The organism is Silanimonas sp., assembly GCF_027530345.1.
Lineage (GTDB): Bacteria > Pseudomonadota > Gammaproteobacteria > Xanthomonadales > Xanthomonadaceae > Silanimonas.
The window spans coordinates 114,801-171,356 of record NZ_JAPZQK010000019.1; the positions used below are offsets into that span (position 1 = coordinate 114,801).

Below are 56,556 nucleotides of genomic sequence, written 5' to 3' on the forward strand. Positions count from 1 at the left end.
GGCGTAGCCGGACAGCAGGCTCACGAGGTTGAACAGCAGGGCGGCGAGGCCGACCACGGCCGCGTACTTCGCCAGCGTCTCCCATTCGAAGAACACGGCTGCGCCAATAAGCACGACAAGGATCAGCGTCGAGGCGAGCCGGATCGGTTTGTCGAGCTTTTCCGCGATCACCGGCCGCCACGCGCGCAGGCTCATGCCGATCACCACCGGCAGGATCACCAGCACGCCGACTTCGATGATCTTGCGTGTCGGCGGCGGCACGGCCTGTTCGCTGGCCATCAGCCATGCGAGCCCCAGCGTCACCCAGACGGGCAGGGTCACGAGAGCGAGCACGCTGTTGATGGCGGTCAGCGTGATGTTCAACGCCACGTCGCCGCGGGCGAGGTGCGAGAACAGGTTCGCCGTCACACCGCCGGGCGAGGCCGCCAGCAGCACGAGGCCGAGGCCGAGTTCGGGCGGCAGGCCGAAGCCGATCGCCAGCCCGAAGGCCACCGGCGGCAGCACCACCGTCTGCACCAGCAGCGCGACGACGACCGCCTTCGGCGCCGTGGCCACGCGTTTGAAATCGGCGAGCGTCAGGTGCAGGCCGAGGCCGATCATCACGATGCCCAGCGCGATCGGAAGGAAGAGGCTGAAGATGGGGTTGTCGGCCATTGGCGGATCCTCTCGGGAGCGGAGGTGTGGGTGCGCTTGCTGTGGTGTCGCCCCTAGGCCGCTGGGACGGGCGGAGCCGAAGCCCGGAGACCGGGCAGTGCGCCGAACGAGGCGAACGCGGCCACGATCAGCAAGGGAAACGCGGGTTGGAGGTAGTGGATTTTGGCCGCCGGGAACGACGACAGGTCAACGAGCATCAGCAGCCCGACGCGGCTTGCAAGCATGCACCACGTGGCGATGGCGACGACGTGCAGCGCATCGAGCCGCCTCCGTCGCCAGCCTGTCAGGCTGGCGGCTGCGAAGGCAAACAAGCCGGTCGCTGACAGCAGTGGGAGGGCCACGGCGTACAGGGCGTCGACGGCCTGTCGTGCGCGCAAGGGAGCGGGAAGGTTGGAGGCGGCCTCCCCGGATCCGCTTCGCACGGTGTCGATGAAAAGCTGCGATTCGCCGAGGCCTAACGGCATGCCGATCTGGTCGATGCTGGCGAGGGGCACGGTGGCTTGGCCGCTGGCGAACACGATCGCGCAGTCGTCGTCGCCGGGAAAGATCACCTCGAAGCGGCTCATGGCAGCGCCAGGATCGTTGAAGTGCGCGGCCACGTCTGGGCTCGGACGGCGTTCAAACGGCAGGGCGACGTTTCCGGCCTCGCATCGTCCCTCGGGCCAATCGCCCTCCGGTCCACGGAACCAGCCGCTGACCCGCACGCTGGTGACGGGCGGCGACCCGGCCATGCTCGGCTCGCCGACGAAGCGCCACATCCTCGTGATCCCGGGGTGGTCGGCATGGCTGGCCACCGGCAACGGCCTCGCGTCCTGCCAGAGCAACAGGCGCGCGAATCCGGCCGCACTCGGGCCGGCGTCCTGCCATTGGAACTGGTCGAGGCCAGGAAGCAGGGGGACGGTCGCGGGGACGCAGCGGAGACGCCCAGCGTCGCAGGCCGCTGAAACCTCAGTCGCCACCTGCGCGAAGAAGGCCTCGGAGGTCGACGCGCTGGCATAGGCGCCTGTGGACGCCGCTGCATCGCGCAAGGCCCACAGGAACCAGCCTCCGGCGTAATCGCCGCAGGTCACGGGCAACACCGCGCAGCCGGGGCGCGTCCAGCCTTTGGCAGCGCCTTCCAGAGCCGGCGCCAGTCGCGCGAAGGCCGGGCTTTGCTGGTAAACGACCTGACGCACCTTCGCCGGCACTGGCACGTAAGGCACGGTCTCGCCCACCCGCACCCGCTGCAGCGCGGACAGTGCCGCGGAGAACGAGCTGCGATGCATGTCGGTCAGTGCGAACATGCCGTAATGCAGCTGGTTTGCCGCCATCACGACCCCCGGCAGAACGCCAGCAGTCGCGGCCATGCAAGCCGCACCAAGGGCCAGACGGCGAGTGGCCGCACCCCCGTGACGCACGCCGGTGAGCCCCGTGCAAAGCAGGATTGCGAGGCCTGGAAGGAGCCAGACGCTGTCCTCACGCGTGCACCAGAACCATCCGGCCATCAGCCCGGCGGCGGCCATCCACCCCAGTCCGCGCCGGCCATCGCGCAGCGACGCGGCGGCGTGCATGACGCAGGCGAGTATCAGCAGGACCTGCGCCGCCGTGATGTTGTCCCGGAGCACGCGTCCCCAGGCGAAGGCCGCCGGCTGCCACTGCAGTGCGATCGTCAGTGCGAGCGCGAGCCAGGGGCGCCCGCCCAGACGGTGGACGGCCCAACCCAGCAGCAGCGTCGCCGAGGCGTAGAGCAGGGCCTGTGCCCAGGTCAGCGGCAGGCCGAAGGTGTGGGCGAGTGCGAGGAACAGCGGATAGCCCGCGCCCTTCATCAGGGTCAACGGTTCGTAGGCTCCGAGCCAAGCGCCACCGACGATCGATTCCGCACGCTGCCAGAACCAGGCGTCGTCATGCCCCGCGCCGGCGAGCATCGAGACCGGGAGCCCGGCGATCGCGACGATGGAGGCGATCGTCGACGCGGCCGCGAGACCGAGGGCGAGGTACCGCGGCCGGGCCGAGATGCGGGCCGCAACGTCCTTGTCATCCGCCGATCGGAATACGAGGCGCGACATCACCAGGTAGGAGAGGACAACGATCGTCGCGCCGGAAGCGAGGATGTTGACCTCGTCGGTGAGCCCGAGGCTACGCCCGAAGCGAACCATCAGCGCGATGCAGGCGGCATTGAGTAGCTGCAGCCCGCAGTAGGCCGCGAAGGATCGAGAGAGCCCCCCCCTGTGCCGGAACGCGAAGTTCCGTTGCATCAGGAAAACGATGGGCATCGCCGAGAGCACGCCGAGGAAGGCGGCGACTTCCGCCGGGGCGCCGGCGAGGTGGACCAGCAGTTGCGAAAAAAGGTTGTAGAGCAGGAAGCCGCAGCCCCCGACGAGGAGGAAGGCGAGCTTGCGGCGGGTTGGCTCCGCGAGGCGAACGGTCATTTCCTCGCGACAGGCAGGCGCAGCGCTTCGAGGAAGAAGCCGGAAAGGGCCAACTCGCCGCCGACAGCCATCAAGGTGACCGAAGGAATCACCCAGCGCATCACCTGGGACGGGTCCAATGCCCCGAAGTCCTGCGATACCCATAGGCCGACGGCGCGCAGCGACATCGCAATGCCGAGCGCGAACATCAAGCAGGCCACCACGAGGCAACGCTCCAGGGTCAACGCGTCCAGGAGGCCGCGGACCCTCGCGGTCTCGGGCAGCCATCCGTTGCGGATCCCCAGGAGGCGCGCCAGCGCGGCGAAAAGCACCATCTGCACACCGAGGACGACGGCCGCGCCGGCATAAGAGAGCGTGTGGACATCGAGGCTGATGCCACCCAGCGTCGGCCGCGTCGTCGCGATCACGACCATCCCCGATACGCCGGTGGCGACGAGGAGGCTGCCGGGGAGCAGGAACAGCCAGCGCGGACTGTGGAGCAGCAGAAAACGCAGGTGTCGCCAGCCATCCCGCCACGTGCGCAGATGCGGCGGCCGCGATCGCCCAGCGGGGCTCAGCGTCGTGGGAACCTCGACGATGCGGTAACGCGCAAGCGACGACTTCACCACCATCTCGCTCGCGAACTCCATGCCGGGCGTCGTCAGGTCGAGGGCGAGCATGCGGTCACGGGAGAATCCTCGGAGGCCGCAGTGGAAATCCCTCACCGGCACGCCGAAGAACAACCTCCCCAGCAGGCTGAGGACCGGATTGCCCAGGAATCGATGGAGGAAGGGCATGGCCCCTTCAGCGATTCCGCCGCGAAAGCGGTTCCCCATCACGAGATCGGCGCCGCCGCGCAGCGCCGCGACGAACGGGTGCAGGTTCAGGAAGTCATAGGAATCGTCTGCATCCCCCATGATCACGAAGCGGCCGCGTGCGGCATGAATGCCCCCGGACAATGCGGCGCCGTAGCCCTTTTGCGGCACTTCGATCACCTGCGCACCTTCCGCCCGGGCGATGTCTTGCGACCCGTCGGTGCTTCCGTTATCGGCGATCAGCACCTCCCCCTCGACCCCCGACGTCGCGAGGAATCGTTTTGCCTTGCGGATGCAGGCCGCCAAGGTCTCGGCCTCGTTCAGGCAGGGCATCAGGATGGTGAGTTCCACCGCATTCCCTGCGGGTGTGTGCATCGTCGAGTTCGAATCCATGGGCCGAATGCTAACAGTGCCCCGACCCCGGGCAGCGGCACGTGCAACCCGTCGCCCGCGTCAAGGACGTAGCACGAGTTTCCCGACACTCTGCCCCGACTCGATGCGGCGATGTGCTTGCGCCGCGTCAACGAGTGCGAAGGCCTCGACCGGCGGCGGCACCAGCCGGCCGTCGGCGAAGCGTTCCAGCAGCCAGAGCATTCCCTCGCGCAGCCGCGGCGCTTCCGCGGACAGGAAGCTGAGGTTGGCCGCCAACACGCTGCGGTTGCTGGTGGTCATGGCCAGCGGATTGAAGCGGGGCGTGCGCCACCAGTCCCAGGCCAGCTTCAGCCAGTTCACGCGGCCGTCCTTCGGCAGCATCGAGGCGAAGCCGTAGATCACCAGCTTGCCCATCGGGGCCAGCGCGTCGAAGCTGGCTTGCAGGGTCGAGACGCCGTTGGCGTCGAACACCGCGTGGAAGCCCTCCGGCGCGATCGCCTTCGCCGCAGCGACCCAGTCGCCGGCCGACTTGTCGATGACGTGCGTCGCGCCGAGCGCCTTCGCCGCGTCGATCTTGTGCGCGGCACCCACCACGCCGGTGGCCTCGACGCCCGCCAGCAGCGCCAACTGAAGGAGGGCACCGCCCACGCCACCGGCTGCCGAATGCACTAGCCACCGATCACCGGCACGCGGGTATACCTGCTGATGCGCCATGAACCACGCGGTCAGGAACACCGTGGGCAGCGCCGCGGCCTGCGCGCTCGACAGCGATGCCGGTGTCGCGAACACGCGGTCGGCCGGCAGGCAGATCGCGCTGGTGTAGCCGCCGAACAGGGTCACTCCGATCGCGCGGTCGCCGATCCGCCAGCCCTCGACGCCGTCCCCGATGGCATCGACCACGCCTGCCACCTCGAAGCCCGGCGTGATGGGATAGCCGTGCAGGCGCTTGGCGCTCTCGTACAGGCCCATGCGGATGATGCCGTCGGCGTAGTTCACGCCACAGGCTTCGACGCGCAGCCGCACCTCGCCGGCCTTCGGCAGCGGATCGGGGGACTCGACGAGGCGCAGGGCGTCGTAACCGCCCGGGCGTTCGATGACGATGCGGCGCACGCGGATCAGCCGCCCGCTGGTCGGCGCCAGCGCGCCACGCCCATGGCGATCGGCAGCGGAATCGCCAGCATCGCGATGAGCATCCACAGCGGGTGCGGCAGCAGGCTGAGATTGATGGCGCAGAGCCCCACCATCAGCAGGCCGAGGGCGATGCCGAGGCCCTTCCAGCGCGGCCGGGCGATCGTGGTGGCGACCAGCACGGCCACGGTGGTCGCGATGGCATAGGCCAGCAGTACCCACGCTTTCGCCGCGAGCGGCATCGCTTCGACGAAGCCCGCCATCTGCGCCGCGTCCTTCGGGTCGATGCCCGTGGGTAGCGGCCAAACGGCGTGTCCGACCGCCTGGAGGCCGGCCACCGTCAGCGACAGGGCGACGGCGCCGGCGAGGAACGCGAGGATCAAGCGAAGCATGGACGTCTCCCTCCCGAGGAGCGCCCAGCCTGCGTCAGCCCACGCCAAAAAGGAAACGGGCCCGAAGGCCCGTTCCTGGTCCAGCGATGGCGTGGCCGATCAGGCCGGACGCGTGCCGTCGCGGCGCTGGCCGCCCTGACGCTGGCCACCACCACCGTTGCCACCGTCGCGGCGCGGGCCGCCGGCGTGGCCCTGCGGGCGGCCACCGTCACGGCGCGGGCCGTGGGCATGGCCGTCGCGGCGCGGGGCGGCGGCATTGCCACCCGGGCGCTGACCATCACGGCGCGGCGGACGCGGACCGTCCGGGCGACGCGCGCGCTGCTGGCCGGCGGTGCTGTCGTCGTTGATGTCGTTGCCGTCGCGGAAGCTCCAGTCCGGCGGGAAGCCGTCGAGGCCGCGCACTTCCAGCGGGTCCTTGAGGATGCGCTGCACCTGGCGGAGCAGCTTGGCCTCGTCCTTCGAGACCAGCGACACCGCCTCGCCGGTGCAGCCGGCGCGGCCGGTGCGGCCGATGCGGTGCACGTAGTCCTCGGGGACCATCGGCAGCTCGAAGTTGATGACGCGCGGCAGGGCCGGGATGTCGAGGCCGCGTGCGGCGATGTCGGTCGCCACCAGCACGCGCACGGCGCCGCTCTTGAAGTCGGCCAGCGCGCGCAGGCGGGCGTTCTGCGACTTGTTGCCGTGGATGGCTTCGGCGCGGATGCCGGCGGCGGTGATCTGCTTGGCGAGGCGGTCCGAGCCGTGCTTGGTCTTGGCGAAGACCAGGGTCTGGTCCTGGAAGTGCGTGGAGAGCAGCTGCAGCAGCACTTCGCGCTTCTGGGTGTCGCGCACCGGATGCACGCGGTGGGTGACCATCGTGGCGACGGCGTTCGGCGGATTCACCTGGATTTCCTGCGGATCGCGCAGGGCTTCCTTGGCGATCTCGCGGATGGCCTTGTCGAAGGTGGCCGAGAACAGCATCGTCTGGCGCTGCTTCGGCACCATCGCGATGATGCGGCGGATGGCCGGCAGGAAGCCGATGTCGAGCATGCGGTCGGCTTCGTCGAGCACCAGCACCTGCACTTCGCGCAGGTCGACGTTGCGCTGCTGCATGTGGTCGATCAGGCGGCCCGGGCAGGCCACGATGATGTCGACGCCACGGCGCAGGGTGTTGGCCTGGTTCACCAGCGAGACGCCGCCGTAGACGACGGCCATCTTCAGCGACAGGTGCTTGGCGTAGTCGCGCAGGTTGTCGTGCACCTGCTGGGCGAGTTCGCGGGTGGGGGCAAGAATCAGGGCGCGCGGGTTGCGCGTGCGTTCGCCGGTGGCGAGCTTCTGCAGCAGGGGCAGGCCGAACGCGGCGGTCTTGCCGGTGCCGGTCTGCGCGCCGGCCAGCAGGTCGCGGCCTTCGAGGGCCGCCGGGATGGCTTCGGCCTGGATCGGCGTGGGCGTGGTGAAACCGAGGCCGTCGAGCGCACGGCAGAGCGCGGGCGTGAGCCCGAGGGATTCAAACGTCATGAGAGAACACTCCAAAAGCGAAAAACCCGGAGCGTTCCCTGGAACCGCGCTGCGAGAGGGTGCGGACGAACCGCTGACGGTGCCCTTGGGCGGGCGGAAGGGCCGGGGCGACGGCTTCAAGCCGAGGCGCGCGGCCGGCGTGGGGACCTTGGATCACCCGGCACCGGAAGCCGCGCACCCTACGGCAAGCGCGCCGCCCGCGCCAGCCCGGCGTTCGGACGGTTCAGCCGCGAGCCATCGGTCTCAGGCCGGTTGGGGCACCAGCAGCACGTCGGCGTCGAGCTTGGCCAGCAGGCGCTGACCGACGCTGCCGAGCAAGCCGCCGAGCCACGGGCCGTGGCCCCGGGTGCCGAGCACCACGAGGTCCGCGCCACGTTCTGCGGCCTCCCGTTCGACCGTCTCCGCCACGTCGCCGCGGCGGAAGTGCGCCACCCAGTCCGGGTAGCGGGCGGACAGCGCGGCGAAGCGTTCCAACGCGCCTTTCTCCGCCTCGGCGGTGAAACGCTCGAGCGCGGCGGGGTCGGGCTGGACGAGGGCGAGCGTGGCCTCCGGCAGCGAGGGATGCACGTGCAGCAGGTGTTTCTCCGCGGCCGGCGCGAGCACGGCGGCCCAGGGCAAGGCGCGCTCGGCGGTGGGGCTGAAATCGGAAGCGCCGAGCACCCGTCGCCAGGGCGCGGTTGCGGGCCGGCGGCAGACCAGCAGCGGCAACGGGCTGGCGTGCACGGCGGCCTGCGCGGTGGTGCCGAGCAGCCGCTGCCCCAGCCCGGTCGGGGCGTGGGCGCCCAGCACCAGCAGGTCGCCACCGAGCTCGGCAGCGAGGGCGCCGAGGTCGCGGCGCGGCTGGCCCACGAGGCAGTGCAGGGCGATATCGGGATGGGTCAGCGAGGCCAACCGGGCCCGTTGCTGGCGGAGACGTGCGAGGCCGGCTTCCTGCAGGGCTTCAAGGCCGATCCACGCCACGCTGCCCGGGTCGCCCCAGGCCGAGACGACGGGCAGCGGTTCGACCACATGCATCAGACTGAGCCGCGCCCCGAGGGCGACGGCGAGCGCATCGGCGCGCCGCAGCGCGTCGTCGGCGCAGGCACTGAAATCGCTGGCCACCACGAGGTGGGACGGGGCGGGGGTGGACGCTGCGTTCGACATGGCCGGAGCTCCCGGGGGCGATGAGGCCACCATGCGCGGCTGGAATGGGCTGTCGCATGACCTCGGTCAAGTATCCTGCGCCGATGTGGAACGACCTGCGCCGAGGGCTCTGGATCGCCCTCGCCTACACGGCGTTGGGGCTGGGCGTGATCGGCATCTTCCTGCCCGGCCTGCCGACCACGCCCTTCATCCTCGTCGCCGCCTGGGCCGCCGCGAAAAGCTCGCGCCACTTGCACCAGTGGCTGCTCGACCACCGCCTGTTCGGGCCCATGGTGCGCGACTGGCAGGCCCGCGGTGCGGTGAGCCGGAAGGCGAAGCGCATGGCCCTGCTGATGATGTCGCTATGCGCCGTGCTGATGTTCGCCACCGCGCCGCAGTGGTGGATGGCAGCGACCGGTACGGCCTGCATGGCCGTCGTCGCGATCTGGCTCTGGCGTCGGCCGGAGTAGTCCGCGGGGCCGCTCAGGGCGCCGCGTCGAGGATCCGCTTCGCGCCCTGGAAGCTGCGCGTCCAGTGCGGAGCGGCCAGGGCGTCGATGCGCACGCGGCCGCCGCGGCTGGGCGAATGGATGAAGCGCCCCTCACCGACGTAGATGCCGACGTGGTCGATCCGGCCCCGGCCCTGGCGGAAAAAGACCAGGTCGCCGGCGGAGAGCGCGGCTTTGTCGACCGGCCTGCCGGCGGCCGCGAACTGGTCGTTCGCGGTTCGCGGCAGTTCGAGCCCGAGCGATTCACGGAAGACGTAGGACGTGAAGCCCGAGCAGTCGAAGCCGCGCTGCGGCGTGGTGCCACCGAACCGGTAGGGTGTGCCGATCAGGCCCATCGCCTGCATCAGCACGTCGTCGGCGCGGAGGTCGAGCGGCACCGCGTCGCTGGTGCGATCGCTGTGCAGGGCGCGGGGTTCGGAGGCGCTCTCGCCGGACGTCTCGTCGCGGTCGCCGAGGCTGGCGCAGCCGGAGAGCAGGCCGAGCGCAAGCGCCAGCGCCGCGGCGCTTGGCGCGGTGCCACGGGCGGCGGGATAATGGCGGGGCAGGGCGTTGCGGCCGTTCATGGTCGCGGAGTCTGCCCCATCCCGTGCGCTGCCTTCCAGCGCCCCATCCCGAGTTTTGGAATTCCCATGAAGATCGAGAAAGACCACGTCGTCCGCCTGCACTACACCGTGTCCGAGGCGGGTGGCGAGGCCATCGAGAGCTCGCGCGAGAGCGAGCCGCTGGCCGTGCTGATCGGCCACAACGCCATCATCCCGGGCCTCGAGGCCGCCCTCATCGGCCGCGAAGCCGGCGAGACCTTCGACGTCACCGTGGCGCCGGACCAGGCCTACGGCGAGCGCCGTCCGGGTCTCGTGCAGCGCATCCCGCGCAAGCATTTCAAGAACCAGAAGCTGGCCGTGGGCATGCAGATCGTGGTCCCGACGCAGATGGGCCCGCGCCCGGTCACTGTCGAGAAGATCGGCCTGTCGGTGGTCGACGTCGACTTGAACCATCCGATGGCCGGCAAGAGCTTGAGCTTCAACGTCGAGGTCGTCGACGTCCGCGAAGCGACGGCCGAAGAGAAGGACCACGGCCACGTCCACGGCGAGGGTGGCGTCGAGCACTGACGCCCGCGCCCTTCCGGTAGCCACGACGCCCCCGCAGCCCCTAGGCTTCGGGGGCGTTCATTTTCAGAGTGCCCGATGACCCTTTCCGCTTCCGCGGCGCCCACCGCCGACCACGACCGACTGCCCGTCATGGACATCCTGCGCGGCTTCGCGCTGCTCGGGATCTTCCTGATGAACATCGAGTTCTTCACCCGGACGCTGCAGTCCTACTCGGGTGGCGTTTCGCCCTCCGAGGGCTGGGACCACGTCTTCGGCCTCGCCATCTACGTGGCCGTGCAGGGCAAATTCTGGGTGTTGTTCGCTCTGCTGTTCGGCATGGGCTTCGCCCTGATGCGCGACCGTGCCTTGGCCACGGGACGTCCGTTCTTCGGGATGTACCTGCGCCGCACGTTGCTGCTGGCGCTGTTCGGCGTGCTGCATATCGCGTTCGTCTGGGTCGGCGACATCCTTCTGGCCTACGCCATCACGGCACTGCTGCTGATGATGTTCGCGTGGCTGCGCAGGACGGCGGCCTGGGTGGTCGGCGCCCTCGTGTATCTCGGCATGGCGGGCCTTTGGCTGCTGATGGGCGTGGGTCTGATGTTCATGCCGGATTCGATGATGGAACCGGTGCGCGCGGAGATGATGGGCCTCGTTGCCGAGGCCGAACGCGCCGCGGCCGTTTACCGTGAAGGCAGCTTCGTCGAGATCACCGGCCAGCGGCTCTCGGATTTCCAGTTCCTTGCCACGGGAGCGTTGCCCTTCCAGGTCCCGATGATGCTGGGCGTGTTCCTGATCGGCAGCTGGCTGGTCGGCAGCGGTCGCCTTGCAGACCCGGTCGCCCATCGCGGGTTCTTCGTGAAGCTGGCGGTGGGTGGACTGGCGCTCGGTGCGCTGGGCGTCGCGGCCAGCGTGGCCTTGGGTACGCAGTTCGACCTCGTCGACGGCTTTGCCGAGGCGACCGCCGCCATGGGGTTGATGTCGCTGGGCAACCTGCCGCTCGCCCTCGGCTACCTCGCCCTCGTCGTGCTCCTCGCCACCGGCCCGCTGCGCGGGGCGTTCGGCGTCCTCGCGCCGGCCGGCCGCATGGCGCTGACGAATTATCTGATGCAGTCCGTCGTCGGCACGCTGGTCTTCTACGGCTACGGGTTGGGTCTCTGGGGCGAAGTCGGCCGCAGCGGGCAGGTTGGCATCGTGCTGGTGGTATTCGCCGCGCAGGTCGCCTTCAGCCACTGGTGGCTGGCGCGCTTCCGCTTCGGGCCGATGGAATGGCTGTGGCGCGCCGGCACCTACCTGCAGTGGCCGCCGATGCGGCGGGTGGCCGGTGCCTGAACCCCGCGACGAACTCCTCGTCATAGGCGGCGGCGTCATCGGCCTCGCCTGCGCGCAGGCGCTGTCCGCCGCCGGCCGCTCCGTGCGGCTGCTCGAACGCGACCGCATCGGCGCGGCGACCAGCCACGGCAACTGCGGCACGTTGACGCCGAGCCATGCGCTGCCGCTCGCTGCGCCTGGCATGGTGGCGAAGGCGTTGGGCTGGATGCTCAAGCCCGACGCCCCCTTCCTCGTGCGGCCGCGCTTCGACCCGGCGCTGTGGGCGTGGTTGCTGCGCTTCGCCGGCCGCTGCGACGAGCGTACCTTCCGCGCCGCGATCGCTCCGAAGGCCGCGCTGTTGAGCGCGTCGCAGGCCCTGCTGGACGCGCTGGTGCGTTCGCGCGGGCTCGATTGCGGGCATCGCCGCGATGGCCTGCTCTACGTCTGGCGCGATGCCGCCGCCTTCGAGGCCGGCTGTCGCAGCCATGCCGTGCTGCGGGAGCACGGTATCGCCGTGGACGAATGGGACGGCGCGCGCACCGAAGGCGAGGAGCCGGCGCTGCGCGAGGGCGTGGCGGGTGCGTTGTTCTTCCCCGACGACGGGCATCTGCGTCCGGATCGCTACACCGCCGAACTCGCCCGCATCGCCGTGCAGGACGGTGCCGTCATCGAGGAGGGCGCCGACATCGTCGATCTCGTCCGCGACGGCGACGCTTGGAAGGCCACCGCGCGCGACGGCCGGTCATGGCGCGCCCGTGAGCTGCTGCTGGCCAGCGGCCCGTGGGCCGCGCGCATGGCGCGCCCGCTCGGGCTGCGCCTGCCGATCATCCCCGGCAAGGGCTATTCGATCACCTACGAACGCCCGACGCTGGCCCCTCGGCGCCCCTTGGTGCTGAGGGACCATTCCGTTTGCGTCACCGCTTGGGACGACGGCTACCGGCTGGGCAGCACGATGGAGTTCGCCGGCTACGACGAGCGACTCACCCGCGCCCGCCTCGACGCCCTCGAACGCGGCGCTGCCGCGGTCCTGCGCGAGCCGACCGGCCCGACGAAGCGCGAAGAATGGTTCGGCTGGCGGCCGATGATCTGGGACGACCTGCCGATCCTGGGCGCCGTCCCCGGCCAACCCGACCTGTGGCTGGCGGTCGGGCACGGAATGATGGGCATGGGCATGTCGGCGGTGACCGGTCGGCTGCTGACTGACCTCGTGACCGGCCGGCCCCCCGTGATCGACCCGACCCCTTACGCCATCACCCGCTTCGGCTGAGCGACACTGCGCGCATGGACCTGTTCTCGCTCCGACGCGGCCGCGCGCCGCTGCTGATCAGCGTGCCGCACGATGGCGCGCACATCCCGCCAGACCTCGCGGCGCGCATGAGCCCCGAGGCGCGCACCGCGCCGGACACCGACTGGTGGATGTCGAAGCTCTACGGCCCGATTGCCGAGGCGCTGGACGCCTCCCTGATCGTTCCGACGCACTCCCGCTACGTGGTCGACCTGAATCGCCCGCCCGACGACGTCTCCCTCTATCCCGGCCAGAACACCACCGGCCTTTGCCCCGCCGTGCGCTTCAGCGGAGATCCGGTCTACCTGGACGGGCAGGGTCCGGATGCCGACGAGATCGCGGCGCGCGTCGAGACCTATTGGCGCCCCTACCACGAGGCCCTCGCGGCCGAACTGGCCCGCCTGCGCGCGCTGCATGGCCGCGTGCTGCTTTGGGAGGGCCACTCGATCGCTTCGACCGTGCCCTTCCTGTTCGAGGGCGAATTGCCGGAGCTCAACGTCGGCACGGCCGCGGGCGCCAGCTGCCGATTCGCCACGGAAGCGGGGCTCCGCGCCAGCCTCGAAGCCCAGTCGCGTTTCTCCTGGGTGCTCAATGGGCGCTTCAAGGGCGGCTACATCACCCGCCACTACGGTCGTCCGGACGACGGCATCGAGGCGGTGCAGCTCGAGACCGCCCAGCGCGCCTACATGGTTGAACCCGATGGGAGCTTCGTGCCGGAACGGGCTGCGCCGTTGCAGGGGCAGGTGCGCGCGCTCATCGAGGCCGCGCTCCGGGCCTGATCCGGGACGGCGCACCGGGTAAATGCGCGATAAACCGCGACGGAATCGTCAGCACACCGTCATCTTGGGCGTGTAAATCTATCGTTAACCGGGGCCCAGCCCGCCCCCCGGTGCACGGAGCCCGCCATGACCCCCGGAATGACCCTCGCCCGCTTCGTCGTCGCCGGCTTCATCGCCGTGCTGATGTTGGCGATCTCCAAGGCGGAAGCCTCCGCTTGACGCGCGCCCATCGGCGCGCGTCGTCGTTTCCGGGGCTCAGACCTCGAGTGATGCGAGGTCGCCCTTGGTCTCCAGCCAGCTCTTGCGGTCGCCCGCGCGCTTCTTGCTGAGCAGCATGTCCATCAGCGCGCTGGTTTCGCCGGCGTCCTCGACCGTCAGCTGCACGAGGCGGCGCGTGTCCGGGTGGATGGTCGATTCGCGCAGCTGCGACGGGTTCATCTCGCCCAGGCCCTTGAAGCGCGTCACGGTCACCTGTCCGCGGATCTTCTCGCGCTCGATCTTCTCCAGAAGCAGGCGCTTCTCCTCCTCGTCCAGCGCGTAGAACACCTGCTTGCCCACGTCGACGCGGAACAGCGGCGGCATGGCCACGAAGACGTGGCCGGCGCGCACGAGGGCGGGGAAGTGCTTGAGGAACAGCGCCGAAAGCAGGGTGGCGATGTGCAGGCCGTCGCTGTCGGCGTCGGCGAGGATCACCACCTTGCCGTAGCGCAGGCCGTCGATATTGTCGTGGCCGGGGTCGCAGCCGATGGCGACGGCGAGGTCGTGCACTTCCTGCGAGCCCAACACCGAGCCCGATTCGACTTCCCACGTGTTCAGGATCTTGCCGCGCAGGGGCAGGATGGCCTGGAAGTCCTTGTCGCGGGCCTGCTTGGCGCTGCCGCCGGCCGAATCACCCTCGACGAGGAAGAGTTCGGTGCGGCCGAGGTCCTGGAGGATGCAGTCGGCCAGCTTGCCGGGCAGGGCAGGGCCCTGGGTGATCTTCTTGCGGACGACCTGCTTCTCGGTCTTCAGTCGGGCCTGAGCTCGGGCGATCGCCATCTGTGCGATGGCCTCGCCCTGCTCGACGTGCTGGTTCAGCCACAGCGAGAAGGCGTCGTGCGCCGCGCCCTCGACGAAGGCCGCGGCCTGCCGTGAGCTCAGGCGCTCCTTGGTCTGGCCGCTGAACTGCGGGTCGCCCATCTTCAGGCTGAGGATGAAGCTGGCGCGGTCCCAGACGTCCTCCGGTGCCAGCTTGACGCCGCGCGGCAGCAGGTTGCGGAAGTCGCAGAACTCGCGCATCGCGTCGGTGATGCCCGAACGCAGGCCGTTCACGTGGGTGCCGTGCTGCGCGGTGGGGATCAGGTTGACGTAGCTCTCCTGCGGGCACTCGCCTTCGGCGGTCCAGCACAGGGCCCATTCGGCGATCTCGCCTTCCTTCGCCAGCTTCCCGACGAACAGATCGGCCGGCAGCCAGTCCGGCTCACCGCCGCGGGCGGCCAGTTCGCCCTTCAGGTAATCGCGCAGGCCGTCTTCGTAGTACCACTCGTTGCGCTCGGCGGTGGCCTCGTCATAGAGGGTGACCTTGAGGCCGGGGCAGAGCACGGCCTTGGCCCGCAGCAGGTGGCGCAGGTGGCGCAGGTTGTACTTCGGCGTGTCGAAGTACTTCGGGTCGGCCCAGAAGCGCACCCGCGTGCCGGTGTTGCGCTTGGCCACGGTGCCGATGGTCTCCAGCGGCGAGAAGCGGTCGCCGTCGCGGAACTCCATCCGGTACTCGCTGCCCTCGCGGCGGATCTGCACGACCACCTTGGTGGACAGCGCGTTCACCACCGAGACGCCGACGCCGTGCAGGCCGCCGGAGAAGGCGTAATTCTTGCCGCTGAACTTGCCGCCCGCGTGCAGGCGCGTGAGGATCAGCTCGACGCCGGGGATCTTCTCCTCCGGGTGGATGTCCACCGGCATTCCGCGGCCATCGTCGTTCACCTCGCAGCTGCCGTCGGCCCAGAGCGTCACCTCGACCGTCTTCGCATGCCCTGCCAAGGCCTCGTCCACGGCGTTGTCGATGACCTCCTGCGCCAGGTGGTTCGGGCGCGTGGTGTCGGTGTACATGCCGGGGCGGCGCTTGACGGGGTCGAGGCCGGACAGGACTTCGATGTCGGCGGCGTTGTAGCGGGTGCTCATTCGGGGCGGGGTTCCACGGATTCGGCCCGGCCGCGGGTGGCGGCAGGGCGGGCCGCATAGCCTAGCGGAACGCCGGCTGAGCGGGCGCGTTCGCGATCTTGGCGCCGAGCCGGTAAAATGCCGCTTTCACGCGGTTTACTCCCATGACTCCCCTGATCTTCGTGACCGGCGGCGTGGTGTCCTCGCTTGGCAAGGGCATCGCGGCGGCTTCGCTCGCGGCCATCCTCGAAGCGCGCGGCCTGCGCGTGACGATGATGAAGCTGGACCCCTACATCAACGTGGACCCGGGCACCATGAGCCCGTTCCAGCACGGCGAGGTCTACGTCACCGACGACGGTGCCGAGACCGACCTCGACCTCGGCCACTACGAGCGCTTCATCCGCACGCACCTGACGCGGAAGAACTCGGTCACCACCGGCCGCATCTACGAGGAAGTGATCCGCAAGGAACGCCGCGGCGACTACCTTGGCGCGACGGTGCAGGTGATCCCGCACATCACCGACGAGATCAAGCGCTGCATCGATGCCGCCACCGAAGGATTCGACATCGGCCTCGTGGAGATCGGCGGCACGGTCGGCGACATCGAATCGCTGCCCTTCCTCGAAGCCATCCGCCAGATCCGCACAGAGCGCGGCCCGGACAAGGCCATCTTCATGCACCTCACCCTCGTGCCGTACATCGCGGCGGCGGGCGAGCTGAAGACCAAGCCGACCCAGCATTCCGTGAAGGAACTGCGCTCGATCGGTATCCAGCCCGACGTGCTGCTGTGCCGCTCCGAGCAGCCGCTGCCGGACGGCGAGCGCCGCAAGATCGCGCTGTTCACCAACGTGCCGGAAAACGCCGTCATCTCGGCGGTCGATCTCGACAACATCTACAAGATCCCGAGCTGGCTGCACCAGCAGGGCCTCGACCAGATCGTCGTCGAGCGCCTGCGCCTCGAATCGAAGGTGAAGCCGGCTGACCTCGGCGAGTGGAATGCCGTCGTCGACGCGATGGAGCACCCGGTCGATGCCGTCACCGTGGCGATCGTCGGCAAGTACGTCGACCACCAGGACGCCTACAAGTCGTTGGCCGAGGCCCTGAAGCACGGCGGCCTGCGCCAGCGCACCAAGGTGACGCTGAAGTGGCTCGAGTCGGAGCAGGTCGAGTCCGAGGGCACCGGCGTGCTGGCGGGCGTCGATGCCATCCTCGTGCCCGGTGGCTTCGGCGACCGCGGCTTCGAGGGCAAGGTGGCCACCGCCAAGCACGCCCGCGAGAACCGCATCCCGTATTTCGGCATCTGCTACGGCATGCAGGCCGCCGTGGTCGACGTGGCCCGCCACAAAGCCGGCCTCGCTGGCGCCAACACCACCGAGAACGACCGCAAGGCCGAGCATCCGGTGATCGGCCTGATCACCGAGTGGCGCACCGCCACCGGCGAGGTCGAGAAGCGCGACGAGAACTCCGACCTGGGCGGCACCATGCGCCTCGGCCTGCAGGAGCAGCGCCTCAAGCACGGCACGCTGGCGCACCGTCTGTACGGCAAGGACGTGGTCGGCGAGCGCCACCGCCATCGCTACGAGTTCAACAACCGCTACCGCACCCAGCTCGAGGACGCCGGCCTCGTCATCGCCGCCAAGTCGATGGACGACCTGCTGGTCGAGATGGTCGAGCTGTCGCAGTCCGAGCATCCGTGGTTCCTGGCCTGCCAGGCCCACCCCGAGTTCACCTCCACGCCGCGCGACGGCCATCCGCTGTTCGTCGGCTTCATCCGCGCCGCGCGTGAGCACAAGGCCGGCGGCAAGCTGCTGAAGGAAGCCTCCTGATGGACCTCTGCGGATTCAAGGTCGGCCTCGACCAGCCTCTGTTCCTGATCGCCGGCCCCTGCGTCATCGAGTCGATGGAACTGCAGATCGAGGTGGCCGGCACGCTGAAGGAGATCACCTCGGCGCTCGGCATGCCCTTCATCTTCAAGTCGAGCTTCGACAAGGCCAACCGCACCTCGTCCACGAGCTTCCGCGGCCCGGGCATGGACGAAGGCCTGAAGGTGCTCGCCGAAGTGAAGCGCCAGGTCGGCGTGCCGGTGCTCACCGACGTGCACGAATACACGCCGATGGACGAGGTCGCCAGCGTCGTCGACGTGCTGCAGACCCCGGCCTTCCTGTGCCGCCAGACCGACTTCATCCAAAAGGTCGCGCGCGCCGGCAAGCCGGTGAACATTAAGAAGGGCCAGTTCCTCTCGCCCTGGGAGATGAAGCACGTCACCGCCAAGGCCCTGGCCACCGGCAACACCCAGATCATGGCCTGCGAGCGCGGCGCCAGCTTCGGCTACAACAACCTCGTCTCCGACATGCGCAGCCTCGCGGTGATGCGCGATACCGGCTGCCCGGTGGTGTTCGATGCCACGCACTCCGTGCAGCAGCCGGGCGGCCTCGACGGTCGCTCGGGTGGCCAGCGCGAGTTCGTGCCGGTGCTGTCGCGCGCCGCCGTGGCCGTGGGCGTGGCGGGTCTGTTCGCCGAGACGCACCCGGACCCGGAAAAAGCCCTCTCGGATGGTCCGAACGCCTGGCCGCTGGGCAAGATGAAGGCGCTGCTGGAGACCCTGGTCGAGATCGACCAGGTCGCCAAGCGCGCGCTCGCCCGCGATGCCTCCCTGCTCTGATCCCTACTTTCCCTTTCCTCCCGACACACGCCATCCATGACCACCGCCATCACCCGCGTCCACGCCCGCGAGATCCTCGATTCCCGCGGCAATCCCACGCTTGAAGCCGAAGTCACGCTGGCCAGTGGCCACACCGGTCGCGCGGCCGTGCCCTCGGGCGCCTCGACCGGCACCAAGGAGGCCGTGGAGCTGCGCGACGGCGACAAGAGCCGCTACCTGGGCAAGGGCGTGACCAAGGCCGTCGGCAACGTCAACACGACGATCGCCTCGGCGCTGAAGGGCTTCGACGCCGCCGACCAGGCCGGCCTCGACGGCAAGCTGATCGCGCTGGATGGCAGCGAGAACAAGGGCACGCTCGGCGCGAACGCGCTGCTCGGCGTCTCAATGGCCGCGGCGCATGCCGTGGCGGCTTCGCGCGGCCTGCCGCTGTGGAAGCACCTCGCCGGTGACCGCGCGCCGGTGCTGCCGGTGCCGATGATGAACATCATCAATGGCGGCGCGCATGCCGACAACAACGTCGACATGCAGGAATTCATGGTGCTGCCGGTCGGCTTCGACCGTTTCGCCGAGGCGCTTCGCGCCGGCACCGAGATCTTCCACGCGCTGAAGGCGGTGCTGAAGGGCCGCGGCCTCAGCACCGCCGTCGGCGACGAGGGCGGCTTCGCGCCGGACCTCAAGTCGAACGAGGAAGCCATCGAGGTCATCCTCGAGGCCATCGGCAAGGCCGGCTACCGTGCCGGCGAAGACGTGCTGCTCGGTCTCGACGTGGCCAGCTCGGAGTTCTTCGAGAACGGCAAGTACAACCTCGTGGGCGAGGGCAAGCGCCTCTCGACCGAGCAGTTCGTCGATTTCCTCGCCGGCTGGTCGCGCCAGTACCCGATCATCACGATCGAGGACGGCATGTCCGAGCACGATTGGGACGGCTGGGCGCAGCTGACGAAGGCCGTGGGCAGCACGGTGCAGCTGGTGGGCGACGACCTGTTCGTCACCAACCCGAAGATCCTCAAGCAGGGCATCGACCAGGGCGTGGCCAACGCCATCCTGATCAAGGTGAACCAGATCGGCACGCTGACCGAGACGCTTGAAGCCATCGCGATGGCCGAGGCCGCCCGCTACGCGCAGGTCATCTCGCACCGCTCGGGCGAAACGGAAGACACGACGATTGCCGATATCGCTGTGGCCACCACGGCGACCCAGATCAAGACCGGCTCGCTGTGCCGCTCCGACCGCGTGGCGAAGTACAACCAGCTGCTGCGCATCGAGGAGGCCCTGGGCGCTTCGGCGCGCTACGCCGGCCGCGCCGCGTTCACCAGCCTGAAGCGCTGACCGCCCAGTGATCCGCCGTTGGTTGCCGCACGTCGTCCTCGCGCTCGTCGCCTTCGCGCTGCTCTGGCAGCTCGAGCGCGGCGAGGGCGGACGCGGGCAGCTGGCGGAATTGCAGGCCCGGGTGGCCGCACAGCAGGCGGAGAACGCCCGCCTCGAACAGCGCAACCAGGCGCTCGCCGCCGATGTCGCCGAGCTGAAATCCGGCGAAGCGGCCGTCGAGGATCGCGCTCGCGCCGAGCTCGGCATGATCAAGCCCGGCGAGACCTTCTACCGCGTGGTGGAAGGCGAGAAGCCGGCGCCGGCCACCGACGAGTCGGGCGGATGAGTTGGGTGGTGGTGCCCGCCGCCGGGCGCGGCGCACGCTTCGGTGGCGAGATCCCGAAGCAATACCTCGATCTGCTCGGTCGCCCATTGATCGAGCACACCCTGCGCGCGCTGCTGGCGCACCCGTCGGTCAGTGGCGTGATGGTGGCGCTGTCGGCGAACGACCCGCATTGGCGCGGCTGGCGTGAGCTGGAAGGCAAGCCGGTGCTCACCTGTCTCGGTGGCGGCGAGCGTGCTGATTCCGTGCTGGCCGGCCTGCGCGCCCTGCCGGCCTCGGTGCCCGCCGACGACTGGGTGCTGGTGCACGACGCCGCCCGTCCTTGTGTGAAAGCCCTCGATCTGTCGCGTCTGTTTGCTGCACTGAAGACCGACCCGGTCGGTGCGCTCCTCGCCGCACCGGTGCGCGACACGCTGAAGCGCGCCGGTGACGACGGTCGCGTCGAAGCCACCGTGCCGCGGGGTTCGATGTGGCGGGCGCTCACGCCGCAAGCCTTCCGCCGCGACAGCCTCGTGCGTGCGCTGGAATCCGCCGAGCGCGCGGGCGTCGTCGCCACCGACGAGGCCATGGCCATCGAGCGCCTCGGCCTCAAGCCGCTGCTGGTCGAAGGCAGCGAGGACAACCTGAAAGTCACCACGCCCGCCGATCTGGCCGTGGCCGAATCCATCCTCCGTCGCATGGGCGACGGACGCGCCTGAGGCGAAGCAAACATGGCGAACATCCGCATCGGGCAGGGCTATGACGTCCATGCCTTCGGCCCCGGCGACCACGTCGTCCTCGGTGGCGTCCGCGTGCCGCACACGCGGGGGATCGTCGCCCACTCCGACGGCGACGTGCTGATCCACGCGCTCTGCGACGCGATCCTCGGTGCGCTGGCGCTCGGCGACATCGGCAAGCATTTCCCGCCCTCCGACCCGCAGTGGAAGGGCGCGGACTCGCGGCGATTCCTCGTGCATTGCGTCGCCTTGGCCGCCGAGCGCGGCTGGCGCATCGGCAACGTCGATGCCACCGTCGTCGGCGAGCGTCCGAAGGTCGGCCCGCATGCGCAGGCCATCCGCGAAACGCTGGCGGCTGACCTCGGGGTGGCTCTCGACGCTGTTTCGGTGAAGGCCACGACGACGGAGAAGCTGGGATTCACCGGTCGCGAGGAAGGCCTCGCGGCGATGGCCGTCGTGCTGCTGGAGCGCGCGTGAGCGCCTCGCCGTTCGGCGCGCCGCTGTTCGCCGCCCGCATCAAGGCCGCGCCCGAGGACTTCGTCGTCGAGGAGATCGCCACTGAGCCGGCGACGGGGCAGGGCGAGCACCTGCAGCTGTGGATCGAGAAGCGTGGCCATGCCACCACCGACATCGTGCAGCGCCTGTGCCGCTGGGCGAACGTGGCGCCGGTGGCGATCGGCTATGCCGGGCTGAAGGACAAGCAGGCGGTGACCCGCCAGCGCTTCACCGTGCACCTGCCCAAGCGCGTTTCGCCGCCGCTCGACACGCTCGAGGCCGAGGGTTTGCGCGTGGTCGCGCACGACTGGCATGCGCGCAAGCTGCCGCGCGGCGGGCTGGCCGGCAATGCCTTCACGATCACGCTGCGTGAGTTGCGCGGTCCGGGCGGCGACGTGCCCGACGATGCCTTGCGCGCCGCCATCGAAGTGCGCCTGCAGTCGATCGCTGATCGAGGCGTGCCGAATCGCTTCGGCGTGCAGCGCTTCGGCCGCTTCGGCGACAACGTCGGGCAGGCGCGGCGCATGTTCGCCGGGGCGAAGGTGGGTCGCGAAACCCGCTCGATGCTGCTCTCGGCCGCGCGCTCCGAGTTGTTCAATCGCGTGCTCGACACGCGCGTCGCCGACGGTAGCTGGGAACGCGCCATCGACGGCGAAGTGTTCATGCTCGATGGCCGAAAGAGCGTGTTCGGCCCGGAACCGCTGACGCCTGAACTCGAGGCCCGCGTGGCCGCGTTCGACCTGCATCCCACCGGCCCGCTGTGGGGTCGTGGCGCGTTGCGGACCACCGGTTCGGCGAACGCGCTGGAATCCACCGTCGCTGCCGACGAGGCGGCGCTGTGCAAGGGCCTCGAAGAGGCCGGCTTGTCGCAGGAGCGCCGCGCGCTGCGCGTTCGCGCGGAGGGGCTGGCCTGGACGTGGCCGGCCGACGACGCCCTTGAACTGCGCTTCCGCCTGCCGCCGGGCTGCTACGCCACGGCGGTGCTGGCCGGCCTGTGCGGTGAGACGGGTGAAGGTGCGGGCGACGCTTTGCCCGACGGCGATTGAGCGGCGCGCGGCCTCAGACGCCGCGCAGCAGCACGAGGGTCGCGCCGGTGCCGCCTTGGGCCGCCGGGGCGGAGGCGAAGGCGAGCACGTCGCCGCGGTGGCGCAGCACTCGATCAACCAGCGCCTTCAGCACGGGGCCGGCTTCCGAACGCAGCCCTTTGCCATGCACGAGCCGCACGCAAGGAAACTGCGCGCGCCGGGCTTCGCCAAGGAATACCCGCAGCGCCGCCTCGGCTTCGTCGACGCGCATCCGGTGCAGGTCGAGTTCGTCCTGCACCGCGAACTCACCGCGCTTCAAGCGCCTGAGCGTCTGCGGCGGCACCTCGTCGCGGCGGAACTCCAGCACCTCGCCCATCGCGTAGGCCAGTGCGTCGAGCGGCTGGCGCATGGTTTCACGCAAGGCCTCGGCCTCGTCCTCGTCGTGGCGGCGGGTGTTGGGCTGCGGCTTGGGGGCCTCGACGGCCGGCGCTTCCGTTTCGATGACCCGCACCGGGCCGATGGCCTCGCGGAACAGCGCGGCATCGTCGGGTTCGGGCTCGGGGGCCGCGACCGGCGCGGGCTTGCGGGTGACGGCCTTGCGGAGGGCGCGGGGAATCTTCATCGCCGCACAGGCTAGCCGAAGCGATGCGAGCGCGGCATCGACACGGCCGGCATTCGCTATCATGGCGGCTCGCTTCAGTGGGGATTCCATGCGCGTTCTGGTCAGCAACGATGACGGGGTCGACGCCCCCGGCATCCACGCCCTCGCCGAAGGGCTCAAGGCCGCCGGCCACGCGGTCACGGTCGTCGCACCGGACCGCGACCGCAGCGGCGCCAGCAATTCGCTCACGCTCGACATGCCGATCCGCGCCAAGCGGATCCGCGACGGCGTCTACAGCGTGGCCGGCACCCCGACCGACTGCGTGCATCTCGCTCTCGCCGGCATGCTCGACGAGCAGCCCGACATCGTCGTTTCCGGCATCAACAACGCCGCCAACCTTGGCGACGACGTCATCTACTCGGGCACGGTCGCCGCGGCGATGGAGGGGCGCTTCCTCGGCCTGCCCGCCATCGCGATGTCGCTGGTGACGCGCGACCACCAGGGCCTGCATTTCGACACCGCGGCGCGTGTCGCCGTTGAACTCGTGGCGCGCCTCGTGGCCGATCCCTTGCCGGCCGACACCATCCTCAACGTCAACGTGCCGGACCGCGCCTGGGCCGAGGTCGCCGGTTTCGAGGTGACGCGCCTCGGCCACCGCCATCGCGCCGAGCCCTGCGTTGCGCAAACCGACCCGCGCGGCCGGCCGGTCTGGTGGATCGGCCCTGCCGGTCCCGAACAGGACGCCGGCCCCGGCACCGATTTCGACGCGCTGAAGCGCGGCTTCGTCTCGATCACGCCGATCCACGTCGATCTCACCCGCTACCAGGCGCTGGAGACCGTCGCCGGTTGGGTGGGCGGCTTGGCCAAGGGCCTGGCGCGCGCATGACCACGCCGCTGAAACTCGCCCCGCGCGCCGTCCCGGGCGTCGGCATGACCGGCCAGCGTGCCGTCGAGCGCCTGCTGCAGCGCCTGCGCGAGCAAGGCATCAGCGACGAGCGCGTGCTGCGCGCCATCGGCAGCGTGCCGCGACACCAGTTCATCGACGAGGCGCTGGCCAGCCGCGCCTACGAGGACACCGCGTTGCCGATCGGCCGCGGCCAGACCATCTCGCAGCCGTGGGTGGTCGCGCGCATGACCGAGGCCTTGATCGAGCGCGGCCTCCCGAAGCGCCTGCTCGAGGTCGGTACCGGCAGCGGCTACCAGGCTGCCGTGCTGGCCACGCTCGGCATCGAGGTGTTCACCGTCGAGCGTATCGACGAGCTGTTGCGCGATGCGCGCCGCCGCTTCCGCCAGCTGTCGCTCGACATCCGGTCGCGCCATGACGACGGCCGCCTCGGCTGGCCGGAGCATGGCCCGTTCGACGGCATCATCGTCACCGCCGGTGGTGCGGCCCTCGAGGCGCCATTGCTCGAACAGCTCGCGCCGGGCGGCACGCTCGTCGCGCCGGTCGGCGGCGCCAGCGCGCAGCGCCTGCTGCGCCTGCGTCGCGAAGGCGACACCATCGAACAGGACGATCTGGGCGGCGTGGTCTTCGTGCCCTTGTTGTCGGGAGTGCAGTAATGCGGAATCGGAATCCGGCCGTCGGCGCCCTGCGCGGCATCGCGCTGTCCGCGGCAGCCCTGCTGATGGCCGCCTGTGCCAGCACCACCGTGGTGCGCGAAGAGGCGGCGCCGCGCCCCATCTACACCGATGCGAGGCCGGCCAGGGCAGCGGCCTCGACCGCGCCTCGTGGCCCCTCCCATGTGGTGCAGGCCGGCGACACGCTGTACGGCATCGCCTTCCGCAACAGCCTCGACTGGCGCGAAGTCGCGCGTTGGAACGGCATCGGCGAGCCCTTCGTGATCAAGCCCGGCCAGGTGCTCCGTCTGAGCGAACCGCGGCGCACGACGACGCGCCCCGCAGCTTCAAGCCCGTCTTCCGCGCCGGCGGCACCCGCGGTCGCCTCGGGTCCGCCGCCGATGCCGCGTGGACCGGCGGGATCCTCGGGCCCGGTCGTTCCGCCGGCGGCGGCCACGTCGGCACCGCCTTCCCGCCCGGTGACGGCCCCGGCGAATGCGCCGCCCGCTTCGCCGGCCATCGCGGCAACGCCGTCCAACCCGCCGCTCACGGCCGCGCCCCGGCAGCCGGCCGCGGTCGCCGCACCGGCTCCGGTGCCGGCGTCCACGCCGACCGGCCCGGCAGGTACCGGCGCGTTCCGTGCCGGCCAGTGGCAATGGCCCACGCAGGGGCAGGTGATCTCGCGCTACGCCGAAGGCGACAAGGCGCGGCAGGGCATCGCCATCGCCGGCAGCGCCGGTCAGCCGGTGCGCGCCGCGGCCGCGGGCACCGTCGTGTATTCCGGCGCCGGGCTGGTGGGCTACGGCGAGCTGATCATCATCAAGCACAACGACGAGTGGCTTTCCGCTTACGGCCACAACCGCCGTCGTCTGGTCGCCGAAGGCGCGAACATCAGTGCCGGGCAGCAGATCGCCGAGCTGGGCCGCACGGGCACCAGTCGCGACATGCTGCATTTCGAGATCCGCCGGAACGGCAAGCCGGTCGATCCGACACCACTGCTGCCTCGGCGCTGAGCGCCGGCGCCATCCGACTGGTGCGGCGCGTCAGCCGCCGGGGTCGATCAGGAAGGCCGCGACGACCTTGCGGCCTTCGCCGGCCAGCACCGCGAAGGTGCGCGCCGCGGCCGAATTCACCATCGGTTCGAAGCCGATGCCGCGGGTCAGGGCCGCCGCCAGGACGGCCGGGGCGGGGAACGCATGGCGCGTGCCGGTGCCGAGCAGGATCACCGTCGGCTGCAGGGCGAACAGGGCGTCGAGATCGCTGGGCTGCAGGTCGGCCACGTTCCGTGGACGCCAGCCTTCGAGGAGCTGGTCGCCGGACACGATGAAGCTGGCATCGAACCGGGTGTCATTGATCGTCACCCGGCCCCCGGCATCGACGCCGCGGGGCACGAAGCGGAAATCGGGCTGCTCCTGGGCGAGTGGCATGGCTCAGCGCGGCAGGGCGATCAGCGGCTTGTCGGTGCGCGGCTTGAACATCACGGCGATGTTGCCGATCCGCGCGATCAGCGCGGCATCCGCCGCGTCCGCCAGGGTGGCGATGGCGAGGTCGCGGGCCTCGCGGTCCTCGGCGGCCACCTTCACCTTGATCAGCTCGTGGATCTGCAGGGCGCTCGCGGTCTCGGCCACCAGGCCGTCGGTCACGCCCTTGCCGCCCACCAGGATCACCGGCTTCAGGTCGTGGGCCAGCCCGCGCAGGTAGCGCTTCTGGGCGGAAGTGAGGGCGATGGGCATGGCGGGAACCTTCGGCGGCAGCAGGACCTTCGGCCCGGGGCGGCCCGAAGGGCGCGCAGGGTATCATGGGGGGCCTTCCCCACGGCGGCACCATGGCCACCCGCAGCAAGTCCAGCCAGCGCTGGCTCAAGGAACACTTCAGCGACCCCTTCGTGAAGAAGGCACAGGCCGAAGGGCTGCGTTCGCGCGCGGCGTACAAGCTGGAGGAGCTGCTCGAACGTGACCAGCTGCTGAAGCCGGGCATGACCATCGTCGACCTCGGCGCCGCGCCGGGCGGCTGGTCGCAATTGGCCCGCAAGCAGCTCGGCGACCGTGGGCGGGTGGTCGCGCTGGACATCCTCGACATGCCGCCGATCGCGGGCGTCGATTTCCTTCACGGTGATTTCAGGGAGCCGGAAACACTGTCGCAGCTGGAAGCCCTTCTCGCGGGTGCGCCGGTCGACCTTGTGCTTTCCGACATGGCCCCCAACATGAGTGGCGTGGCCGTCACCGACCAGGCGCGGGCGATGCATCTGTCCGAGCTCGCGCTGGACTTCTGCGACGGCCACCTGAAACGCGGCGGCGCCTTCCTCATCAAGCTGTTCATGGGGGTGGGGTTCGACGATTACGTACGGCAACTGCGCACTCGCTTCGAGCGCGTGGTGATCCGCAAGCCCGAGGCGTCGCGCAAGCGGTCGACCGAGGTGTATGCGCTGGCGACCGCCAAGCGCGAAGGACCGATGAAATGAACGATCTCGCCCGCAACCTCCTCCTCTGGCTCGTCGTCGCCGTCGTGCTGGCGATGGTGTTCCAGAACTTCTCCGGTGGCCCGAGCGCGGGTCGCGACATCGCGTACAGCGAGTTCATCGAGGAAGTCCGCAGCGGCAACATCCAGAAGGTCGAGATCGAGGCGGACCGCGTCACCACGCGCGTCACGCGGAAGAACGGCGAGACCTTCGTCACCTTCAAGCCGGAAGACCGCGACCTCACCAACGAGCTGCTGGCGAAGGGCATCACCTTCACCCAGGAGCCGCCGCCGCAGAACAGCTTCTTCCTGTCCCTTCTGGTCAGCCTGCTGCCCGTGTTGCTGCTGGTCGGGGTGTGGGTCTACTTCATGCGCCAGATGCAGCAGGGTGGCGGCAAGGGCGCGATGAGCTTCGGCCGTTCCAAGGCCAAGCTGATGAGCGAGGACCAGATCAAGGTCACCTTCGCCGACGTCGCCGGCTGCGACGAAGCGAAGGAAGAAGTCGGTGAGCTCGTCGAATTCCTGCGCGACCCGGGCAAGTTCCAGAAGCTCGGCGGCAAGATCCCGCGCGGCGTGCTGATGGTCGGTCCGCCGGGCACCGGCAAGACGCTGCTGGCCCGCGCCATCGCCGGCGAGGCCAAGGTGCCGTTCTTCAGCATCTCCGGTTCGGATTTCGTCGAGATGTTCGTCGGCGTCGGTGCGAGCCGCGTGCGCGACATGTTCGACACCGCCAAGAAGCACGCGCCGTGCATCATCTTCATCGACGAGATCGACGCCGTCGGCCGCCATCGCGGTGCCGGCTTGGGCGGCGGCCATGACGAGCGCGAGCAGACCCTCAACCAGATGCTGGTCGAGATGGACGGTTTCGAAGGCGGCGAAGGCGTGATCGTCATCGCGGCCACCAACCGCCCCGACGTGCTCGACCCGGCCCTGCTGCGTCCGGGCCGCTTCGACCGCCAGGTGGTCGTGGGCCTGCCGGACGTCAAGGGCCGCGAGCAGATCCTCAAGGTGCACATGCGCAAGGTCCCGCTGGCCGATGACGTCGTGCCCATGACCATCGCGCGTGGCACGCCGGGCTTCTCGGGCGCCGACCTCGCGAACCTCGTCAACGAGGCCGCGCTGTTCGCCGCGCGCGAGAACGGCAAGCTCGTCCGCATGGAGCACTTCGACAAGGCCCGCGACAAGATCCTGATGGGCGCCGAGCGCCGTTCGATGGCGATGAGCGAGGACGAGAAGAAGCTGACCGCCTTCCACGAAGCCGGCCATGCCATCGTCGGGCGCGTCGTGCCCGACCACGACCCGGTCTACAAGGTGACGATCATCCCGCGCGGTCGCGCGCTGGGCGTCACCATGTACCTGCCGGAAGGCGACCGCTACAGCTACAACAAGGTCCACATCGAGTCGATGCTGTGCTCGCTCTATGGCGGCCGCGTCGCCGAGGAGCTGATCTTCGGCGCCGACAAGGTCACCACGGGCGCATCCAACGACATCGAGCGCGCCACCAAGATGGCCCGCAACATGGTCACGAAGTGGGGCCTCTCGGACGAGCTCGGTCCGATCGCGTACGCCGAGGACGAAGGCGAGGTGTTCCTGGGTCGCAGCGTCTCGCAGACGAAGAACGTCTCCGACGAGACCGCCCGCCGGATCGACGAGGTCGTGCGCGGCATCCTCGATCGCGCCTATGCCCGCTCGAAGCAGATCCTCACGGACAACATGGACAAGCTCCATGTCATGGCCGAGGCGCTGCTGACCTACGAGACCATCGACGCGCAGCAGATCGACGCCATCATGGAAGGCCGTCGTCCGGGCCCGCCGGCGGATTGGGGCAAGGCCGGCAACGCGCCCGTCAAGGACAATGACGGCCCCTCGGCGGGTGCCCCCCTGGGCCCCGCGGCTCCGCAGGCTTGATCGCCTCCGACCGCTCGCCGTCCCTGGTCGATGCCGCGGCGCTGCTGCGTGCATCGCGCCGCAACCGCTTTCGCGGCGCGCTGGGGGGTGGGTTGGTCGGCAGCGGTTTTGCCGCTCTGGTGGTTTCCGGCCTCAATCTCTGGCTCGGCAAGCCGGCCCCGCTCGTGTGGGCCGGCTTGCTCCTTGGCCTGCCGATGGCCTTCGTCGGCAGCTGGCTGATCCTGAAGATCGGCGACTAGCCCCGGGCTTGTGGCGGCCGGGCGCAGCGGCGAGCATGGGCGCCCCATACAGCCGCCCTCCCCATGCACTTCCCCCTGCAAATCGCCTTCAAGCGCATCGCGCTCTCGCCGCAGATCCGCGTCACCGACGCGCGCGGCACGCTCACCCATTACGTCAAGCAGAAGCTCTTCAAGCTCAAGGAGAGCGTCACCGTCTTCGCCGACGAGGCGCAGACGCGCCGGCTCTTCGAGATCCGCGCCGACCGGATGCTCGACTTCAACGCGGCCTATCGCATCGCCGACGCCTCGGGCAAGCCGATCGGCGTCGTGCGTCGGCACGGCATGCGCTCGCTGTGGCGCGCGCACTACGAGATCCAGGCCGCCGACGGTCTGCTGCTGACTGTCAGCGAGGAGAATCCGTGGGTGAAGGTGCTGGACGGTCTCGTCTCCGACCTGCCGATCATCGGGCTGTTCGCCGGCTACTGGTTCCATCCGGCCTACCTGCTCAAGGACCGCAACGGCACGCTGGTCATGCGCGTGCAGAAGGTGCCCGCGCTGATGGAAGGTCGCTATCGCATCGACGAGCACGCGGCATTGGACGGCGAGGCGCGCGATGCCGTCCTGCAGGCCATTTTCATGACCCTGCTGCTCGAGCGGACGCGCGGCTGATCCCATCCGAGGGAAATCCATGATGTTCGGCATCGACACCGTTCCCACCATCGACTGCGCCGGCCGCGTGCTGCGACTGGATCGCCCGCAGGTGATGGGCATCGTCAACGTCACCCCCGACTCGTTTTCCGACGGAGGCCACCACGCGACCGTCGAGGCCGCCGTCGCGCATGGGCTGCGTCTCGTGCGGGAAGGCGCCGACGTACTCGATGTCGGCGGCGAATCGACTCGGCCCGGGGCCGAACCGGTGGATGAAGCCGCCGAGCTCGCTCGCGTCCTGCCCGTGGTGGAGGCGCTGGTGGCGACGACGACGGTGCCGATTTCCATCGACACCACGAAGCCCGGCGTGATGCGTGCCGCGCTGGCCGCGGGCGCCGGCATGGTGAACGACGTGATGGCGCTGCGCACGGAAGGCGCGCTCGAGGCGGTGGCGGCGTCGAAGGCCGCCGTCGTGCTGATGCACATGGCGGGCGAGCCGCGGACGATGCAACAGGCCCCGGCCTACGACGACGTGGTCGGCGAGGCGCACCGCTTCCTCGCCGAGCGCGTGTTCGCCTGCGAGATGTCGGGCATCGACAAGCGGCGCATCGTCATCGACCCCGGTTTCGGCTTCGGCAAGGCGCTCGAACACAACCTCGCGCTGCTGGCCCACCTGAAGCGCTTCACCGAGATCGGCGTGCCGGTGCTGGCGGGCCTGTCGCGGAAGTCGAGCCTCGGCCAGATCACTGGGCGTGAGGTCGGGGATCGCTTGGCCGCTTCGGTGGCCGCGCACCTGATCGCCGTGCAGAACGGCGCGATGCTGGTCCGCGTGCATGACGTGGCGGCGACCGTCGACGCGCTGAAGGTGTGGGCGGCCGTGGCCACCGTGCCGACGCCGCGGGGCAAGCCGGCGGCGCCGTCGATCCGCTGGCCTGACGACGAGTAGTCGGAGCCGCTGCCGGCCGTTTCGCGCCGTGCTCTTCAGCCCCCGCGCCGCGACTGGATGACGCGGTAGACGACGTAGCCAATGCCGAGCAGCAGCAGGATCGGCAGCATCTTCCCGAGCCCCAGCCCGAGCTGGAACGCGCCGGTGGATTCGACGTTCGGCTGGTGCTGCGGCGGGATCTCGCCCTGGCCCACGGTGATGAGCAGTCCGGCCGGCTGGATGCCCCTCGCGTTCTCGACGCTGACCAGCAGGATCGGATCGCCCTGCGACAGCGGCGGCAGCTCGCGCACCGCCGTGCCGTCCAGCATGCGGCCGGTGCCGGCGTTCACCGCCACGTAGGCGTCGTACATGGCGTCGCCCCAGATCGATCGGAGTTCGGACTCGCTGCGCTTGCCGAAGTTCTGCTCGAACTGCTGCTGGATGGTGCCGGCGGACGTCGTGACGCGCAGGTCTCGGGGCTCGAACAGCACCGTGCCCGCGGTTGGGGCCGTCGGCTCACGCTCGAACATGCTGGTGACGACGACCTGTCCTTCCGGCTCGGCGGTGGGCGACACCGCGATCAAGGTGTACGACACCCATGTGGGCTGTTTCGGATCGAAGGCTTCGGGCAGATACAGCTGGGTGGAGCTCTTCATCTCGGGTGCCAGCGGCATCAGCAGAAGCTCGGTGGCGAGCACGCCGGCATGGGCGAGGGGAGCGATCGCCAAGAGGGCAGCCAGTGCGGCGCCCCGTGCAGCGGCGTTGCGGAGCATCAGGAATCCTTTGTCGGGGGGGGGGCGGGGGGGCAATCAAGCCGTCGCGACGCGGGCGCGGAAGGCCTCGACGCGGGGGTGGATCACGCGGAACCACAGCGGCGGCACCAGGGCGAGCACGAACATCGATGCGTAACCGCCGGGCAGCTGCGGGCTGTCGGCGTGGTGGCGCAGGATGGCGTAAGGCCGCTTCGGGAAGGCGTGGTGGTCGCTGTGCCGCTGCAGCTGGAACAGCATCAGGTTCGACAGGCGGTAGTCGCTGTTCCAGCTGTGCAGATGCGTCGTCCGCTCGTAGCGGCCATCGGGCAGCTTCCGGCGCTCGAGGCCGTAGTGCTCGATGTAGTTGATGATTTCCAGCGAACTCGCGGCGAACAGGCCCTGCAGCAGGAAGAAGACGAGGCCCACGACCCCGAGCCATGCCGTCATCGCCACGGCCATCGCCAGCCACGCGGCCGTCCAGCCGACCAGCTCGTTGCGCCAGTGCAGGGCCGGCAGGCCGAGCTTGTGCAGGCGCACGGCCTCGAGGGCCCAGGCGTTGCGCGTGTTGTGGAGGAGCGCGCGCGGCAGGAAGTGCCACAGGCTCTGGCCGTAGCGGGCGCTCGAGGCGTCCTCCGGCGTCGAGACGTGCACGTGGTGGCCGCGGACGTGTTCGACCTTGAAGCCGTGGTAACCGACCGAGGCCAGCAGCAGGCCGCCGACGGCCTGCTCGAAGCGGCTGTCCTTGTGGATCAGCTCGTGGGCGGTGTTGATGGCGAGCACGCCGCCCACCACACCCTGCGACAGCAGCCAGCCAGCCATGGCCAGCGGGGAAAGGTCGGCACCGGCGAACCACCATCCGCTCCACGCCAGCACGCCGAGGTGTACGGGCAACGCCAGCACGGTGAGGCCGCGGAACCAGCGCGAGTGGGCGAAGGCGCGTTCCTGCTCGACCGGCACGTTCACGCTGTCGTGGCCCAGCGTGTAGTCGGCGAGTGGCAGCAGCACGAACAGCGCCACCAGCGGGAACCAGGCCGCCACGCCGGGCGACAGTCCTTGCGATGCCAACCACGCCGCGAAGGGCAGGGTGGCGGGGATCAGGAAGACCAGCAGGAATCCGAAAGCCTTCAGGCGCGACATGAACGGGGCTCCGTAGGGCGGCGCGGCGGGAATCGGCCTCGAATCTACGCCCCGCGCCGAGCCCGCACAACGGCGCGGGACGCGCCCGGCTGTCCTGCGGCTATGCTGCGCGCCGATGCCGAACGCTTCCTTCGATTGCCGCTCTTCCCAAGCCGTCGATCCGCGCGCCGACCACCGGCCGCGGGCCGTGGCGGTCATGGGCCCGACGGCGTCCGGCAAGACCGATTTCGCCGCCGACTGGGCCCAGCACCTCGATACCGAGGTCATCAGCGTCGATTCCGCCCTCGTCTACCGCCGTTTGGACATCGGCAGCGCCAAGCCCGATGCCGCGACGCTCGCGCGCGCACCGCATCGGCTCATCGACCTCCGCGAGCCGCACGAACCCTATTCCGCCGCCGACTTCGCGCGCGATGCCCTGCGCGAGATGCAGGCGCTTTCCGCGGAGGGCAGGGTTCCCTTGCTCGTCGGTGGCACCGGCCTGTACTTCAAGGCATTGCTGGAGGGGCTCTCCGACCTGCCCGAATCCGACACGGCGATGCGCGAGCAGCTTCAGGACGAACTCGTGGGTCGCGGCCTGCCGGCCTTGCATGCCGAATTGCAGCGCGTTGATCCGGTCGCCGGCGCCCGCATCAAGCCCGGCGATACGCAGCGCACGTTGCGTGCGCTGGAGGTGTTCCGCTTGAGCGGGGTGCCGATCAGCGAGTGGCAGGCTCGCAGCCGGGGACCGCGTGCGCCGTTTCCGTTCCGCGTGCTCAAGCTCGTGTTGGCGCCCACCGACCGCGCGGTGTTGCACGAACGCATAGCGCGCCGCTTCCACGCGATGCTGGCCGCCGGTTTCCTCGACGAGGTACGTGCGCTCAAGTCCGACCCGCGCCTCCATCCCGACCTCCCGGCGATGCGTGCCGTCGGCTACCGGCAGGCCTGGCAGCACCTCGACGGCGCCACCGACACCGCGACCTTCGTCGAGCAGGGCATCGCTGCCACGCGCCACCTCGCCAAGCGCCAGCTCACGTGGCTGCGCGGCGAGCACGATGCGCTGTGGTTCGACCCCTCGACCGCGCGCGCGCCGCTGGACCAGGCGATGCGGGCCTTCCTCGGCCCCGATGCCTGAATCCCGGCTGCGCCGCTCGGGTGCCGCGGCCTGCGCTCACTCGCACGTGACCGGCCCGCGGGCTACGATGCCTGTCCCGAGAAGAACAACCACGCCGGATTCCCCATGTCGAAAGGCCAGAGCCTTCAAGACCCGTTTCTGAACGCGCTTCGTCGCGAACGGATCCCGGTGTCGATCTACCTCGTCAACGGCATCAAGCTGCAGGGCACGATCGAGAGCTTCGACCAGTTCGTCGTCCTGCTGCGCAACACCGTCAGCCAGATGGTCTACAAGCACGCCATCTCGACCGTGGTGCCATCGCGCAACGTGCGCGTCGGGCCCGGCGGTGGCCAGGTGAATTCAGCCGGCGATGGCGGCGAGGGTGGCGACGAGCTGCCCGACGAAGGCATCGAGTGACCGTCGCGCGGCGCGTTCTCCGCCGCCTGCACCAATGAACAGCCCCCGCCGAGAGCGCGCCCTGCTGGTCCAGCCTGCGGCGCCCGGAAAACGCGACCCCGCCATCGCCGAGGAGTTCGCCGACCTGGCGCGCTCCGCTGGTGCCGAGGTGATCGCCGTCATCGATGCCCGCCTCGAGCGCCCCAGTGCCAGCCACTACCTCGGCAGCGGCAAGGTCGAGGAGCTCAAGGGCTACTGCGAGGCCGCCGACGTCGACGTCGTGCTGGTGAACGCCACCCTGAGCCCGGTGCAGGAACGCAACCTCAGCGACGACCTCGGGCGGCGCGTCATCGATCGCGTCGGCCTGATCCTCGACATCTTCGCGCTGCGCGCCGCGAGCGCCGACGGCAAGCTGCAGGTCGAACTCGCGCAGTTGAAGCACTCGGCCACCCGCCTCACCGGCAAGGGCAAGTCGATGGACTCGCAGCGTGGTGGTTCGATCGGCCTGCGCGGCCCAGGCGAAACCGCACTCGAGACCGACCGGCGACTGATCCGCGCTCGCATCGATGCCCTCGAAAAGCGCCTCTCGCGCATCGATGTGCAGCGCACGCAAATGCGCCGCGCGCGGGCGCGCAATGAGCTTCCGCGGGTCGCCATCGTCGGCTACACCAATGCGGGCAAGTCGACGCTGTTCAATGCGCTGACCGGCAGCGGCGTGTACGCGGCGGACCAGCTGTTCGCAACGCTGGACCCGACCGTCCGCCGTATCGACGGCCTCGCCTGCGGCCCCTTGCTGCTCTCCGACACCGTGGGCTTCGTCCGCGACCTGCCGCATGACCTTGTCGCGGCCTTCCGCTCGACCTTGGCCGAAGCGCGGGAAGCCGACCTGCTGCTGCACCTTGTCGACGCCGCCGATCCCGAGCGCGACGCGCGCATCGCCGCGGTGAACGAGGTGCTCGAGGAGATCGGCGCCGGCGACGTGCCGCAGTGGACGGTCTTCAACAAGATCGACCGCATCGAGGGCCTGGAGCCGCGGATCGACATCCGCGACGGCGAGGCGACGCAGGCCTGGGTGTCGGCACGCGCCGGTGCCGGCTTGGACGCCCTGCTGGAGGCCCTGGGCACCCATTTCGCCGCCGACCTGCTGGTGGGGCGCCTCATGCTCGGGGCCGCCGACGGCCGACTCCGGGCCCAGCTCCACGCGATGGGGGCGGTGCGTGCCGAAACCGCCGACGAAGCTGGTTGGCAGCTCGAGGTCCGGCTGCCGCGCAGCACGGCCGAGCGGCTCGCGGCGGCGCCGGGAGGCCATCCGCTTCACGGGCTCTTGCTTGTTGCCCCTGCCACCCCTACCTAGAATTGTGAATTGATCGACGCCCGCGGCCTGCGGGTGTCCGCACGGAGCCCCCATGGCCTGGAACCAACCCGGAAACCGCAACAACGACCCCTGGCGCGGGAAAGACCCGAACCGCGAGGTGCAGGCGTTCGTCGACAAACTGCGTGGCATGTTCGGCGGCGGTGGCGGCGGCAGTGGCCGCGGCGGTGCCGACGGCTTCAACCCCTTGTACCTGATCGGCGGCCTGCTGCTGGTGTGGCTGGTCTTCAACTCCTTCAAGCTGATCGACGAGCGTGATCGCGGCGTCGTGCTGCGCTTCGGCGAGTACAGCCGGATGATGGAGCCGGGCGCGAACTTCAAGCTGCCGTGGCCGATCGAGCGCGTGATCGTGGTGCAGGCGCAGGACGTCGGCGCGGTCGAGGAGCAGATGCTGGCGCTGACGCGCGACGAGAACCTCGTCGAGATCGGCTACAACGTCCAGTACACCATCACCAACCCGGAAGACTTCCTGTTCGGCACGCGCACGCCGCGCGACCTGCTGCAGCAGTTCACGGAAAGCGCGGTGCGCGAGGCCATCGGCAACGCCGACCTCGAGACCGCGCTGAACAAGCGCGATGACCTGACGGCCAACGTCCAGAAGGTCGTGCAGGACTCGCTCGACAAGTACCGCACCGGCCTGACGATCAACCAGCTCGTGCTGCCCGTGGCGGCGCCGCCGGCCGCGGTGAAGGCCGCCTTCGACGACGTGATCGCCGCCGAGCAGGACGCGCAGCGCTTCCAGAACGTGGCGCAGGCTTACGAGGGTCAGGTCGTGCCCCGCGCCCGCGGCCAGGCTTCGCGGACACTCGCTGCCGCCAACGGCTATCGCGAAGCCGTCGTGGCGCGTGCCGAGGGTGAAGCCCAGCGCTTCGAACTGCTGCTGGCCGAGTACCGCAAGGCCCCCGAAGTGACGCGCAAGCGCCTCTACCTCGAGACCGTGCAGCAGGTGCTGTCGACCAATCCGCGCATCATCGCGGGCGCCAGCGGCAACACGCTGCTGCTGCAGCCGACCACGCAGGGTGGCGGCGCCGCGGCGGGCGACACCAGCGCGACACCGCCGCTGCTGTCGCGGCCGGAAGTGCAGGCTGCCGCCGTCGAAGCCAGTGAATCCGCCCGCCCGGCCCGTCCGACGGACCGTGAACTCCGCGAAGGAAGCCGCTGACATGCGCCAGCTCCCCAATATCCTCATCGCCGCCGCGCTCGCCATCCTCCTTCTGATGGGTTCGGTGTTCACCGTCGACCAGACCGACACGGCCATCGTGCTTCGCCTCGGCGAGGTCGTCCGCGAGGACGTCCAGCCCGGCCTGCGCTTCAAGGTGCCGCTGATCGAGACGGTGCGCACCTTCGATCGCCGCTTGCTGACGATGACGGCCGACAACAAGCGCTACCTCACCTCCGAGCAGCAAGACGTGCAGGTCGACTACTTCGTGGCGTGGCGCATCGAGAACGTGGCGCAGTACTACCGCGCTGCTGGCGGCGGCATCGAGAGCCAGGCCATCACCCGCCTGTCGCCGATCGTCGAAGGCGCCCTGCGCAGCCTGATCAACCGCAGCACGCTGCGCCAGCTCGCCGAAGCCGGTCGCCGGGATTCCACCGCCGGCCTGATCGACGAGATCAACAAGGGCGCCGCCACGCTCGGCATCAAGGTGGCTGATGTGCGCATCAAGCGCATCGACCTGCCGGATGACGGCGCGTCGGGCACCGAGTCGGTGCTGGACCGCGTGTTCAACCGCATGCGCGCCGATCGCGAGGAAGTCGCCACGCGCACGCGTGCGGAAGGCAACGAGCGCGCCGAGAAGATCCGCGCCGAAGCCGACCAGCAGGCCCAGGTGATCCTCGCCAACGCCGAGCGCGATGCCGCCAAGATCCGCGGCGAAGGCGATGCCAAGGCCGCGGAGATCTATGCCGGTGCCTATGGCAAGGACGCGGAGTTCTACGCCTTCCACCGCAGCCTCGAGGCCTACCGCGGCGCGCTCGCCGACGGCAAGACCACGCTCGTCTTGGATCCGGATTCGGAGTTCTTCGAGTACTTCGAGCAGGCCCGGCGCTGAGCCGTAGCCGCCCGCCGCCCTTCGGGGTGGCGGGGGGCGGAAAAAGGGCGGATAATTTCGCAAAGCCGGGGCGCCTCAAGCGCCACCGGCTTTTGTCTTGTCTGGGGCTAAGGAATGCCCGGCGCCCCGCGGCGCCGCTCCCGCCCGGCCAAGGCCCGCCCGAAAGGGCCTGCATTCCATTGAAGAGAGGGCTTCGGCCATGGGTCAGTCGGTTGTCGTGTTGGGCGCCCAGTGGGGCGACGAGGGCAAGGGCAAGATCGTCGATCTGCTCACCGAGGAGATCGGCGCGGTCGTGCGCTTCCAGGGCGGCCACAACGCCGGGCACACGCTGGTCATCAACGGCAAGAAGACGGTGCTGCACCTGATCCCGTCCGGCATCCTGCGCGAAGGCGCGCTGTGCCTGATCGGCAACGGCGTGGTGCTGTCGCCGGCGGCGCTGCAGAAGGAGATCACCCAGCTCGAGGAGAGCGGGGTCGAGGTGCGCTCGCGGCTGAAGATCAGCCCGGCGACGCCGCTGATCATGCCTTACCACATCGCTTTGGATCAGGCCCGCGAGAAGGCGGCTGGCGGCAAGGCCATCGGCACCACCGGTCGCGGCATCGGCCCGGCCTACGAGGACAAGGTGGCGCGCCGTGGCATCCGCGTGGCCGACCTCGCCTATCCGAAGGAGCTGGCCGAGAAGCTGCGCACCACGATGGACTACCACAACTTCGTGCTGACGAAGTACCTCGGCGTCGAGGCGGTGGACTACCAGAAGACGCTCGACGAGGCGCTGGCGTTCGGTGCGTACGTCGACCCGATGAAGGCCGACGTGGCCGGCATCCTCCATGACCTGCGCAAGCAGGGGAAGCGCGTGATGTTCGAAGGCGCGCAGGGTTCGCTGCTCGACATCGACCACGGCACCTACCCGTACGTCACCTCGTCAAACACGACGGTGGGCGGCGCGATGGCCGGCACCGGCGTCGGTGCGGACGCCATCGACTACGTGCTCGGCATCGCCAAGGCCTACGCCACGCGCGTCGGCGGCGGCCCGTTCCCGACCGAGCTCAACGACGAGATCGGGCAGGGCATCCGCGACCGCGGCCAGGAGTACGGCGCCACCACCGGCCGTCCGCGCCGCTGCGGTTGGATGGACATCGTCGCGCTGAAGCGTGCGGTCGCCATCAACGGCATCACCGGCCTGTGCATCACCAAGCTCGACATCCTCGACGGGATGGAGAAGCTGAAGATCTGCATCGCCTACGAATACCGCGGCAAGCGCACCGAGTACGCGCCGCTCGACGCGGCGGGCTGGGAAGAGTGCACGCCGGTCTACCTCGAGTTCCCGGGCTGGAGCGAGAGCACCGCCGGCGTCACCGAGTGGGACAAGCTGCCGCCGGCGGCCCGCGCCTATCTGCGTGCACTCGAGGAACTGGCCGGTTGCCCGCTGTCGATCGTGTCGACCGGCCCCGGCCGCGAGTCGACCATCGTGCTGCAGGATCCGTTCGCCTGAGGTTGCCGGCGGCGCCTTGGCGCGCCGCCGCATGTCGGACCCCACGGTGTCTGCCATGATCGGCAGGCACCTTCGACGGGGAGCACTGCGGCATGGCGGGAGCGGGGCAGGGAGCCAGCGCGACACCGGTTTTGGCCGCGGCCCATGGCGGGCGGCGCCTGTCCCGGGTCGTCGCGATTTCCGCCCTGTTCGTGTTGTCGTGCATCCCTGCCGCGCTCGCCTGGGCTGCACGCCCGTCGCCCACGCCGCCGGTCTTCCAGACCATCGCCGATGCGCGGGCCGTGCCGAACGGGGTCATCACGGCCCTGGCGGAGGACAGTGACGGCCTGATCTGGGTCGGATCGACGAATGGCCTGCTGCGCTTCGACGGGCAGCGGGTGCTCCATGAGTCCGACCGCTCGCCGGCCCTGCCGCGGGCCTTCGTGCAGAGCCTCCAAGCGTCGGCGGATGGCCGCCTCTGGGTGGCCCTGCAAGGTTTCGGCGTGTGGTGGCGCGACCCGGCGACCGGGGCCTTCGTTCACCTGCCCCCACCCGGCAACGGATCGACCCATTCGGACAGCGGGCTCACGCCCCTCGCCATCGCATCGGACGGTGAGCGCGGTGCATGGATCGCCGATGCCCGCGACGGCGCCCGGCGGATCGACGCCGAGGGGCGCTGGGTGGAGGGCGTGCACCTGATGCCCGGCGAATCGGTGCGCACCGTGCTCGTGGATCGCCGGGGCACGCTGTGGCTGGGCCATCGTGCGGGCCTGATGCGCCTCGGGACGGGCGAGACCACGCCCGAGCCCGTGCGGGGCTTCGAAGGGCGATATGTCTACGCGATTCACGAGGCGCGCGACGGGCGGCTGTGGGTCGGGACGCAAGCGCATGGCGCCTCCGTGGTCGAGCGTGATGGCTCGGTGCGCCACTTGCCCTTGGCCCCGGCACCGGGCGGCGTCGGGCACCCGTGGGTGGACGGGTTCGCCGATTGGGGCGAAGGGCGGATGTGGTTGTCGACCTTCGGCGGCGGGCTCGAAGTGCGTGACGCCGCCATCGGTGCGCTGCTCGAGCGCTTGCGCCAATCGCCGGGCCGCGTTGGCAGCCTGGCGGTCGACCGCATCCAGTCGATCACCGTGGACCGCGCCGACCAGCTGTGGATCGCCACCTGGGGCGGTGGGCTTCAGCGTCTGCCCTCTGGGCTGCAGGCCCTCCGCTACCTGCCAGCGGGCCCCGGAGGCCTGCGGCATCCCACCATCAACGCGTCGGCGCCATTGCCGGATGGGCGAGTGTGGCTGGCCGTTGGCGACCTCGGCATCGATGAAGTGGACACCCGCAGCTTGCGCGTGCGGCGGACGATTTCCGTGGGCGAGTCCCTCGCTGATGGCACGGTGCGGAGCCTGCTTCGGACGCCGGACGGCCAGTTCTGGGCCGCTATGCAGGAAGGCGGCGTGTGGCGCGCGGCCGACGATGCCGGCCGCTTCGAACCCGTGGCCGAGGGCTGGCCCGAGCGCCGCGCCCGCACGTTTGGCGCGGCGGGCGGGGGCGGCGTCTGGGTGGGCTTGGAGCGCGGTCTGGTGAAGGTGTCGTCTGGACGGGGCGCGTGCGCTTCGATCCGCGCGCCCGGCGTTGGCAGGCCCTCGGCCCGGCGGACGGCCTCGACGTCGCCAACCAGGTCTGGGGGGCCAGCCGGGCGATGGGCGATGGCCAGATCGTGTTCGGCACCAGCACCGGATTCGTTTTGCTCGATCCCTCGCGATTCCGCCCCTGGGCGTTCAACCCCCAGGTGGTGCTGGGCACCGTCGAGGCCGATGGCGTCGCGCTGCCCCGCGAACCGTGGGGCTGGCGGGTGCCCGCCGGAACGCGGCGGCTCGCCATCGGCTTCAGTGGCCTCGATTACTCCGACCCCACCGCCGTGCGCTACCGCTATCGGCTTGAAGGTCAGGCCGGTGGCTGGATCGCGGCCGATGCGAGCCAGCCCACGGCCACGTTCGGCGGCCTGTGGCCGGGCGATTACGTGCTGGTCGTGGAGGCCACCAACCGCGTCGGTGACTGGAGCCCGCACGCCCTGGTGCTGCCGCTGAGGGTCGAAGCGATGTTCTGGCAGACGCCGGCCTTCCTGCTCGCGGCCCTGCTGCTCCTGCTTCTGGCGATCGCCGGTCTGCTCCGTTGGCGCGAAGCCCTCGCAGCGAAGCGCGCGCTCCGGTTGCGGGCGCTCGTGGACCTGCGTACCGCCGAGCTGGTGCAGGCCCGCGACGATGCCGAGGCCGCCTTGCAGGAACTGCGAGGCACGCAGGGCAAGCTCGTCGAGGCGGAAAAGATGGCCTCGCTCGGCCAGATGGTGGCGGGCGTCTCGCACGAACTGAACACGCCGCTCGGCAACGCGCTGGTCGTCAGCTCGACCCTGCACGAGCAGGCGCAGGTGATCGCGCGCGCGGTCGAGGAAGGCCGGTTGAAGCGCAGCGACCTCGACGGCTTCCTGAGCGTGCTGGGCGAAGGCAGCCAGCTCGTGGTGCGGAGCATCGGCCGCGCGCATGAGCTGGTGTCGAGCTTCAAACAGGTTGCCGTGGACCGATCGGGCAGCAAGCGCCGCCGCTTCGATCTCGGCACCGTCGTCCGCGAGGCGCTGGAGATGGAGGCGCCGGTACTTCGCCACGCCCGTTTCCGCGTAGCGCTGCACGTGCCCGATGGCATCGCGATGGACAGCTATCCGGGCGCCATCAGCCAGATCGTCGGCAACATGGTGAACAACGCGGCGATGCACGCCTTCGACGAGGAGGCCGAAGGCACGCTGCGCATCGAGGCGGTGCGGATTGGCAAGGCCGAGGGTACCGAGGTGGTGCTGTCCTTCGCCGACGATGGGCGCGGCATGGACGAGGCCGTGCGGCGGAAGGTGTTCGAGCCGTTCTTCACGACGAAGATGGGCCGCGGCGGCACGGGCCTTGGCCTGAACATCGTCTACAACCTGGTGGGCCAGCTGCTGGCGGGCAGCATCAGCGTCGAGAGCCGGCCGGGCGAGGGCACACGATTCGAGCTGCGCCTGCCCTTGGTGGCGCCGCTCTCGGAGCCCGACGCTGGGCCTTGACCGTCGGTGGCGCGCGACGCCGACGGGTCTTGCTGGCGCGACCGGGACCTAGGCGCGTTCGTTGAACAGGCTGCCGATGGCGTCCTCGCGGGCGCGGAAGGCGGCGGCGTTCGCTTCGAAATCGCGCTGCCCCACGCGGGCGTCGATGGCGTCGCTGATCGCCGCCTGGTCGGTGTTATTCGCTTCCGTGGTGCGCACGATGCGCGCCTGCACGCCACCGTTCGGGGCCTCGGACTGCTCGACGCGCAGGCGCTGGGCGCCTTCGGTCTGGCGGTTCGCGGTATTGCTCGCGGCGGCGTCGACGCGCTGCAGCGCGACGGCCATGCCGGACTGCGAGGCGTTGGAGGAAATGCCGTTGATCATGGCGCGACCCTCGGGAAAGTCAGGCCAAGCCTACGCCTCCCGCGCCCGGAAACCGTGAAGGCGTGCGGGGATTCGACGGGGGGCAGCGTTGCGTTCAGGCTCGGGCGTCGAAGCGCTGGCCGAGGCGGTCGTCACGCCCCTGCAGGGCGGGCGGAAGGGCCGCCATGCCATTGGCGGCCCCACCATTCACGCGGTTCGCCAGCGCATTCACATCCACCGTGACGGATGCCATGGCCGGCATCGCGCGGGGCGATTCCAGCCGGGGCGCGTTCGCCGTCGCCGCCTGCACGAGGGCGAGGGCGGCGTAGGGCGTGGCGGAGCTGATGCGCTCAAGGGGCATGGATCAACCCGCCGCCGGTTCCTCGGCGTCCTTGAAGGCTTCCACCGGGATGCAGGCGCACATGATGTTGCGGTCGCCGTAGACGTTGTCGACGCGCGCCACCGGCGGCCAGTACTTCGTCTGCTTCAGCGACGGCAGCGGGAAGGCCGCCAGTTCGCGCGGGTAGCCGCGGGTCCACTCGCTGGCCGTCACCACCATGGCGGTGTGCGGGGCATGCTTCAGCGGGTTGTCCTCGCGGTCCAGGCGGCCGTCCTCGATGGCGCGGATCTCGTCGCGGATCTGGATCATCGCGTCGATGAAGCGGTCGAGTTCGTGCAGCGATTCGGATTCGGTCGGCTCGACCATCAGCGTGCCGGCCACCGGGAAGCTCAGCGTCGGCGCATGGAAGCCGAAGTCGATCAGGCGCTTGGCCACGTCCTCGGCGCTGATGCCCGTGCTGTCCTTGATCGGGCGCAGGTCGAGGATGCACTCGTGCGCGACCAGGCCGTTGCTGCCCGAGTACAGCGTCGGGAAATGCTGCTCGAGGCGCTTGGCCACGTAGTTGGCGTTGAGCAGGGCGACCTGCGTGGCGCGGCGCAGGCCTTCGGCGCCCATCATCACGATGTACATCCAGCTGATCGGCAGGATGCTGGCCGAGCCGAAGCTGGCGGCCGAGACCATCGGGCCCTCGCCGACGCCGGCGGTGCGGAAGCCGTCCGTCGTCAGCGCGCCCGGCAGGTACGGCGCGAGGTGCGCCTTCACCGCGCAGGGGCCGACGCCGGGGCCGCCGCCGCCGTGCGGGATGCAGAAGGTCTTGTGCAGGTTGAGGTGCGAGACGTCCGAGCCCCACTTGCCGGGCTTGGCCACGCCGACGATGGCGTTCATGTTGGCGCCGTCGGTGTACACCTGCCCGCCGTGGGCGTGGATGATCTCGCAGATCTCGACGATGGCTTCCTCGAACACGCCGTGCGTGGACGGGTAGGTGACCATCAGCGCGGCGAGGTTCGCCGAATGCTTCTCGGCCTTGGTGCGCAGGTCGGCGACGTCGACGTTGCCGTCCTTGTCGCAGGCCACGACCACCACGTCCATGCCGACCATCTGCGCCGAGGCCGGGTTGGTGCCGTGCGCCGATTCCGGGATCAGGCAGATGTGGCGATGGCCTTCGCCGCGGGCGCGGTGGTAGCCGCGGATAGCCAGCAGGCCGGCGTACTCGCCCTGCGCGCCGGAGTTCGGCTGCAGGCTGACGGCGTCGTAGCCGGTGCACTCCACGATCATCGCTTCGAGCGTGGTGATGAGCTCGCGGTAGCCCTCGGCCTGCTCAGCCGGGGCCAGCGGGTGGATGTTGGCGAACTCCGGCCAAGTCACCGGGATCATCTCGGCCGTGGCGTTGAGCTTCATCGTGCACGAGCCCAGCGGGATCATCGTGCGGTCCATGGCGAGGTCGCGGTCCGCCAGCGTGCGCAGGTAGCGCAGCAGTTCGTGCTCGCTGTGGTGCGTGTTGAACACCGGGTGCTGCATGAAGGCCGAGGTGCGGCGCAGGCCGGCAGGCAGGGCGTCCGGGGTGCTGGCGTCGGCGGCATCGATGTCGGCGACGGTTGCGCCGAACAGCGCGGCGAGCGCAGCGATGTCGTCGCGGGTGGTGGTCTCGTCGAGGCTGATGCCGACGCTCGTCGCGTCGATCGCGCGCAGGTTGATGCGCGCGGCCTTGGCCTTGGCGTGCAGCGCGGCGGCATCGACGCCGACCACGTGCAGGGTGTCGAAGAAGTCGGTGCCGACGGTCACGTCCTTCGCACGCAGCGCGCCGGCGAGGATCGCGGCGAGGCGGTGCACGCGCGTGGCGATGCGGGTGAGACCTTCCGGACCGTGGTAAACGGCGTACATCGAGGCCATCACCGCCAGCAGCACCTGCGCGGTGCAGATGTTCGAGGTGGCCTTCTCGCGGCGGATGTGCTGCTCGCGGGTCTGCAGGGTGAGGCGGTAGGCCGCGTTGCCCTGCGCGTCGACCGAGACACCGATCAGGCGGCCCGGCATCGAGCGCTTGAAGGCGTCCTTGCAGGCGAGGAAGGCCGCGTGCGGGCCGCCGAAGCCGAAGGGCACGCCGAAGCGCTGGGTGTTGCCGACCACGATGTCCGCACCCCATTCGCCCGGGGCCTTGATCAGCGTGAGCGCCAGCAGGTCGGTGGCGACGGCGACCAGACCGCCCTTGGCATGGATGGCGTCGGCCAGCGCGGCGTAGTCGTGGATCTGGCCGACCGTGTTCGGGTACTGCAGCAGCACGCCGAAGACGTCGGCGCCGGCGGCGTCCGCCTCGTCACCGACCACCACCTCGATGCCGATGCCGTCGGCGCGGGTGTGCAGCAGCGCGAGCGTCTGCGGGTGCACGTGCTTGGAGACGAAGAAGCGGTTCGACTTCGACTTGGCCGAGCGCTTGGCCAGCGTCATCGCCTCGGCGGCGGCGGTGGCCTCGTCGAGCAGGGAGGCGTTGCTGATCTCCATGCCGGTGAGGTCGGTCACCATGGTCTGGAAGTTGATCAGCGCCTCCATGCGGCCCTGCGAGATCTCGGCCTGGTACGGCGTGTAGGCCGTGTACCAGGCGGGGTTCTCGAGGATGTTGCGCAGGATGACGTTCGGCGTGTGGGTGCCGTAGTAGCCCTGGCCGATGAAGCTGCGGAACACCTGGTTCTTGTTCGCGATCGCGCGGATCTTCGCGAGCGCCTCGACTTCCGTGACCGGGGCGGGCAGGGCCAGCGGCTGGGTCGAGCGGATCGAGGCCGGCACGATGGCGTCGGTCATCGCCTCGAGCGAGGGCTGGGCGATCACCTTCAGCATGTGGGCGATCTCGGCCGCGTTGGGGCCGATATGGCGCTCCAGGAAAGCGTCGTGGTGCTCGAGGGCGCGAAGCGAAGGCGTGGTCATGGCGATGTCCGGATGGAAGGGGCGGGATGCGAGGCGCGTCGCAAAGCGATGCGCCCTGTGCTCCGAACCACCCCCGACGCATCGGTGGCGATCCGGCTCGTCCGGCCCGGCGCGTTGCATCGCGCCGGGCGCTCGCAGGCTCGTGGCTTGCGCCACTCGAAATCCCTGCTCGCCCCTCTGTCCTTTTGCCTGAGAGTTTGCGAAGCCGGAATCGCGCTTCGCGTGCACCTTCGGCGCCGGATTCAACCGGTCTCTCCAGAGTTGCTCGCGCGCGACGGTACGGGGGCCTGAGCGATTACGGGCGTTGCGCCTTCGGCAGCGTGGGCGCCGGGGATCGAGGCCCGGTGCCACCGCTTCTCCCGCCGCGAGCAAGAGCCCGCGGAGTATAGCCGGCGGCACCCGTGACGGGCCGGTCGCGAACCCTGAGACAGGCATCGATTCCCATCGGCAAACGCCGGCCTGCCGGCTTCACGATAACCACATTTTTGTGTGGTACTTTCCTCTGCCGGATCGGTGACCTGCCATGCCTGCCGCCCTTGCTTCCCTCGATACCCTGATCCACGAGCGCCGCCTGTGGCCGGCCGCGGGGCAGGCGGCCGGGCGGCCGGGCGAGCCCACCGGCCATGCCGCACTGGACGCTGTGTTGCCGGGCGGTGGCTGGCCCGGCGCGTCGCTGCTGGAGCTGCTGCTGCCGATGGATGGCGTGGGTGAACTGCGCCTGCTGCTGCCCACCCTGGTGCGGCTGGCGCGGCAGGGCCGCAGCCTGTTGATGGTGGCGCCGCCCTATCTGCCGTATGCGCCCGCCCTGGCCGCGGCCGGCTTGGATCTGGCGCGCCTGCGCGTGGTGCGGGCCGAGGGCCGCGATGCGCTGTGGGCCGCCGAGCAGGGCCTGCGTTCCGGTGCCTGCGGCGCGGTGCTGTGCTGGCCGCAGGGCGCGGACGACCGCGCGTTGCGCCGGCTCGCGGTGGCGGCGGAGCAGGGCGACGCCCTCGGCTTCGCCTTCCGGCCGCTGCGCGCCCTGCAACAGCCCTCGCCGGCGGCCTTGCGGATGGAAGTGATGCCCGGCGATCGCGTGCGCCTGCACAAATGCCGCGGCGGGGCCGTGCCGGCCGCGCCGGTGGCGTGGGGCGCACCGCCCCGTGCCGCGCTGCGCGCCGTGCATTGAGGTTCCGGCGTCGATCCCATGCCCGCGAGCCCGCCGTCCTTCCGTCCCGCGTCGCCGTGGTGGTGCGCGCTGCACCTGCCGCAGCTGGCGCTGGATGCCGAAGCGCGCCATCGCCGCGCGCTTCAGGCCTTCGACGACGCCTTGCCTTGGGCGCTGACCGACGGGCCGCAGCAGCGCCGCATCCACGCGGCGAACGCCACCGCCCGCGCGCAAGGCGTGCATGCCGGGCAAGCGGTGGCCAGCGCGCAGCTGCTGTGCCCGGGGCTTGCGCTGAGTGCCCACCAGCCGGTGCGCGACGCCGCGCTGCGCGAGTGGCTGGCCGCTTACGCCTACGGCTTCTCGGCCGAAGTGAGCCTGCGCGAGCCCGACACCGTGCTGTTCGAAGCCGGGCGTTCGCTCGGCCTGTTCGGGCCGTGGCCGCGCTGGCAGCAGCGATTGCGCGATGAACTCGTTGGCTATGGCGTGCAGGTGCGCATCGCCTGTGCCCCCACGCCGCTGGCCGCGCGCGCATTGGCGCGGGCGCACGACGGCCTCGCCGTGGCCGACGCCACCCAGTTGCAGCGCCTGCTGGCGCGCCTTCCGCTGGGCTTGGCCGGCCTGCCCGATGACGCGCTGCGCCTGCTCGAACGCAGTGGCTTCAAGCGCTTGGGCGACGTGCTGGCCCTGCCGCGCGCCGCGCTGGCGAAGCGCATCGGCCCGTCGGTGCTCGATCGGCTCGACCGCCTCGTCGGCCGGGCGCCCGATCCGCTTCCATTGTACGAGCCGCCCACGCGCTATGCCGCGCGTCTCGATTTCGACCACCCGCTCGCCGACGCGACGGTGCTGGTGTTCCCGCTGCGTCGGTTGCTGCAGGAGTTCGCGCTGTTCCTCGTGCAGCGCGACGGTGGCGTGCCGGGCTTCCGCTTGGTGTTCGGCCACGAGGACGGCGTCGCCCCGACGCGCCTCGAGGTGCGGCTGGCCGCGCCGGAACGCGATGCCGCGCGGCTGTTCGACCTCGCGCGCCTGAAGCTGGATGGCGCGCGCTTGCCGGCGCCGGCGGTGAGTCTTGGCCTCGAGGCGGACGACCTGCCCGGCTTCCATCCCGAGCATCGCGATCTGTTCGATGCACGAACGCGCAGCGGCGATGCCGGCCTGCTCGACAGCCGCCTGCGCGCGCGGCTCGGCGATGCGGCCGTGCAGGCCCTGGCCGTGGTCGACACGCATCGCCCGGAAGCCGCGTGGTGCTGGGTCGACACGCCACGTACGCGCCTGCCGGCGCTGGCCGAGGGGCCGCGGCCGCTATGGCTCATCGACCCGCCGATCGTCCTGCGCGAGGCGGTGGATGCGGTGCTCGCCGGCCCCGAGCGCATCGAGACCGCGTGGTGGGACGACGAACCCGTGCGCCGCGATTACTACCGTCTTCGCACCCGCAGCGGCCAGGAGGCTTGGGCGTTCCGGCCGGTGGGCGGCGAGGGTGGGCCGTGGTGGCTGCATGGCTGGTTCGCCTGAGGGCCGCGCGACGAAGGCCGCGCTCACCGACTACGCCGAACTGCACTGCCTCTCGGCCTTCTCGTTCCAGCGCGGCGCGTCCACGGCACTGGAACTGTTCGAGCGTGCGAAGGCGCTGGGCTATCGCGCGTTGGCGATCACCGACGAATGCAGCTTTGCCGGTCTCGTGCGCGGGCTGGAGGCCAGCGAGGCCACCGGCCTGCCGCTCATCTGCGGCACCGAAGTACAGCTCGCCGACGGGCCGACGCTGGTGCTGCTGGTCGAATCCACGCGGGGTTACGAGCGGCTTTCCGCGCTGATCACCACGGCGCGGCGGCGCGCGGCGAAGGGCACCTACGCGTTGCATCGTGCCGATCTCGAGGCCGCGTTCGGCGAGGGCATGGGCGAATGCGACCACGGCGTGCTGGCGCTCTGGCTGCCGACGGCGGAGGCCTTGGGCGTTGGCCGTTCCATTCACGACGACGAGGTGGCAAGGAAGCTTTCCGGGCCCGCGCTTCCATCGCTTCATCCGGCGACCGACACCGCCGCGTGGCTGCGCGGCCTGTTCCCTGATCGCCTCTGGCTGGGCGCGCAGCTGCATCGCGGCGCCGACGACGATGCGCGTCGCACCGCCATCGCCGCGCTGGCCGCCCACTGTGGCCTCCCTGTCGTTGCCTGCGGTGACGTGCACATGCACCTGCGTCGCCGTCGCGGCCTGCAGGACGTGCTCTGCGCGCTGCGCCACCGCGCCACGCTGCGCGAGGCAGGGCGTCGCCTGTTCCCCAACGGCGAGCGCCATCTGCGCACCCGGCAGGCGCTGGCGGCGATCTTCCCGCGGGCGTGGCTGGAGGAAAGCGTTGCCATCGCCGCGCGCTGCCGGTTCCGCCTGCGCGACCTGAAGTACGACTACCCCTGCGAACTGGTGCCCGAGGGCGAGACCCCCTCGAGCTGGTTGGCCACGCTCACCTGGGATGGTGCCGCGCTGCGCTGGCCGGAGGGCCTGCCGGAGAAAGTGCGAACGCAGATCGAGGCTGAGCTCGCGCTGATCGCCGAGCTGAAGTACGAGGCCTTCTTCCTCACCGTGCACGACCTCGTGGTGTTCGCCCGCTCGCGCGGCATCCTCTGCCAGGGCCGCGGCTCGGCGGCGAATTCGGCGGTCTGCTACGCGCTCGGCATCACCGCCGTCGATCCGGCGCGCGCCAATCTGCTTTTCGGCCGTTTCCTGTCGAAGGAGCGCGACGAGCCGCCGGACATCGACGTCGATTTCGAGCACGAGCGCCGCGAGGAGGTCATCCAGTACGTCTATGCGAAGTACGGCCGCGAGCGCGCCGCGCTCGCCGCGACGGTCATCACCTATGGGCCCAAGAGCGCGCTGCGCGACGTCGGCCGGGTGATGGGCCTGCCCGAGGACCAGCTCGCCGAGCTCTCCGCCGCGGTCGGCCACGCCGAGGATTTCGACGTGTGGAAGGCACGCTGTCGCGAGCGCGGGCTCGACCCGGACGGCCGGCTGCTGGCCAAGGTGCTGATGCTCGCCCACGAGCTGCTCGACCACCCGCGCCACCTGTCCCAGCACGTTGGTGGCTTCGTCATCAGCGATGCACCGCTCTCGCGCTTGGTGCCGGTCGAGAACGCCGCGATGGCCGATCGCACCATCATCCAATGGGACAAGGATGATCTGGAAACGCTCGGGCTGCTGAAGGTCGACGTGCTCGCGCTGGGCATGCTGAGCGCCATCCGCCGCTGCCTCGACCTGCTGCGCGCGAACGGCCGGCGCCACCTCGAACTGGCGACGATCCCGGCGGAAGACGCCGAGACCTACCGGATGATCCAGCGCGCCGACACGCTGGGTGTGTTCCAGATCGAATCGCGTGCGCAGATGACGATGCTGCCGCGCCTGAAGCCGCGCACCTTCTACGACCTCGTCATCGAAGTCGCCATCGTCCGGCCCGGCCCGATCCAGGGCGGCATGGTCCATCCCTACCTGCGGCGCCGGCAGGGCATCGATCCGGTGCTCTACCCGTCGAAGGCGCTGGAGACGGTGCTGGGCCGAACTCTTGGCGTGCCGCTGTTCCAGGAACAGGTGATGGAGATCGCCATGGTCGCTGCCGGTTACACCGCGGGTGAAGCCGATGGGCTCCGCCGCTCGATGGCGGCTTGGAAGCGCCGCGGTGGCCTCGAGCACCACCGCCAGCGCCTGCTCGCCGGCATGGCCGAGCGCGGCTACCCGCCGGATTTCGCCGAGCAGATCTTCGAGCAGGTGAAAGGCTTCGGCAGCTATGGTTTCCCGGAATCGCACGCCGCCAGCTTCGCCCTGCTCACCTATGCGAGCTGCTGGCTGAAATGCCACGAGCCCGCGGCTTTCGCCTGCGCCCTGTTGAATGCACAGCCGCTGGGTTTCTACACCACCGCGCAGATCGTGCAGGACGCGCGCCGCCACGGCATCGCGGTGCATCCGGTGGACGTGCGCTTCAGCGAGGTCGAATCCTCGCTCGAACCGGTCGAGGCGCAGGGCAGGGTGCCGTTACCGCAGCCCGCGATCCGCCTCGGCCTCCGCGAGGTCGGTTCGCTGCCGCGCGAGGCCGCCGAGCGCGTGGTCGCGGCCCGTGCCCATGCGCCGTTTCGCGACATCGAGGACCTGTGCCAGCGTGCCGACCTCGACGAACGCGCCCGCACCGCGCTTGCCGAGGCCGATGCGCTGCGTGGCCTCAGCGGCCACCGTCATCGCGCCCGTTGGGCCATGGCCGGGGTGGAGGAGGGCACGCTGCCGCTGTTCGCCGAATTGCCCGCCGCCGACGAAGGCCGGCTGGTGATCCGCCCACCCACGGCCAGCGAGACGACGCTGGCCGATTACGCCAGCACCGGGCTCACGCTCAACGCGCATCCCATGGCCCTGCTGCGTCCGCAGCTGCGCGCCCGCGGCTACCTCGACCATCGCGCCCTGCATCGCATCAAAGCGCCGCGTCGAACGCGCACCGCCGGCCTCGTCACCCTGCGGCAGCGCCCGCAGACGGCGAACGGCACCTGGTTCCTCACGCTCGAGGACGAGCACGGCCTCACCAATCTGATCTGCTGGCGGGCGGTGGTCGAACGCTACCGACGCGCCATCGTTGAATCGCAGCTGCTCGGGGCGCGCGGGCGCTGGGAGGCGCACGAGGGCGTCACGCACCTGATCGTCGAGCACGTGGAGCCCCTCGATGACCTGCTCGCCACGCTCGACGGCAAGCCGCTGGTGGTCGAGCACCGCAGCTTCCGCTAGGCCGGTTTCCGGTACTCATCCCTGTTCCCCGGGGGCTGCTAGAGTCGGCGGTCCAATGAACACGACAGACCACCCGATGAGCGACACCTACGCCCCCCTGCCCACCGTCAACGCCCGCATCAGCCCGCGCGGCGGCCTCGACATCCTGTCGCGCGCCGAGATCGCGCGCCTGACCGACGCCACCCAGGGCGACAACCTGCGTGAAACCCTGCGCCGCTGCGCGCTGGCCGTGCTCACCGTCGGCTCCGATTCCGACGATCCGCGCGCCGCCTCTGCCCGCTATCCCGATTTCCAGATCGAGGTCCAGCAGATGGACCGCGGCATCCGCCTCGAGCTGAAGAACGCGCCGGCGCTGGCCTTCGTGGACGGCGAGCTGATCCGCGGCGTCGCCGACCTGCTGTTCGCCGTCGTGCGCGACATCGCCTACACCGCCATCGAAGTGCAGAGCGGCCAGTTCGACTTCGAGACCTCCGAGGGCCTCACCAGCGCGGTGTTCGAGATCCTGCGCAACGCCCGCGCCATGCGCCCGCACCAGGACCCTAACCTCGTGGTCTGCTGGGGCGGCCACTCGATCGGCCGCGAGGAGTACCTGTACACCAAGAAGGTCGGCTACGAGCTCGGCCTCCGCGGCCTCGACATCTGCACGGGTTGCGGCCCGGGCGCGATGAAGGGCCCGATGAAGGGCGCGACCATCGCGCACGCCAAGCAGCGCCAGCGCAACCCGCGCTACATCGGCATGACCGAGCCGGGGATCATCGCGGCGGAATCGCCGAACCCGATCGTCAACCAGCTGGTGATCATGCCGGACATCGAGAAGCGCCTCGAAGGCTTCGTCCGCCTCGGCCACGGCATCATCGTCTTCCCGGGTGGCGTCGGCACCGCCGAGGAGATCCTCTACCTGCTGGGCATCCTGCTGCACCCCGACAACGCCGGCGTGCCGTTCCCGCTGGTGTTCACCGGGCCGAAGGCCTCGGCCGCCTACTTCGAGCAGATCGACCGCTTCATCCGCCTGACGTTGGGCGACGAGGCCGCGAAGCACTACACCATCATCGTCGACGACCCCACGGCCGTCGCCAAAGCGATGAAGGACGGCATGAAGAAGGTGCGCGAGCACCGCATCGCCAACCGCGACGCCTTCTTCTTCAACTGGACGCTGAAGATCCCGTTCGCGTTCCAGCAGCCCTTCGAACCCGACCACGCCGCGATGTCGGCCCTCGACCTGCACTTCGGTCGTCCGGTGCACGAACTCGCCGCGGACCTGCGCCGCGCGTTCTCCGGCATCGTCGCCGGCAATGTGAAGGAGCCGGGCATGCGTCGCATCGAGCAGCACGGCCCGTTCGAGATCCACGGCGACAAGGCCATCATGGCCAGCCTCGACGACCTGCTGCGGGCCTTCGTCGAGCAGCGCCGGATGAAGATGTCGGGCGAATACAAGCCCTGCTACCGCGTGGTGGCCTGAGGCGGAGAGGCTGGGCTGGCCCCCCGGCGTGAAGACGTCGGGGTGATGCCGGGAGCGGGAGGGGCGGACCGTGCCCACCGTCCCGGTTTGCTGCGCTGCCGCGACGCTCGTCCCCCCCGGATCGCCGGTCGTCGGGCCGGCGGGGACAGTGCCGGAGGGCGTTGCTATGGTGCCTCCGTGAAAAACGAGAAGGCGTCCATGTCCCGCATCCCCTTCCAAGCCTCGCAAGGCGTCACCCTGCTGGAGTTGATGATCACCGTCGCGATCATCGCCATCCTCGGGTCGATCGCCCTGCCGAGCTTCAGCAGCGCCCTGCAGTCGAACCGCGTGGCGACGACCAGCAACGAGTTCATGGCCTCGGTGGCCTACGCGCGCTCGGAGGCGATGCGCAACAATCGCGGTGCCGTGATGTGCCCGAGCACCGACGGCCTGGTCTGCGGGGGGACTTGGGCGAACGGCTGGATCGTCTGGGCCGACCAGAATGCCAACGGCACGCGCGAAGACCCCGCGGAGCCGGTCCTGCGTCGCCAGGATGCCCTCTACGAGCAGACGGCCCCGGGCACGACCCCCATCCGTTTCTCGCCGCGCGGCACCGTCGCCTCCGGCGCGGCCAGCGTGGTGGTCCAGCCCGACGGCTGCACCACCGGCCAGCCCTTCCGCCGCACGCTCGAGGTCCTCGGTGGCGGCATGGTCCGCATCTCGAGGGGGAACTGCGCGTGATGTCCCGCCATTCCCGTTCGTCCCGTGCATCGGTCGCGCAATCCGGCTTCACGCTGCTCGAAGTGATGATCGCCGTGGTCATCCTCAGCGTCGGCCTGCTCGGCATGGCCCTGTTGCAGTCCACGTCGCTGCGCGCCGCGCAGACGACGAACGAGCGCAGCCAAGCCACCATGCTCGTCTACGAGATGATGGATATGGTCCGCACCAACCGCCGGCAGGCCAGCCAATACGGCCTGATCCGCGAGAACCAGTTCTTCGGTGATGGGCGCGACGGTGCCTGCGCGATAGGCGCGCCCGTTCCCGCCCAGCGCTGGGCCGCCGACCGGAACGACTGGGTCTGCGCCGTCCGCCGCGCCATCCCCGACGCACGTGGTCGCGTGACGGTCACCGGTGCGGTGGTCCCTGATGGCCCCGGCGCCGCCACGCCGGCGACCATCGAAGTCCGCCTCGAGTGGTGCGATCCGCGCGGCGGCGCCATGAGCGGTACGCCGGAATTCGACCCGCTCTTCACCGTGGATTGCGCCGGTACCACCAATGTCATCGTCGCCCGCAGCGGCCTGTGAGGACGAAGGAATGAATCTCCGCCACACCCAGTCGGGCGTCACCCTCGTCGAGTTGATGATCGCCGCCGCGCTGTCGGCTTTCCTGCTGCTCGGCCTGATCCAAGTCTTCGGCGCCTCGCGGCTGGCTTACCAGACCACCACGGGGCTCGCCCGCGTGCAGGAAGGCAGCCGCTTCGCCACCGATTTCCTCCAGCGCGACATCCGGATGGCCGGCCACATGGGCTGCTCGAACGATCGTGCGCGCAACGCCCGCCAGCCCAACGCCTTCATCGACAGCTTCTTCCTGTCCAACGCCGATCGCGACGCCGGCGATTACGCGGAGGCGCCGTTTCCGCTCCGTTTCGACGTGCCGATCCAAGGCTACGAGGCGGCCGGCACGGGGCGCGGCGGTGCCGTCAACGTGTCGGCGCCGACGGGCGGCTGGACCCCGGCGCTGGATGCCTCGCTCACCGGCGACAGCGGCTTGAGCCCGGCGCCTCGCCCGGGCTCCGACATCTTGGTGCTGCGCATCTTCACTGGCGAAGCGGCCCCGTTGGCGGCGGATGTCCAGCCGGCCATCACCCAGCCAGGCGCGGTGTCCATCGCACCGGCCAGCAATGCGCTCATCGAGGCGGGGCGTTACTACGGCCTGGCGTCCTGTGACCGCGCGGCGATATTGCAGGCGAGCACGGCAGCGGCCGACGGCGTGTTCTCCGTCGCTGTCGGGGGTAGCAACCTCGCGACCGGCTTCAATACCTCGCAGGGCGGCAACGGTCCTCCGGTTTCCGACTTCACCGCCGATACCACTCAGGTGTTCCGTGCCGATGCCTTTGTCTACTACGTGGGCCTCCGTGGTGCGGATGGCATGCCCTCGCTGTTCCGCGCCCGATTCGCCAACGGACTCTGGGGTGCGAGCGAGGAGCTGGTCGAAGGCGTCGACACCATGCAGTTGATGTATGGCCGCGACACCGACGGAAACGGCGCCGTCGAGGGCTACGTGCGTGCCGATGAAGTGGACGCCGGTGCGACGACGTACAACGACATCGCCAATCGCTGGCGCCAGGTCGCGAGCGTCGAGCTCGGCCTCGTCCTGCGCAGCCCGGAGCGCGCCGGTACGCCCGATCGGAACGTGGGTGACAACGGGGCGGTGCAGGTCATCGGCGTCACCGTGAACAGCAACGCGAATGAAGCCATCCTGCGGCGCCCCTACGAAACCACGATCGCCTTGCGCAATCGCCTCTTCGGTAACTGAGCCATGCCCCGACCCTCCGTTCCATCCTTTGGCAAGGCGACGACGCAGCGCGGTGCTGCGCTGTACGTCGCCATGATCATGTTGCTCTTGCTCACGCTGATTGGCGTCGCGGCCATGCAGGTCGCCTCGCTCCAGCAGCGCATGGCCACCAACTTCAACGACTTCGCGTTGGCTTTCCAACGGGCCGAAGGTGTGTTGCGGCAGGGCGAGTTCGAGCTGCAGCGCTCCTTCGACACCGGGGCCCTGCGTGCCGAAACCTACTGCCTCGGCGACGCCACGAATTGGGCGAACACCATCGAGCCTGGTGCAGTCCCGGCCGCAGAAGTCCGCAAGATTTACGGCGGCGCATGCCCCGGGGCACGCCCCATCGACCCCACTGCCGAAGGCGGTGTGCCGGCTCCCGGTGAACTCGATTACCAGCTGCTTGCCGCTGCCGCGGATCGTGATGCCGCCGCATTCCCCACCTCGGTCGTTGTGATCGAGACCGTCTACGTCGTTCCCCCTCAAGCGAGGACGCCATGAGCATCGCTGCCCGTACTCCCACGCTGATCGCCGCGGCGCTGCTGACGCTGTCGGCCGGATTCTCCTCGCCCGCGAATGCCCAAGCGGCCGCTCTCTCGATCTCGCAGGAGCCGCTGTACATCACCAATCGCATCAAGCCGGCCTTCATCATGGCCATCGACGACTCGGGCTCGATGCAGTGGGAGACGCTTTTCGCCGTTCAAGAAGGGGACGCAACTTGGGGCCGGGCGCCGTGGAACTCCTTTTACCATCCGACGGAGGTGCTGCCCAGCGGACGTCCGAGGCCTCTCCGTCCCGGCGAGCGCGCGGGCGGCCTGACGGACTATGTGGAACTGTTCAACTTCCCCGAGAGAGGGACGGCCCAAAACACGATTCCTCCGCTGCCGAACTTCGGCTTCGCAAGGGCGTTCGAGTTCAATCCTTCGGCCTTCAACCCCAACGCGATCTATGCGCCGTGGGGTCGCGCCGACCGCACCTCTTGGGCCGATTCGACCCCGTCGGCGGCACTGGTCGACCCCCGGCTGACGGGGGGCAGGAGTTTCGACCTGACCGCCGATGTCCAGCAGGACGGCAACAACTGGCGATTTGATTTCGACAGAGGCATGGTGGTGCCGGCGGGCACCGTCTATTCGCGCAATGCGGGCAACACCTGCGACTTCGGTGGCACCGAGATCGGCGACACGGGGTGGTGGGAACTAGCGACCAACGTGACATCGATCCAACGTTGCGTTGCGGGTGTCCGCTACTTCCCGGCGACCTTCTACACGACCTCGCCGACCTTCCCGGGCTATACGGCCACGCCGCTGGCAATCGTCGACCCGGCCGGAGGGCCTCCCAACACCACCCTTTACCGGTACGAAATCAAGCCCGGGAACATGACGGAGGGTGCC

Annotated in this window: 52 protein-coding genes, 1 pseudogene and 1 riboswitch (2 of these 54 running past the window's edge); of the genes and pseudogenes, 36 read left to right on the forward strand and 17 right to left on the reverse strand. The window is 69.9% G+C overall.

The window, feature by feature from the left end; translation table 11 throughout:
* From O9255_RS11020 to O9255_RS11050, 7 genes are all read right to left on the reverse strand, one after another.
* Positions 1-654: the 5' portion of a bile acid:sodium symporter family protein gene (locus O9255_RS11020; protein ID WP_297866905.1), read on the reverse strand. The gene continues 213 nt to the left of window position 1, outside the view; 654 of the gene's 867 nt are visible here — the first part of the coding sequence; it begins with the start codon at positions 652-654; its stop codon lies beyond the left edge, outside the window.
* A 53-nt stretch (positions 655-707) separates the two neighbouring features.
* Positions 708-3,062, reverse strand: coding sequence for a GtrA family protein (locus O9255_RS11025; protein WP_297866906.1), 2,355 nt, complete (start codon positions 3,060-3,062; stop codon positions 708-710).
* Positions 3,059-4,249 carry a glycosyltransferase family 2 protein gene (locus tag O9255_RS11030; protein WP_297866907.1) on the reverse strand — a complete coding sequence of 397 codons (1,191 nt, stop codon included), beginning with the start codon at positions 4,247-4,249 and terminating at the stop codon, positions 3,059-3,061. Before O9255_RS11030 ends, O9255_RS11025 begins: the two co-directional genes overlap by 4 nt.
* 60 nt (positions 4,250-4,309) lie before the next feature.
* Positions 4,310-5,425, reverse strand: a complete 1,116-nt coding sequence (locus tag O9255_RS11035; RefSeq protein ID WP_297866908.1) for a zinc-binding dehydrogenase — start codon at positions 5,423-5,425, stop codon at positions 4,310-4,312.
* Positions 5,344-5,748: a hypothetical protein gene (locus O9255_RS11040; RefSeq protein WP_297866909.1), complete on the reverse strand. Its 405-nt coding sequence runs from the start codon at positions 5,746-5,748 to the stop codon at positions 5,344-5,346. Before O9255_RS11040 ends, O9255_RS11035 begins: the two co-directional genes overlap by 82 nt.
* 99 nt (positions 5,749-5,847) lie before the next feature.
* On the reverse strand, positions 5,848-7,245 hold the full coding sequence (locus tag O9255_RS11045; RefSeq protein WP_297866910.1) for a DEAD/DEAH box helicase: 1,398 nt from the start codon (positions 7,243-7,245) through the stop codon (positions 5,848-5,850).
* Positions 7,246-7,488: 243 nt separating this feature from the next.
* A complete protein-coding gene (locus O9255_RS11050) occupies positions 7,489-8,388 on the reverse strand; it encodes a universal stress protein (protein WP_297866911.1) in 900 nt (299 codons plus the stop codon).
* 83 nt (positions 8,389-8,471) lie between these two features.
* On the opposite strand from O9255_RS11050, the gene O9255_RS11055 reads away from it, so the two are divergent.
* The gene (locus O9255_RS11055; RefSeq protein ID WP_345781376.1) at positions 8,472-8,837 is read left to right on the forward strand and encodes a YbaN family protein; all 366 of its coding nucleotides are present in this window, start codon (positions 8,472-8,474) and stop codon (positions 8,835-8,837) included.
* A 13-nt stretch (positions 8,838-8,850) separates the two neighbouring features.
* Here the strand turns inward: O9255_RS11055 and O9255_RS11060 are convergent, their stop codons facing one another.
* Complete coding sequence (locus O9255_RS11060) at positions 8,851-9,438, reverse strand: C40 family peptidase (RefSeq protein ID WP_297866913.1); 588 nt, start codon at positions 9,436-9,438, stop codon at positions 8,851-8,853.
* 66 nt (positions 9,439-9,504) lie between these two features.
* On the opposite strand from O9255_RS11060, the gene O9255_RS11065 reads away from it, so the two are divergent.
* The 4 genes from O9255_RS11065 (at position 9,505) to hutG (ending at position 13,338) form a co-directional block, all read left to right on the forward strand.
* Positions 9,505-9,984, forward strand: coding sequence for a peptidylprolyl isomerase (locus tag O9255_RS11065; protein ID WP_297866914.1), 480 nt, complete (start codon positions 9,505-9,507; stop codon positions 9,982-9,984).
* Positions 9,985-10,059: 75 nt separating this feature from the next.
* Complete coding sequence (locus O9255_RS11070; RefSeq protein WP_297866915.1) at positions 10,060-11,295, forward strand: DUF418 domain-containing protein; 1,236 nt, start codon at positions 10,060-10,062, stop codon at positions 11,293-11,295.
* On the forward strand, positions 11,288-12,541 hold the full coding sequence (locus tag O9255_RS11075) for an FAD-dependent oxidoreductase (RefSeq protein ID WP_297866916.1): 1,254 nt from the start codon (positions 11,288-11,290) through the stop codon (positions 12,539-12,541). Before O9255_RS11070 ends, O9255_RS11075 begins: the two co-directional genes overlap by 8 nt.
* 14 nt (positions 12,542-12,555) lie before the next feature.
* Positions 12,556-13,338 carry an N-formylglutamate deformylase gene (hutG, locus tag O9255_RS11080; RefSeq protein WP_297866917.1) on the forward strand — a complete coding sequence of 261 codons (783 nt, stop codon included), beginning with the start codon at positions 12,556-12,558 and terminating at the stop codon, positions 13,336-13,338.
* A 255-nt stretch (positions 13,339-13,593) separates the two neighbouring features.
* On the opposite strand, the gene parE is transcribed toward hutG, so the two are convergent.
* Positions 13,594-15,495 carry a DNA topoisomerase IV subunit B gene (parE, locus tag O9255_RS11085; RefSeq protein WP_297866918.1) on the reverse strand — a complete coding sequence of 634 codons (1,902 nt, stop codon included), beginning with the start codon at positions 15,493-15,495 and terminating at the stop codon, positions 13,594-13,596.
* A 143-nt stretch (positions 15,496-15,638) separates the two neighbouring features.
* Between parE and O9255_RS11090 the strand changes: the two genes are divergently transcribed.
* The 7 genes from O9255_RS11090 to truD are packed head-to-tail and all read left to right on the forward strand — an operon-like array spanning position 15,639 to position 22,041.
* A complete protein-coding gene (locus O9255_RS11090; RefSeq protein ID WP_297866919.1) occupies positions 15,639-17,300 on the forward strand; it encodes a CTP synthase in 1,662 nt (553 codons plus the stop codon).
* The gene (gene kdsA / locus O9255_RS11095) at positions 17,300-18,136 is read left to right on the forward strand and encodes a 3-deoxy-8-phosphooctulonate synthase (RefSeq protein WP_297866920.1); all 837 of its coding nucleotides are present in this window, start codon (positions 17,300-17,302) and stop codon (positions 18,134-18,136) included. The genes O9255_RS11090 and kdsA overlap by 1 nt, the downstream gene beginning before the upstream one ends.
* Positions 18,137-18,172: 36 nt before the next feature.
* On the forward strand, positions 18,173-19,462 hold the full coding sequence (gene eno / locus O9255_RS11100) for a phosphopyruvate hydratase (RefSeq protein WP_297866921.1): 1,290 nt from the start codon (positions 18,173-18,175) through the stop codon (positions 19,460-19,462).
* 10 nt (positions 19,463-19,472) lie between these two features.
* Positions 19,473-19,787 carry a septum formation initiator family protein gene (locus O9255_RS11105; RefSeq protein ID WP_297866972.1) on the forward strand — a complete coding sequence of 105 codons (315 nt, stop codon included), beginning with the start codon at positions 19,473-19,475 and terminating at the stop codon, positions 19,785-19,787.
* A complete protein-coding gene (ispD, locus tag O9255_RS11110; protein WP_297866922.1) occupies positions 19,784-20,482 on the forward strand; it encodes a 2-C-methyl-D-erythritol 4-phosphate cytidylyltransferase in 699 nt (232 codons plus the stop codon). The genes O9255_RS11105 and ispD overlap by 4 nt, the downstream gene beginning before the upstream one ends.
* 12 nt (positions 20,483-20,494) lie before the next feature.
* On the forward strand, positions 20,495-20,977 hold the full coding sequence (gene ispF, locus O9255_RS11115) for a 2-C-methyl-D-erythritol 2,4-cyclodiphosphate synthase (protein ID WP_297866923.1): 483 nt from the start codon (positions 20,495-20,497) through the stop codon (positions 20,975-20,977).
* Entirely contained in the window at positions 20,974-22,041 is a 1,068-nt protein-coding gene (gene truD / locus O9255_RS11120; protein ID WP_297866924.1) for a tRNA pseudouridine(13) synthase TruD, read from the forward strand. Before ispF ends, truD begins: the two co-directional genes overlap by 4 nt.
* A 13-nt stretch (positions 22,042-22,054) precedes the next feature.
* Here the strand turns inward: truD and O9255_RS11125 are convergent, their stop codons facing one another.
* Positions 22,055-22,642 carry a Smr/MutS family protein gene (locus O9255_RS11125; protein WP_297866925.1) on the reverse strand — a complete coding sequence of 196 codons (588 nt, stop codon included), beginning with the start codon at positions 22,640-22,642 and terminating at the stop codon, positions 22,055-22,057.
* An 88-nt stretch (positions 22,643-22,730) separates the two neighbouring features.
* On the opposite strand from O9255_RS11125, the gene surE reads away from it, so the two are divergent.
* From surE to O9255_RS11140, 3 genes are read left to right on the forward strand one after another with little or no spacing between them, the layout of a single operon-like run.
* Positions 22,731-23,507: a 5'/3'-nucleotidase SurE gene (gene surE / locus O9255_RS11130; RefSeq protein ID WP_297866926.1), complete on the forward strand. Its 777-nt coding sequence runs from the start codon at positions 22,731-22,733 to the stop codon at positions 23,505-23,507.
* On the forward strand, positions 23,504-24,181 hold the full coding sequence (locus tag O9255_RS11135) for a protein-L-isoaspartate(D-aspartate) O-methyltransferase (RefSeq protein WP_297866927.1): 678 nt from the start codon (positions 23,504-23,506) through the stop codon (positions 24,179-24,181). The genes surE and O9255_RS11135 overlap by 4 nt, the downstream gene beginning before the upstream one ends.
* Positions 24,181-25,191, forward strand: coding sequence for a peptidoglycan DD-metalloendopeptidase family protein (locus O9255_RS11140; protein ID WP_297866928.1), 1,011 nt, complete (start codon positions 24,181-24,183; stop codon positions 25,189-25,191). The genes O9255_RS11135 and O9255_RS11140 overlap by 1 nt, the downstream gene beginning before the upstream one ends.
* 30 nt (positions 25,192-25,221) lie before the next feature.
* On the opposite strand, the gene O9255_RS11145 is transcribed toward O9255_RS11140, so the two are convergent.
* Both O9255_RS11145 and yhbY read right to left on the reverse strand, forming a co-directional pair.
* Complete coding sequence (locus tag O9255_RS11145) at positions 25,222-25,605, reverse strand: MTH938/NDUFAF3 family protein (protein WP_297866929.1); 384 nt, start codon at positions 25,603-25,605, stop codon at positions 25,222-25,224.
* Between the two features lie 3 nt (positions 25,606-25,608).
* Positions 25,609-25,911, reverse strand: a complete 303-nt coding sequence (gene yhbY / locus O9255_RS11150) for a ribosome assembly RNA-binding protein YhbY (RefSeq protein WP_297866930.1) — start codon at positions 25,909-25,911, stop codon at positions 25,609-25,611.
* Positions 25,912-26,003: 92 nt separating this feature from the next.
* On the opposite strand from yhbY, the gene rlmE reads away from it, so the two are divergent.
* From rlmE to folP, 5 genes and pseudogenes are all read left to right on the forward strand, one after another.
* Positions 26,004-26,639, forward strand: a complete 636-nt coding sequence (rlmE, locus tag O9255_RS11155; RefSeq protein ID WP_297866931.1) for a 23S rRNA (uridine(2552)-2'-O)-methyltransferase RlmE — start codon at positions 26,004-26,006, stop codon at positions 26,637-26,639.
* Positions 26,636-28,501: pseudogene (gene ftsH, locus O9255_RS11160) on the forward strand (ATP-dependent zinc metalloprotease FtsH); the annotation flags it as partial. The gene rlmE and the pseudogene ftsH, both read left to right, overlap by 4 nt.
* A gap of 38 nt (positions 28,502-28,539) precedes the next feature.
* Positions 28,540-28,782: a hypothetical protein gene (locus O9255_RS11165; RefSeq protein WP_297866932.1), complete on the forward strand. Its 243-nt coding sequence runs from the start codon at positions 28,540-28,542 to the stop codon at positions 28,780-28,782.
* A 63-nt stretch (positions 28,783-28,845) separates the two neighbouring features.
* The gene (locus tag O9255_RS11170) at positions 28,846-29,430 is read left to right on the forward strand and encodes a hypothetical protein (protein WP_297866933.1); all 585 of its coding nucleotides are present in this window, start codon (positions 28,846-28,848) and stop codon (positions 29,428-29,430) included.
* A gap of 22 nt (positions 29,431-29,452) precedes the next feature.
* Positions 29,453-30,355, forward strand: a complete 903-nt coding sequence (folP, locus tag O9255_RS11175; protein ID WP_297866973.1) for a dihydropteroate synthase — start codon at positions 29,453-29,455, stop codon at positions 30,353-30,355.
* 35 nt (positions 30,356-30,390) lie between these two features.
* Here folP and O9255_RS11180 read toward each other — a convergent pair whose 3' ends face one another.
* Together O9255_RS11180 and O9255_RS11185 are read right to left on the reverse strand one after the other, a co-directional pair.
* On the reverse strand, positions 30,391-31,107 hold the full coding sequence (locus tag O9255_RS11180) for a hypothetical protein (protein ID WP_297866934.1): 717 nt from the start codon (positions 31,105-31,107) through the stop codon (positions 30,391-30,393).
* Positions 31,108-31,143: 36 nt separating this feature from the next.
* A complete protein-coding gene (locus tag O9255_RS11185) occupies positions 31,144-32,223 on the reverse strand; it encodes an alkane 1-monooxygenase (protein WP_297866935.1) in 1,080 nt (359 codons plus the stop codon).
* A gap of 115 nt (positions 32,224-32,338) precedes the next feature.
* On the opposite strand from O9255_RS11185, the gene miaA reads away from it, so the two are divergent.
* From miaA to O9255_RS11220, 7 genes are all read left to right on the forward strand, one after another.
* Positions 32,339-33,334 (forward strand): tRNA (adenosine(37)-N6)-dimethylallyltransferase MiaA, encoded by a 996-nt coding sequence (miaA, locus tag O9255_RS11190; RefSeq protein WP_297866936.1) that lies wholly within the window; start codon positions 32,339-32,341, stop codon positions 33,332-33,334.
* Between the two features lie 105 nt (positions 33,335-33,439).
* Entirely contained in the window at positions 33,440-33,730 is a 291-nt protein-coding gene (hfq, locus tag O9255_RS11195) for an RNA chaperone Hfq (RefSeq protein WP_297866937.1), read from the forward strand.
* Between the two features lie 34 nt (positions 33,731-33,764).
* Positions 33,765-35,063, forward strand: a complete 1,299-nt coding sequence (hflX, locus tag O9255_RS11200) for a GTPase HflX (RefSeq protein ID WP_297866938.1) — start codon at positions 33,765-33,767, stop codon at positions 35,061-35,063.
* 52 nt (positions 35,064-35,115) lie between these two features.
* Positions 35,116-36,243 carry an FtsH protease activity modulator HflK gene (hflK, locus tag O9255_RS11205; protein WP_297866939.1) on the forward strand — a complete coding sequence of 376 codons (1,128 nt, stop codon included), beginning with the start codon at positions 35,116-35,118 and terminating at the stop codon, positions 36,241-36,243.
* Position 36,244: 1 nt separating this feature from the next.
* On the forward strand, positions 36,245-37,132 hold the full coding sequence (gene hflC, locus O9255_RS11210) for a protease modulator HflC (RefSeq protein WP_297866940.1): 888 nt from the start codon (positions 36,245-36,247) through the stop codon (positions 37,130-37,132).
* Positions 37,133-37,331: 199 nt separating this feature from the next.
* The gene (locus tag O9255_RS11215) at positions 37,332-38,624 is read left to right on the forward strand and encodes an adenylosuccinate synthase (protein ID WP_297866941.1); all 1,293 of its coding nucleotides are present in this window, start codon (positions 37,332-37,334) and stop codon (positions 38,622-38,624) included.
* Positions 38,625-40,203: 1,579 nt separating this feature from the next.
* Positions 40,204-41,685 carry an ATP-binding protein gene (locus O9255_RS11220; protein ID WP_297866942.1) on the forward strand — a complete coding sequence of 494 codons (1,482 nt, stop codon included), beginning with the start codon at positions 40,204-40,206 and terminating at the stop codon, positions 41,683-41,685.
* 48 nt (positions 41,686-41,733) lie between these two features.
* On the opposite strand, the gene O9255_RS11225 is transcribed toward O9255_RS11220, so the two are convergent.
* The 3 genes from O9255_RS11225 to gcvP form a co-directional block, all read right to left on the reverse strand.
* Positions 41,734-42,048 (reverse strand): hypothetical protein, encoded by a 315-nt coding sequence (locus O9255_RS11225; protein WP_297866943.1) that lies wholly within the window; start codon positions 42,046-42,048, stop codon positions 41,734-41,736.
* Between the two features lie 94 nt (positions 42,049-42,142).
* The gene (locus tag O9255_RS11230) at positions 42,143-42,388 is read right to left on the reverse strand and encodes a hypothetical protein (protein WP_297866944.1); all 246 of its coding nucleotides are present in this window, start codon (positions 42,386-42,388) and stop codon (positions 42,143-42,145) included.
* Between the two features lie 3 nt (positions 42,389-42,391).
* Positions 42,392-45,283, reverse strand: coding sequence for an aminomethyl-transferring glycine dehydrogenase (gene gcvP / locus O9255_RS11235; protein WP_297866945.1), 2,892 nt, complete (start codon positions 45,281-45,283; stop codon positions 42,392-42,394).
* Between the two features lie 167 nt (positions 45,284-45,450).
* Positions 45,451-45,552, reverse strand: a riboswitch (glycine riboswitch).
* Between the two features lie 254 nt (positions 45,553-45,806).
* Here gcvP and imuA point away from each other — a divergent pair.
* The 9 genes from imuA to O9255_RS11280 all read left to right on the forward strand — a co-directional run.
* Complete coding sequence (gene imuA, locus O9255_RS11240; RefSeq protein WP_297866946.1) at positions 45,807-46,448, forward strand: translesion DNA synthesis-associated protein ImuA; 642 nt, start codon at positions 45,807-45,809, stop codon at positions 46,446-46,448.
* An 18-nt stretch (positions 46,449-46,466) separates the two neighbouring features.
* On the forward strand, positions 46,467-47,936 hold the full coding sequence (locus tag O9255_RS11245) for a DNA polymerase Y family protein (protein WP_297866947.1): 1,470 nt from the start codon (positions 46,467-46,469) through the stop codon (positions 47,934-47,936).
* Positions 47,920-51,171, forward strand: coding sequence for an error-prone DNA polymerase (locus tag O9255_RS11250; RefSeq protein WP_297866948.1), 3,252 nt, complete (start codon positions 47,920-47,922; stop codon positions 51,169-51,171). The genes O9255_RS11245 and O9255_RS11250 overlap by 17 nt, the downstream gene beginning before the upstream one ends.
* Positions 51,172-51,247: 76 nt before the next feature.
* On the forward strand, positions 51,248-52,630 hold the full coding sequence (gene ppnN / locus O9255_RS11255) for a nucleotide 5'-monophosphate nucleosidase PpnN (protein ID WP_297866949.1): 1,383 nt from the start codon (positions 51,248-51,250) through the stop codon (positions 52,628-52,630).
* Between the two features lie 198 nt (positions 52,631-52,828).
* Positions 52,829-53,350 carry a GspH/FimT family pseudopilin gene (locus O9255_RS11260; protein ID WP_297866950.1) on the forward strand — a complete coding sequence of 174 codons (522 nt, stop codon included), beginning with the start codon at positions 52,829-52,831 and terminating at the stop codon, positions 53,348-53,350.
* Positions 53,350-53,913, forward strand: coding sequence for a type IV pilus modification protein PilV (gene pilV / locus O9255_RS11265; RefSeq protein ID WP_297866951.1), 564 nt, complete (start codon positions 53,350-53,352; stop codon positions 53,911-53,913). Before O9255_RS11260 ends, pilV begins: the two co-directional genes overlap by 1 nt.
* 10 nt (positions 53,914-53,923) lie before the next feature.
* On the forward strand, positions 53,924-55,144 hold the full coding sequence (locus O9255_RS11270) for a PilW family protein (protein ID WP_297866952.1): 1,221 nt from the start codon (positions 53,924-53,926) through the stop codon (positions 55,142-55,144).
* A gap of 3 nt (positions 55,145-55,147) precedes the next feature.
* Entirely contained in the window at positions 55,148-55,666 is a 519-nt protein-coding gene (locus O9255_RS11275; RefSeq protein WP_297866953.1) for a PilX N-terminal domain-containing pilus assembly protein, read from the forward strand.
* Positions 55,663-56,556 carry the start of a PilC/PilY family type IV pilus protein gene (locus tag O9255_RS11280; protein ID WP_297866954.1) on the forward strand. Its footprint extends 2,859 nt past the window's final position, so only the first 894 of its 3,753 coding nucleotides appear in the window; its start codon is at positions 55,663-55,665; the stop codon falls past the right edge of the window. Before O9255_RS11275 ends, O9255_RS11280 begins: the two co-directional genes overlap by 4 nt.

Coding starts and splice junctions, on each gene's coding strand:
- miaA (WP_297866936.1), top strand. CDS start 32,339: ATGCCGAACGCTTCCTTCGATTGCCGCTCTTCCCAAGCCGTCGATCCG.
- O9255_RS11140 (WP_297866928.1), top strand. CDS start 24,181: ATGCGGAATCGGAATCCGGCCGTCGGCGCCCTGCGCGGCATCGCGCTG.
- hflK (WP_297866939.1), top strand. CDS start 35,116: ATGGCCTGGAACCAACCCGGAAACCGCAACAACGACCCCTGGCGCGGG.
- O9255_RS11060 (WP_297866913.1), bottom strand. CDS start 9,438: ATGAACGGCCGCAACGCCCTGCCCCGCCATTATCCCGCCGCCCGTGGC.
- ispD (WP_297866922.1), top strand. CDS start 19,784: ATGAGTTGGGTGGTGGTGCCCGCCGCCGGGCGCGGCGCACGCTTCGGT.
- O9255_RS11065 (WP_297866914.1), top strand. CDS start 9,505: ATGAAGATCGAGAAAGACCACGTCGTCCGCCTGCACTACACCGTGTCC.
- O9255_RS11230 (WP_297866944.1), bottom strand. CDS start 42,388: ATGCCCCTTGAGCGCATCAGCTCCGCCACGCCCTACGCCGCCCTCGCC.
- hfq (WP_297866937.1), top strand. CDS start 33,440: ATGTCGAAAGGCCAGAGCCTTCAAGACCCGTTTCTGAACGCGCTTCGT.
- yhbY (WP_297866930.1), bottom strand. CDS start 25,911: ATGCCCATCGCCCTCACTTCCGCCCAGAAGCGCTACCTGCGCGGGCTG.
- O9255_RS11025 (WP_297866906.1), bottom strand. CDS start 3,062: ATGACCGTTCGCCTCGCGGAGCCAACCCGCCGCAAGCTCGCCTTCCTC.
- O9255_RS11050 (WP_297866911.1), bottom strand. CDS start 8,388: ATGTCGAACGCAGCGTCCACCCCCGCCCCGTCCCACCTCGTGGTGGCC.
- O9255_RS11030 (WP_297866907.1), bottom strand. CDS start 4,249: ATGGATTCGAACTCGACGATGCACACACCCGCAGGGAATGCGGTGGAA.
- O9255_RS11070 (WP_297866915.1), top strand. CDS start 10,060: ATGACCCTTTCCGCTTCCGCGGCGCCCACCGCCGACCACGACCGACTG.
- O9255_RS11245 (WP_297866947.1), top strand. CDS start 46,467: ATGCCCGCGAGCCCGCCGTCCTTCCGTCCCGCGTCGCCGTGGTGGTGC.
- imuA (WP_297866946.1), top strand. CDS start 45,807: ATGCCTGCCGCCCTTGCTTCCCTCGATACCCTGATCCACGAGCGCCGC.
- O9255_RS11125 (WP_297866925.1), bottom strand. CDS start 22,642: ATGAAGATTCCCCGCGCCCTCCGCAAGGCCGTCACCCGCAAGCCCGCG.
- folP (WP_297866973.1), top strand. CDS start 29,453: ATGTTCGGCATCGACACCGTTCCCACCATCGACTGCGCCGGCCGCGTG.
- O9255_RS11250 (WP_297866948.1), top strand. CDS start 47,920: ATGGCTGGTTCGCCTGAGGGCCGCGCGACGAAGGCCGCGCTCACCGAC.
- O9255_RS11090 (WP_297866919.1), top strand. CDS start 15,639: ATGACTCCCCTGATCTTCGTGACCGGCGGCGTGGTGTCCTCGCTTGGC.
- hutG (WP_297866917.1), top strand. CDS start 12,556: ATGGACCTGTTCTCGCTCCGACGCGGCCGCGCGCCGCTGCTGATCAGC.
- kdsA (WP_297866920.1), top strand. CDS start 17,300: ATGGACCTCTGCGGATTCAAGGTCGGCCTCGACCAGCCTCTGTTCCTG.
- O9255_RS11040 (WP_297866909.1), bottom strand. CDS start 5,748: ATGCTTCGCTTGATCCTCGCGTTCCTCGCCGGCGCCGTCGCCCTGTCG.
- O9255_RS11215 (WP_297866941.1), top strand. CDS start 37,332: ATGGGTCAGTCGGTTGTCGTGTTGGGCGCCCAGTGGGGCGACGAGGGC.
- O9255_RS11045 (WP_297866910.1), bottom strand. CDS start 7,245: ATGACGTTTGAATCCCTCGGGCTCACGCCCGCGCTCTGCCGTGCGCTC.
- ispF (WP_297866923.1), top strand. CDS start 20,495: ATGGCGAACATCCGCATCGGGCAGGGCTATGACGTCCATGCCTTCGGC.
- O9255_RS11135 (WP_297866927.1), top strand. CDS start 23,504: ATGACCACGCCGCTGAAACTCGCCCCGCGCGCCGTCCCGGGCGTCGGC.
- O9255_RS11170 (WP_297866933.1), top strand. CDS start 28,846: ATGCACTTCCCCCTGCAAATCGCCTTCAAGCGCATCGCGCTCTCGCCG.
- O9255_RS11225 (WP_297866943.1), bottom strand. CDS start 42,048: ATGATCAACGGCATTTCCTCCAACGCCTCGCAGTCCGGCATGGCCGTC.
- O9255_RS11145 (WP_297866929.1), bottom strand. CDS start 25,605: ATGCCACTCGCCCAGGAGCAGCCCGATTTCCGCTTCGTGCCCCGCGGC.
- O9255_RS11270 (WP_297866952.1), top strand. CDS start 53,924: ATGAATCTCCGCCACACCCAGTCGGGCGTCACCCTCGTCGAGTTGATG.
- gcvP (WP_297866945.1), bottom strand. CDS start 45,283: ATGACCACGCCTTCGCTTCGCGCCCTCGAGCACCACGACGCTTTCCTG.
- hflX (WP_297866938.1), top strand. CDS start 33,765: ATGAACAGCCCCCGCCGAGAGCGCGCCCTGCTGGTCCAGCCTGCGGCG.
- O9255_RS11275 (WP_297866953.1), top strand. CDS start 55,148: ATGCCCCGACCCTCCGTTCCATCCTTTGGCAAGGCGACGACGCAGCGC.
- surE (WP_297866926.1), top strand. CDS start 22,731: ATGCGCGTTCTGGTCAGCAACGATGACGGGGTCGACGCCCCCGGCATC.
- pilV (WP_297866951.1), top strand. CDS start 53,350: ATGTCCCGCCATTCCCGTTCGTCCCGTGCATCGGTCGCGCAATCCGGC.
- parE (WP_297866918.1), bottom strand. CDS start 15,495: ATGAGCACCCGCTACAACGCCGCCGACATCGAAGTCCTGTCCGGCCTC.
- ppnN (WP_297866949.1), top strand. CDS start 51,248: ATGAGCGACACCTACGCCCCCCTGCCCACCGTCAACGCCCGCATCAGC.
- O9255_RS11055 (WP_345781376.1), top strand. CDS start 8,472: ATGTGGAACGACCTGCGCCGAGGGCTCTGGATCGCCCTCGCCTACACG.
- rlmE (WP_297866931.1), top strand. CDS start 26,004: ATGGCCACCCGCAGCAAGTCCAGCCAGCGCTGGCTCAAGGAACACTTC.
- O9255_RS11185 (WP_297866935.1), bottom strand. CDS start 32,223: ATGTCGCGCCTGAAGGCTTTCGGATTCCTGCTGGTCTTCCTGATCCCC.
- O9255_RS11180 (WP_297866934.1), bottom strand. CDS start 31,107: ATGCTCCGCAACGCCGCTGCACGGGGCGCCGCACTGGCTGCCCTCTTG.
- eno (WP_297866921.1), top strand. CDS start 18,173: ATGACCACCGCCATCACCCGCGTCCACGCCCGCGAGATCCTCGATTCC.
- O9255_RS11260 (WP_297866950.1), top strand. CDS start 52,829: ATGTCCCGCATCCCCTTCCAAGCCTCGCAAGGCGTCACCCTGCTGGAG.
- hflC (WP_297866940.1), top strand. CDS start 36,245: ATGCGCCAGCTCCCCAATATCCTCATCGCCGCCGCGCTCGCCATCCTC.